This window comes from Microbacterium sp. 01T413_2 (assembly GCF_056398985.1).
The window spans coordinates 1-51946 of sequence record NZ_JBFTQL010000028.1 but is presented as its reverse complement, the minus strand read 5'-3'; the positions used below and the strand labels follow the sequence as shown (position 1 = coordinate 51946).

The 51946-nt window shown below is 69.7% G+C and carries 45 protein-coding genes, 2 pseudogenes and 1 riboswitch; of the genes and pseudogenes, 28 read left to right on the top strand and 19 right to left on the bottom strand.

All coding sequences use genetic code 11. From position 1 onward, the window contains the following. The 3 genes from infB to AC1DMN_RS14375 all read left to right on the top strand — a co-directional run. Positions 1-1596: translation initiation factor IF-2 (gene infB, locus AC1DMN_RS14385; protein ID WP_477384442.1), on the top strand; the 1596-nt coding region annotated here is incomplete at its 5' end. Positions 1597-1738: 142 nt separating this feature from the next. Next, complete coding sequence (gene rbfA / locus AC1DMN_RS14380; RefSeq protein ID WP_441976004.1) at positions 1739-2170, top strand: 30S ribosome-binding factor RbfA; 432 nt, start codon at positions 1739-1741, stop codon at positions 2168-2170. A 331-nt stretch (positions 2171-2501) separates the two neighbouring features. Continuing rightward, positions 2502-4553: a LuxR C-terminal-related transcriptional regulator gene (locus AC1DMN_RS14375; RefSeq protein ID WP_477230681.1), complete on the top strand. Its 2052-nt coding sequence runs from the start codon at positions 2502-2504 to the stop codon at positions 4551-4553. A 32-nt stretch (positions 4554-4585) separates the two neighbouring features. Here the strand turns inward: AC1DMN_RS14375 and AC1DMN_RS14370 are convergent, their stop codons facing one another. Continuing rightward, positions 4586-5482, bottom strand: coding sequence for an HhH-GPD family protein (locus tag AC1DMN_RS14370; RefSeq protein ID WP_441976006.1), 897 nt, complete (start codon positions 5480-5482; stop codon positions 4586-4588). 89 nt (positions 5483-5571) lie between these two features. Here AC1DMN_RS14370 and truB point away from each other — a divergent pair, with 89 nt between their 5' ends. From truB to AC1DMN_RS14340, 6 genes are all read left to right on the top strand, one after another. After that, positions 5572-6468 carry a tRNA pseudouridine(55) synthase TruB gene (truB, locus tag AC1DMN_RS14365; RefSeq protein WP_477230680.1) on the top strand — a complete coding sequence of 299 codons (897 nt, stop codon included), beginning with the start codon at positions 5572-5574 and terminating at the stop codon, positions 6466-6468. After that, positions 6465-6836 (top strand): hypothetical protein, encoded by a 372-nt coding sequence (locus tag AC1DMN_RS14360; protein ID WP_441976008.1) that lies wholly within the window; start codon positions 6465-6467, stop codon positions 6834-6836. The genes truB and AC1DMN_RS14360 overlap by 4 nt, the downstream gene beginning before the upstream one ends. 139 nt (positions 6837-6975) lie before the next feature. Further along, positions 6976-7407, top strand: a complete 432-nt coding sequence (locus AC1DMN_RS14355; protein WP_441976149.1) for a hypothetical protein — start codon at positions 6976-6978, stop codon at positions 7405-7407. Further along, entirely contained in the window at positions 7404-8381 is a 978-nt protein-coding gene (locus AC1DMN_RS14350; protein ID WP_477230679.1) for a bifunctional riboflavin kinase/FAD synthetase, read from the top strand. Before AC1DMN_RS14355 ends, AC1DMN_RS14350 begins: the two co-directional genes overlap by 4 nt. A 215-nt stretch (positions 8382-8596) precedes the next feature. Further along, positions 8597-10741: a DEAD/DEAH box helicase gene (locus AC1DMN_RS14345; protein ID WP_441976010.1), complete on the top strand. Its 2145-nt coding sequence runs from the start codon at positions 8597-8599 to the stop codon at positions 10739-10741. 216 nt (positions 10742-10957) lie between these two features. Next, positions 10958-11986, top strand: a complete 1029-nt coding sequence (locus AC1DMN_RS14340) for a 6-phosphofructokinase (protein ID WP_440732166.1) — start codon at positions 10958-10960, stop codon at positions 11984-11986. 292 nt (positions 11987-12278) lie between these two features. On the opposite strand, the gene AC1DMN_RS14335 is transcribed toward AC1DMN_RS14340, so the two are convergent. Both AC1DMN_RS14335 and AC1DMN_RS14330 read right to left on the bottom strand, forming a co-directional pair. After that, positions 12279-12647 (bottom strand): DUF559 domain-containing protein, encoded by a 369-nt coding sequence (locus tag AC1DMN_RS14335; protein WP_477230678.1) that lies wholly within the window; start codon positions 12645-12647, stop codon positions 12279-12281. Between the two features lie 47 nt (positions 12648-12694). After that, on the bottom strand, positions 12695-14827 hold the full coding sequence (locus AC1DMN_RS14330; RefSeq protein WP_477230677.1) for a S9 family peptidase: 2133 nt from the start codon (positions 14825-14827) through the stop codon (positions 12695-12697). Positions 14828-14994: 167 nt separating this feature from the next. Between AC1DMN_RS14330 and AC1DMN_RS14325 the strand changes: the two genes are divergently transcribed. From AC1DMN_RS14325 to AC1DMN_RS14310, 4 genes are all read left to right on the top strand, one after another. Further along, on the top strand, positions 14995-16233 hold the full coding sequence (locus tag AC1DMN_RS14325) for an inorganic phosphate transporter (RefSeq protein ID WP_440732163.1): 1239 nt from the start codon (positions 14995-14997) through the stop codon (positions 16231-16233). Further along, positions 16230-16562 carry a peptidase gene (locus tag AC1DMN_RS14320; RefSeq protein ID WP_440732162.1) on the top strand — a complete coding sequence of 111 codons (333 nt, stop codon included), beginning with the start codon at positions 16230-16232 and terminating at the stop codon, positions 16560-16562. The genes AC1DMN_RS14325 and AC1DMN_RS14320 overlap by 4 nt, the downstream gene beginning before the upstream one ends. Positions 16563-16618: 56 nt before the next feature. Beyond that, positions 16619-17521 carry a metallophosphoesterase gene (locus AC1DMN_RS14315; protein ID WP_477230676.1) on the top strand — a complete coding sequence of 301 codons (903 nt, stop codon included), beginning with the start codon at positions 16619-16621 and terminating at the stop codon, positions 17519-17521. Positions 17522-17585: 64 nt separating this feature from the next. Further along, positions 17586-19046 carry an aspartate ammonia-lyase gene (locus AC1DMN_RS14310; protein WP_440732160.1) on the top strand — a complete coding sequence of 487 codons (1461 nt, stop codon included), beginning with the start codon at positions 17586-17588 and terminating at the stop codon, positions 19044-19046. Positions 19047-19139: 93 nt separating this feature from the next. Here AC1DMN_RS14310 and AC1DMN_RS14305 read toward each other — a convergent pair whose 3' ends face one another. Then, positions 19140-20009, bottom strand: coding sequence for a fumarylacetoacetate hydrolase family protein (locus AC1DMN_RS14305; RefSeq protein WP_440732159.1), 870 nt, complete (start codon positions 20007-20009; stop codon positions 19140-19142). A 59-nt stretch (positions 20010-20068) separates the two neighbouring features. Here AC1DMN_RS14305 and AC1DMN_RS14300 point away from each other — a divergent pair, with 59 nt between their 5' ends. From AC1DMN_RS14300 to AC1DMN_RS14290, 3 genes are all read left to right on the top strand, one after another. Beyond that, complete coding sequence (locus AC1DMN_RS14300; RefSeq protein WP_477230675.1) at positions 20069-21499, top strand: PrsW family intramembrane metalloprotease; 1431 nt, start codon at positions 20069-20071, stop codon at positions 21497-21499. Between the two features lie 199 nt (positions 21500-21698). Continuing rightward, entirely contained in the window at positions 21699-22067 is a 369-nt protein-coding gene (locus AC1DMN_RS14295; RefSeq protein ID WP_477230674.1) for an FKBP-type peptidyl-prolyl cis-trans isomerase, read from the top strand. Between the two features lie 161 nt (positions 22068-22228). Then, a complete protein-coding gene (locus AC1DMN_RS14290; RefSeq protein WP_477230673.1) occupies positions 22229-22777 on the top strand; it encodes a YceI family protein in 549 nt (182 codons plus the stop codon). Between the two features lie 78 nt (positions 22778-22855). On the opposite strand, the gene AC1DMN_RS14285 is transcribed toward AC1DMN_RS14290, so the two are convergent. Together AC1DMN_RS14285 and AC1DMN_RS14280 are read right to left on the bottom strand one after the other, a co-directional pair. Beyond that, a complete protein-coding gene (locus tag AC1DMN_RS14285; protein ID WP_477230672.1) occupies positions 22856-23749 on the bottom strand; it encodes a DNA-3-methyladenine glycosylase family protein in 894 nt (297 codons plus the stop codon). Between the two features lie 62 nt (positions 23750-23811). Next, on the bottom strand, positions 23812-24681 hold the full coding sequence (locus AC1DMN_RS14280; RefSeq protein WP_477230671.1) for a sigma-70 family RNA polymerase sigma factor: 870 nt from the start codon (positions 24679-24681) through the stop codon (positions 23812-23814). An 85-nt stretch (positions 24682-24766) separates the two neighbouring features. Here AC1DMN_RS14280 and AC1DMN_RS14275 point away from each other — a divergent pair, with 85 nt between their 5' ends. Beyond that, on the top strand, positions 24767-25261 hold the full coding sequence (locus AC1DMN_RS14275; protein ID WP_440732154.1) for a carboxymuconolactone decarboxylase family protein: 495 nt from the start codon (positions 24767-24769) through the stop codon (positions 25259-25261). 37 nt (positions 25262-25298) lie between these two features. On the opposite strand, the gene AC1DMN_RS14270 is transcribed toward AC1DMN_RS14275, so the two are convergent. Then, positions 25299-26585, bottom strand: coding sequence for an MFS transporter (locus AC1DMN_RS14270; RefSeq protein WP_440732153.1), 1287 nt, complete (start codon positions 26583-26585; stop codon positions 25299-25301). A gap of 161 nt (positions 26586-26746) precedes the next feature. On the opposite strand from AC1DMN_RS14270, the gene rpsO reads away from it, so the two are divergent. Next, positions 26747-27016, top strand: a complete 270-nt coding sequence (gene rpsO / locus AC1DMN_RS14265) for a 30S ribosomal protein S15 (protein ID WP_018187174.1) — start codon at positions 26747-26749, stop codon at positions 27014-27016. A 140-nt stretch (positions 27017-27156) separates the two neighbouring features. Here rpsO and AC1DMN_RS14260 read toward each other — a convergent pair whose 3' ends face one another. The 7 genes from AC1DMN_RS14260 to AC1DMN_RS14230 form a co-directional block, all read right to left on the bottom strand. Then, a complete protein-coding gene (locus AC1DMN_RS14260) occupies positions 27157-28263 on the bottom strand; it encodes an MFS transporter (protein ID WP_477384440.1) in 1107 nt (368 codons plus the stop codon). A gap of 133 nt (positions 28264-28396) precedes the next feature. Continuing rightward, positions 28397-29608 carry an amidohydrolase family protein gene (locus AC1DMN_RS14255; protein ID WP_477230670.1) on the bottom strand — a complete coding sequence of 404 codons (1212 nt, stop codon included), beginning with the start codon at positions 29606-29608 and terminating at the stop codon, positions 28397-28399. Continuing rightward, the gene (locus AC1DMN_RS14250) at positions 29595-30620 is read right to left on the bottom strand and encodes an ABC transporter ATP-binding protein (protein ID WP_477230669.1); all 1026 of its coding nucleotides are present in this window, start codon (positions 30618-30620) and stop codon (positions 29595-29597) included. The genes AC1DMN_RS14255 and AC1DMN_RS14250 overlap by 14 nt, the downstream gene beginning before the upstream one ends. Next, on the bottom strand, positions 30617-31633 hold the full coding sequence (locus tag AC1DMN_RS14245; RefSeq protein WP_440732147.1) for an ABC transporter ATP-binding protein: 1017 nt from the start codon (positions 31631-31633) through the stop codon (positions 30617-30619). Before AC1DMN_RS14245 ends, AC1DMN_RS14250 begins: the two co-directional genes overlap by 4 nt. Next, on the bottom strand, positions 31633-32634 hold the full coding sequence (locus AC1DMN_RS14240) for an ABC transporter permease (RefSeq protein ID WP_477230667.1): 1002 nt from the start codon (positions 32632-32634) through the stop codon (positions 31633-31635). Before AC1DMN_RS14240 ends, AC1DMN_RS14245 begins: the two co-directional genes overlap by 1 nt. Positions 32635-32696: 62 nt before the next feature. Next, positions 32697-34421 (bottom strand): ABC transporter substrate-binding protein, encoded by a 1725-nt coding sequence (locus AC1DMN_RS14235; RefSeq protein WP_441976023.1) that lies wholly within the window; start codon positions 34419-34421, stop codon positions 32697-32699. 73 nt (positions 34422-34494) lie between these two features. Beyond that, the gene (locus tag AC1DMN_RS14230; RefSeq protein WP_440732144.1) at positions 34495-35502 is read right to left on the bottom strand and encodes an ABC transporter permease; all 1008 of its coding nucleotides are present in this window, start codon (positions 35500-35502) and stop codon (positions 34495-34497) included. Positions 35503-35674: 172 nt separating this feature from the next. On the opposite strand from AC1DMN_RS14230, the gene AC1DMN_RS14225 reads away from it, so the two are divergent. Together AC1DMN_RS14225 and AC1DMN_RS14220 are read left to right on the top strand one after the other, a co-directional pair. Further along, complete coding sequence (locus AC1DMN_RS14225) at positions 35675-37162, top strand: chlorohydrolase family protein (RefSeq protein ID WP_477230666.1); 1488 nt, start codon at positions 35675-35677, stop codon at positions 37160-37162. Next, a complete protein-coding gene (locus AC1DMN_RS14220; protein WP_440732142.1) occupies positions 37146-37811 on the top strand; it encodes a GntR family transcriptional regulator in 666 nt (221 codons plus the stop codon). Before AC1DMN_RS14225 ends, AC1DMN_RS14220 begins: the two co-directional genes overlap by 17 nt. 55 nt (positions 37812-37866) lie before the next feature. On the opposite strand, the gene AC1DMN_RS14215 is transcribed toward AC1DMN_RS14220, so the two are convergent. Beyond that, positions 37867-38871: an isopenicillin N synthase family dioxygenase gene (locus AC1DMN_RS14215; RefSeq protein ID WP_477230665.1), complete on the bottom strand. Its 1005-nt coding sequence runs from the start codon at positions 38869-38871 to the stop codon at positions 37867-37869. A 163-nt stretch (positions 38872-39034) separates the two neighbouring features. On the opposite strand from AC1DMN_RS14215, the gene efeU reads away from it, so the two are divergent. The 6 genes from efeU to AC1DMN_RS14185 all read left to right on the top strand — a co-directional run bounded on the left by efeU (position 39035) and on the right by AC1DMN_RS14185 (position 46035). Further along, on the top strand, positions 39035-40027 hold the full coding sequence (gene efeU, locus AC1DMN_RS14210; protein ID WP_477230664.1) for an iron uptake transporter permease EfeU: 993 nt from the start codon (positions 39035-39037) through the stop codon (positions 40025-40027). Continuing rightward, positions 40024-41256 (top strand): iron uptake system protein EfeO, encoded by a 1233-nt coding sequence (gene efeO / locus AC1DMN_RS14205; protein WP_477230663.1) that lies wholly within the window; start codon positions 40024-40026, stop codon positions 41254-41256. The genes efeU and efeO overlap by 4 nt, the downstream gene beginning before the upstream one ends. Before the next feature lies 1 nt (position 41257). Beyond that, the gene (efeB, locus tag AC1DMN_RS14200; protein ID WP_477230662.1) at positions 41258-42571 is read left to right on the top strand and encodes an iron uptake transporter deferrochelatase/peroxidase subunit; all 1314 of its coding nucleotides are present in this window, start codon (positions 41258-41260) and stop codon (positions 42569-42571) included. Between the two features lie 183 nt (positions 42572-42754). Beyond that, the gene (locus tag AC1DMN_RS14195) at positions 42755-43969 is read left to right on the top strand and encodes an LLM class flavin-dependent oxidoreductase (RefSeq protein ID WP_477230846.1); all 1215 of its coding nucleotides are present in this window, start codon (positions 42755-42757) and stop codon (positions 43967-43969) included. Between the two features lies 1 nt (position 43970). Beyond that, complete coding sequence (locus AC1DMN_RS14190; protein WP_440732137.1) at positions 43971-44615, top strand: FMN reductase; 645 nt, start codon at positions 43971-43973, stop codon at positions 44613-44615. A 67-nt stretch (positions 44616-44682) separates the two neighbouring features. Then, complete coding sequence (locus tag AC1DMN_RS14185) at positions 44683-46035, top strand: FAD-binding oxidoreductase (protein ID WP_477230661.1); 1353 nt, start codon at positions 44683-44685, stop codon at positions 46033-46035. 94 nt (positions 46036-46129) lie between these two features. Here AC1DMN_RS14185 and AC1DMN_RS14180 read toward each other — a convergent pair. The 3 genes and pseudogenes from AC1DMN_RS14180 to AC1DMN_RS14170 all read right to left on the bottom strand — a co-directional run. Next, positions 46130-46570 (bottom strand): annotated as a pseudogene (locus tag AC1DMN_RS14180) (6,7-dimethyl-8-ribityllumazine synthase); the annotation flags it as partial. Between the two features lie 7 nt (positions 46571-46577). After that, positions 46578-46722: riboswitch (FMN riboswitch) on the bottom strand. A 119-nt stretch (positions 46723-46841) separates the two neighbouring features. Then, a complete protein-coding gene (locus AC1DMN_RS14175) occupies positions 46842-47534 on the bottom strand; it encodes a response regulator (protein ID WP_440732135.1) in 693 nt (230 codons plus the stop codon). Continuing rightward, positions 47531-48826, bottom strand: a complete 1296-nt coding sequence (locus AC1DMN_RS14170) for an ATP-binding protein (protein WP_477230660.1) — start codon at positions 48824-48826, stop codon at positions 47531-47533. Before AC1DMN_RS14170 ends, AC1DMN_RS14175 begins: the two co-directional genes overlap by 4 nt. 180 nt (positions 48827-49006) lie before the next feature. On the opposite strand from AC1DMN_RS14170, the gene AC1DMN_RS14165 reads away from it, so the two are divergent. Beyond that, entirely contained in the window at positions 49007-50455 is a 1449-nt protein-coding gene (locus AC1DMN_RS14165) for a cation:dicarboxylate symporter family transporter (protein ID WP_440732133.1), read from the top strand. Between the two features lie 110 nt (positions 50456-50565). Further along, positions 50566-51051, top strand: a pseudogene (locus AC1DMN_RS14160) (SRPBCC family protein). Between the two features lie 10 nt (positions 51052-51061). Here the strand turns inward: AC1DMN_RS14160 and AC1DMN_RS14155 are convergent. Continuing rightward, the coding region (locus AC1DMN_RS14155) for an aggregation-promoting factor C-terminal-like domain-containing protein (RefSeq protein WP_477384437.1) at positions 51062-51946 on the bottom strand (885 nt) is incomplete at its 5' end.

Below are 51946 nucleotides of genomic sequence, written 5' to 3'. Positions count from 1 at the left end.
GAGCTCCTCGAGGGCTTCGGTCTCGACCTCGAGGCCGAGCTGGAGGCGGAGAGCGAGGAGGACCTCGAGATCCGTCCCCCGGTGGTCACCGTCATGGGTCACGTCGATCACGGTAAGACCCGACTGCTCGACGCGATCCGGCAGACCAACGTCATCGAGGGCGAGGCCGGTGGCATCACCCAGCACATCGGTGCCTACCAGGTGTGGACCGAGCACGAGGGCATCGAGCGCGCGATCACCTTCATCGACACTCCGGGTCACGAGGCGTTCACCGCCATGCGTGCCCGTGGTGCGCAGGTGACCGACATCGCGATCCTCGTGGTCGCGGCCGACGACGGCATCATGCCGCAGACGGTGGAGGCGCTCAACCACGCCCAGGCGGCCGGGGTGCCGATCGTGGTCGCGGTCAACAAGGTCGACAAGCCCGAGGCCAACCCGGCCAAGGTCCGTCAGCAGCTCACCGAGTACGGCCTGGTCGCAGAGGAGTACGGCGGCGACGTCATCTTCGTTGACGTCTCCGCACGTGCCAACACCGGAATCCAGGAGCTCCTGGACGCCGTTCTGCTCACCGCGGACGCCGGTCTGGACCTCACCGCGAATCCGAACAAGGCCGCGCGAGGCATCGCCATCGAGGCGAAGCTCGACAAGGGCCGCGGTTCGGTCGCCACGGTGCTGATCCAGTCCGGAACCCTCCGGATCGGTGACGCGATCGTCGCGGGCACCGCATACGGACGCGTCCGCGCCATGATCGACGAGAACGGTGACGCGGTCGAGGCCGCAGCTCCCTCCCGCCCGGTCCAGGTGCAGGGTCTGAACTCGGTCCCGCGTGCCGGTGACGTCTTCATCGTGACCGACGAGGACCGCATGGCCCGTCAGATCGCTGAGAAGCGTGAAGCCGTCGAGCGCAACGCGCAGCTGGCGAAGGCCCGCAAGCGCATCTCGCTCGAGGACTTCACCCGTGCTCTCGAAGAGGGCAAGGTCGAGACGCTCAACCTCATCATCAAGGGCGACGTGTCCGGTGCCGTCGAGGCTCTGGAGGAGTCGCTGCTCAAGATCGAGGTCGACGACTCGGTGCAGCTGCGCATCATCCACCGCGGTGTCGGCGCGGTCACCGAGTCGGACGTGAACCTGGCGACGATCGACAACGCGATCATCGTGGGCTTCAACGTCCGCCCTGACCCGAAGGCCCGTGAGGCGGCGTCCCGCGAGGGCGTCGACGTGCGGTTCTACTCGGTCATCTACAACGCGATCGACGAGATCGAGAACTCCCTCAAGGGCATGCTCAAGCCGGAGTTCGAAGAGGTCCAGTCGGGTGTCGCCGAGATCCGCGAGGTGTTCCGCTCCTCGAAGTTCGGCAACATCGCCGGTGTCATCGTGCGGTCGGGAACGATCACGCGCAACGCCAAGGCGCGCGTCATCCGCGACGGCATCGTCCTCGCCGATGGCCTGGCCATCGAGTCGCTGCGCCGCTTCAAGGACGACGTCACCGAGGTCCGCACGGACTTCGAGGCGGGTATCGGCCTGGGCAAGTACAACGACATCCAGGTCGGCGACGAGATCGAGACGACCGAGATGGTGGAGAAGCCGCGCGGCTAAGCACGTGGTTGCGCAGGATGGCATCCTGTGCCGACCTTACGGGGCCCCGGTCCGCTTCGCGGACGCCCCGACGGTCGTCACAGGGTGCCTTCCTGCTCCGCGCTTGCGTTCCACGCGGGCGAAAGAGTGAGAGGGTAAGGACATGGCCGGAGAACGACAGGCACGACTCGCGGATCGGATCCGCGTCATCCTCGCTGAGCGGCTGGAGAAGGGGCTGCGGGATCCGCGCCTCGGCTTCGTGACGATCACCGACGTGCGCGTCACCGGTGATCTGCAGCACGCGTCCGCGTTCTACACCGTGCTCGGCACGGAGGAGGAGCGCGTGGCCTCGGGTGCGGCGCTCACGTCAGCGACCGGGCTCCTGCGCAAGGAGGTCGGACGTCAGCTCGGCATCCGGCTCGTGCCCACGCTCGAGTTCATCCCCGACGCGCTGCCCGAGAACGCCGACCACATCAGTGATCTGCTCCGGCAGGCGCGCGAACGTGACGAGCAGGTCGCCGGCATCGCCGCGTCCGCCGCGTTCGCGGGCGAGGAAGATCCGTATGTGAAGCCCCGCGAGGGCGACGAGAACTGATCGATTCAGGGCGGTGCCATGGCACCGTGACATCGCTGCGAGAGGCCCCGGGACACTGTGTCCCAGGGCCTCTCGTCGTTGCTTGCGCGCATGTCTCCTGCGTTGGGCGATTATTCCACCGGGTCTAAGAAGTTGGGATCCGCGCTCGTCTCTTGTTAGCATCCAACCCACGTGCGCGAAGTGGCGCACGATGGCGGCGGGGGGCTGCGCAGCGATGAACGGCGCGACGACAAGCAGGACCGAAGAGCGGGCGAGGATCCGGGCGCCCGGTGCGCCGTCGGAGGATAAGTCCGACCGTCTGGCCTGCGGTACCCACGATGTCGCGCCGCACGTGCGCTCCGCGATCGATCGCATCTGCGGTGGTGACGCCGTCGCGGCCGCTGAGATGCTGGCCGCGCTGGATCCTGAACATCGCCGGGGATGGCGGGTGCTGCCCGACGCCCTTCCGGCAGTCCCCGCGCTGGAGGCGCATGCTCAGCGCGTGCTGCCGCGCGACGCGGATCGGGAGCGCGCATTCGCGCTCGCGCTGTGCGGCTCAGGATCGGTGCAGGCGCTGGGCGCGATCGTGGGGTGTGATCCGGACGGCGTTGCTCGGTCGCAGCTCGCCGGTCTCGCCGAGCTGCGCGGCGGGAGGTTCCATTTCGCCGATCCGACACTGCGTGCGCATCTGCTGGCGACGGCGACATCGCAGGATCGGTTGCGTGCACACCAACGGCTGGCCGTGGTGCTCGCCGAGGCAGGGGATGAGCACGCGGCGTTGTGGCACCGCGGCCGTGGCGCCGTGGCGGCCGATCCCGGCCTGGTCGAACCGCTCATCGAGCTGGCGTACGCGGCGCTGCGCGAAGGAGCTGCCGGGCGTGCCTGGTCCTGCGCCGCGGAGGCCGTGGAGCATGCCGGACCGGGATCGTCCGCGCACGCGAGCGCGTTGCTGTGCAGCGGACGTGCGGCGCTGGCCGGAGGCTGGGTAGCGGACGCCGTGGAACGCATCGAGCAGGCGCTGCGCATCGATGGCGGACATCGCGGTGAGGCGACGGCGGCCTTCGTGCTCGCGCACACGCTGCGACAGGGCGCGGTGCCGGCGCCCGATCTGCTGGTCCCGCCTGATGCGTCCGGTCCGGGATACCGGCTCGCCGCGGTGCTGGGCGCGTCCCTCGGCGCTGAGCGCGGTGACCGCGAACGCAGCACAGCGTGGCTCGTCATCGCAGCACGACTCGGTGAGGACACGGAGGTGCGGGCGACGCTGCTGGCCTGGTGCGATGCGCTGGCGGGCCACGCGGATGCGGGGGCGATCGACGACGGCGATGCCGTCCAGCGCGTGGCGCACGCGCTGTGCGCCGGCCTCGACGGCGACCCGGATGCCGGGGTGCGCGCACTGGCCGAGCCTGTCGCGATCTGCGGCGACGCTCCCGTGACCGGTCTGCAGGAGCATGGTCCGCTGCTGCGCGCCCGCCGTGCTGTTGCCGAAGTGCTGCTGCACGTCTGGGCGGGACGCATCGGCACCGCCCATGAGCTTCTCGCCGCGTCCGCGGCGGAGCTCCCCGTGGCGCTGCCGTTCGCCGGTCTCGCCGTGGCGTTGTCCCGGCGACTGGATCTCGCCGTGGACGGCCGCATCGGAGCGTTGTCGCGGGAGCTCGCCGCATCCGTTCCGTGGCCGCAGGAGCCCGATGGCTTCGTGGACCGCGCCATCGACGCCTATCTGCAGGGACGCAGCGATGAGGCCGCCGTGCACATGGGCCTGTGGACGGACCGCGGCAGACCCTCCGAGCCCCTCGGTCTGCCCGGGTTGGACGAGATCGGTCCGCTGGGTGCGGCGACGGCGCCGGAGCCTCCCGAGGCGACGGCGGCACGGACCTTGCGCGAGCGCGTCAGAGCCGCGCGCGAGTCATCCTGGCGTACCGACCTCGATGCGGTGGCCGAGGAGAGCCGGGGGATCCGTTCGCCTTTCGAGCGGGCAAGGGTCGAGGCGCTGCTGGGCTCCACATGCGCGGCACGGGGCGACCGCGGCCGAGGCGTGCGGCACCTGCGCGCCGCGCGGAGCCTGTTCGAGGAGTCCGGGGCGCGGGCATGGCGCGGCATGGTCGATCGACGACTGCGGATGATGGCCGAGCGTCGGCTGCGCGCGGCGGAAGCCGCCGGAGAGACGGGCGCCGTGCCGTCATCGCTGGAGGTCTGCCGCGCGGCCTGGGAGCCGGTCCTCACCGCCCGTGAGCTCGAGGTCGCTCTGCTCATGGCCGAGGGGCGCGCGAATCGCGAGATCGCGCTCGCGCTGCACGTCTCGGTGCGGACCGTCGAGGTGCACGGCGGCCGGATCTTCGCGAAGCTCGACGTGCGCACCCGTCACGAGCTGACGGTGCTCGCACACCGCACCGACCAGCACCTCTGAGGGGCGCGCGGACAGCGGCGGTCCGTGGCCGGTCAGCGCGGCAGCATCAGCTCGCCATCGGTGGCCTCGAGCAGCCCGTCCGCGACGAGCGAGTCGATCGCACGGTCGCGCTGCACCGGATCCGGCCAGTCGGCGAGGACGGCATCGGCGGGCAGACGGTGGCCCTCGGCGTGCCGCAACGCGCGGAGCACGCCGCCGCGCGCCTGCCGGTCCGAACCCTCGTACTTCGCCTGCCGTCGCCGCCGGTCCTCGCCGTCGGGGAAGCCCGCGGCGCGCCAGACGCAGAGCTCGGCGAGCGGGCACCGTGCGCAGTCCGCGCTGCGGGCGGTGCAGACGGTCGCACCGAGCTCCATGATCGCGGCGTTCATGACGGCGGCGTCCCCCGCCTCGTCGGGCAGCAGCGCGAGCATGTCGTCCAGATCGCGGCGTGAAGGAGGATCCGGCTGGGCCCGCCCGTGCACGGCGCGGGCGATGACCCGTCGCGTGTTGGTGTCCACGACGGGATGGCGGTCGCCGAACGCGAACACCGACACGGCGCGAGCCGTGTAGTCGCCGATGCCGGGGAGCGCCAGCAGTGCGGGGACGTCGCGCGGCGTCACCCCGCCATGCTCATCGCGGACGGCGATCGCGGCCCGGTGCAGCCACAGCGCGCGTCGGGGATATCCGAGGTTCGCCCACTGCTGCAGCACCTCGGCCGGAGTCGCCGCGGCGAGCGAGATCGGATCGGGCCAGCGTGCCAGCCACGCCTCCAGATGCGGGATCACGCGGTTGACCGGCGTCTGCTGCAGCATGAACTCGCTCACCAGCACGCCCCACGCTCCGTACGCGGCGAGGTACTCCGCCCGTCTCCAGGGCAGGTCCCGCGCGTGCTCGCGGTACCAGGCGATCAGCGCGGACGCGATCGGCGCGGAGGCGGGGGAGTCGGCCACGGGAGTCCACGCTACCGCTCCCGCGGAACCGCGTCGCATCGCCGGCGGACCGGTCGGATCCGAACTGTCGCGGCCTCTAGGCTGGGGGCATGGCAACCAGCGGCATCCTGCTCGTCGACAAGCCGGGCGGGATGACGAGTCACGACGTCGTCGCCCGCACCCGCCGGGTGTTCGGCACCCGCAAGGTCGGGCACGCCGGTACGCTCGATCCGATGGCCACCGGGCTTCTCGTCATCGGCGTCGAAGCGGCCACGCGTCTGCTCACCTTCGTGGTGGGTGCCGACAAGACCTACCACGCCACCATCCGCCTCGGTCAGAGCACGAGCACGGACGACGCGGACGGCGAGATCACCGCCTCGGCCGACCCCGAGCGTGTTTCCGCGATCGCTGCGGATGAGATCGCCGCCGGCATCGCCGCGCTCACCGGCGCCATCTCGCAGGTGCCGAGCGCCGTCTCCGCGATCAAGGTCGACGGACGCAGGGCGTACGATCGCGTGCGCGCGGGGGAGGACGTCGTCCTCGCTGCCCGCGATGTGGTGGTGTCGCGCTTCGACGTGCTCGGTGACAGCCCCGCCGACGACGGCATGCGCGACCTCGACGTCGTCGTGGACTGCTCGTCCGGAACCTACATTCGCGCCCTCGCTCGCGATCTCGGGGCGGCCCTGGGCGTCGGCGCCCACCTCACGGCGCTGCGCCGCACGCGTGTCGGGCCGTTCGACGTGGCCGATGCCTCGATGCTGGAAACTCTCGCAGAGGCGCGGCCGCTCACCGCTGCCGCTGCGGCGGCCCGGATCCTTCCCGTCCTCGCGGTCAGCGCGCAGGAAGCGGTCGATCTGCGTCACGGCAAGCGCCTGGTCGCCCAGCGTGCCAGGCTCGAGGGTCCGCGCGCCGCGGCGATCGATCCCGACGGTGTGCTGATCGGGATCGTGGAGCGTCGCGGTGATGACCTGAAGAGCGCCATGAACATGCCGGAGGGGGCGTCATGATCCTGTGGTTCACCGTCATCCAGATCGCGGTCGCGGTCGCGGCGGGCCTGTTCTGCCTGATCATGGGCTTCGCAGGCAAGCGTCCGAGTGACTGGACCGTGGGATCGCTGGCCCTGATCGAGCTGCTGCTGATCGTGCAGGTCGTCCTGGCCATCGTGCTGCCGTTCACGGGGAATCCCGCTCTCGGCGACCCGCTGGAGTACGGCGTGTATCTGGTCTCCGCCGTGCTGCTGCCGATCGGCGGAGCGGTCTGGGCGCTGCTCGAGCGCTCCCGTTGGAGCACGGTGATCATGGGCGTGGTCGCACTGTCGATCGCGGTCATGATCTGGCGGATGCAGGTGATCTGGACGACGCCGATCGGCGGCTGAGCAGCACCGGCTGTGCGGACCCGGTGTCATCGGGTTCCGTAGAATGGACCCTGCCATGAGCACCGCGCGATCCTCGACCCCGTCCGATTCCCCTGCGTCCCCATCGGGGACCTCCTCGGTCGTGCCGTCTCGCCCTCGGATGCGCGGCGTGGGCCGCGTGCTCGTGATCGTGTACGCCGTGATGGCGCTGGGAGCCACCGGCCGATCCTTCGTGCAGATCGTGCGCGCGTTCGACCAGGCTCCGCTGGCGTACTCGCTGTCGGCGGTCGCCGCGGTCGTCTACATCGTCGCGACGCTCGCTCTGATCGGATCCGGCCGCCCGGGCTGGTACCGCGTCGCCTGGGTCGCGATCGTGTTCGAGCTCGTCGGCGTGCTGGTCGTGGGCACGCTGAGTCTCACCCACCCCGCGCTCTTCCAGCACCAGACCGTGTGGTCGCAGTTCGGCCTCGGCTACGTGCTGATCCCGCTGTTCCTGCCGATGGTCGGGCTGTGGTGGCTCATCACGCATCGTCCGTCCCGCACCGTTGCCACCGTCTCCGGCGTCGGCTCGTCGGAGGGATCCGCCGCATGATCGTCTTCCGCGATCCGTCCGAGGTCCCCGCGGACTTCGGACGCACCGTCGCCGCGATCGGCAAGTTCGACGGCGTGCACGCCGGCCACCGCGCGGTGTTCCGCCGCGCGCAGCAGGACGCGGCGCGCATCGGGGCGAAGACGGTGGCCGTGACCTTCGACCGCAACCCGCTGAGCGTGCTGCGTCCGGATCGGTGCCCGGACGATCTGGTGTCCGTCGAGCGCAAGATCGAGCTGCTCTCGGCGTGCGGTCTGGATGCGGTTCTCGTGCTCACCTTCGACGAGCAGCTGGCCTCGCGCACGGCGGAGGACTTCGCCCAGGCGATTCTCGTCGACGCGCTGCATGTCGCCACCGTCCTCGTCGGCCGCGATTTCCGCTTCGGCAGTGGCGGCAGGGGAACCCCGGCGTTGCTCGCCGAGCTGGGCGCGCGGAGAGACTTCACGGTCGACGTGATCGAGGACGTCTTCCTCGAGGGCACCGATCGACGGGTTTCCTCGTCGTGGGTGCGCGAGCTGCTCTCCGCGGGTGACGTCGCGCTCGCGGGCGCCGTGCTGGGGCGCCCGGTGTCGGTGCGCGGGGAGGTCGTGCACGGTCTGAAGCGCGGCCGCGAACTCGGATTCCCGACTGCGAACCTTCCTGCCCTCCTCGACGAGATGGTGCCGGCCGACGGCGTCTACGCAGGCAGGCTGGTGGACCACACCACCGGCGTCGTGCACCCCGCGGCGATCTCCGTCGGAACCAACCCCACGTTCGACGACGTGCTGCAGCGCCAGGTCGAGGCGCATGCGATCGACAGTCCCGGGCTGGACCTCTACGGCCATGACGTGACGGTGGAGTTCACCCATCGGCTGCGGGGGATGACGGCCTTCGACAGCATGGATGCGCTCGTCGCCGGCATCGCCTCGGACGTGGCGCAGGCGCGGCTCCTGCTGGGCGTGAGCGAACCGGATCGCGCGAACTCGCCCGCTGAGTGACCGCACGGGGGCTCGCGTGGCGTAAACTGACCGCGAACCCGTTGTGATCGACGTGCGCGATGCACGCCTGCGGGGTTCTCGTCCGCTCGGTCTGCGATGCCTCTCGGCAGCCGCCCGTCCGCGGATACGCATCGTCGGGACGCAGCATCATCCCGACGGTCATTGTTCGGATCAGTCGCCGTCCTCTGGAGACGGCATCCACGCTCAGGAGGAGCATGCCGACCACGGCGACCGCCACTCGGCGGAAGAAGACGTCGCGTCGAGACGAAGACGCGCCGCTGATCCCGATTCTCGCGCGCAAGGTGCGCGAGATCGAGGCCAAGGCCCAGCACGGGAAGCTCGGCCCCACCAACCGCGTCAAGTTCCAGGTGATCGCGTTCCTGGTGCGCGAGGAGCGTGCCAGGGCCAAGGGCGACGCGGCGCTCGGCGACGCCGCCCGCGCGGAGCAGCTCAAGCGTCTGGACGGTGTGGCCACCATCCTCGCGAAGACCGCCGCGCGTGACACGTCGCTGATCCAGCTGCTCGAGGCGGACCAGGCCACGAGCCCCGTCGCGAAGCGCATGCGCCGCGACTGGCTGCTGGAGTCCGGCGCCGAGCTCGCGCCGGAGGAGCTCGTCATCGCCGATGTCATCCGGGTGCAGCAGGCGCCGGTGGTGCCGGCAGCGCTCGCCGAACGCCAGGTGACCCCGCCGTCCGTAGAGTCGCGGATGCTGGCGAACCCGTTCCTGGCGCCGGATCTCACCCCGCGGCCCGCGTCCACCCCGCGACGCCGCCTGGACGGCTGGGACCTCATGGGGCCGCTGTACAAGGCGTTCGAGTCAGGGGCGGGCGGGGGGATGGCCTCGATGGAGCTGCCGCCGCTGCCCGAGTACGACCACCTCTCGCCGAAGGGCCTCGAGGTGATGGTGCATCAGTCGCGCTTCCTCGAGTCGGTGCGTGCCGGGCATCGTTCGTTCCTGCTCGCCGACGAGCCGGGTCTCGGCAAGACCGCGCAGTCGGTGCTCGCCGCTTCCATCGCCGACGCGTATCCGCTTCTGGTCGTCGTCCCGAACGTGGTGAAGATGAACTGGGCGCGCGAAGTCGAGCGGTGGACTCCGCAGCGCCGCGCCGCCGTGATCCAGGGCGATGGCCAGGACGTGGACGCGTTCGCCGACATCTTCATCGTCAACTACGAGATCCTCGATCGGCATCTGTCCTGGCTGGGCGAGATCGGCCTGCGCGGCATGGTCGTCGACGAGGCGCACTTCATCAAGAACCTGTCCTCGCAGCGCTCCCAGAACGTGCTGGCGCTGGCCTCCCGCATTCGGGAGCAGGCCGCCGGTGCGCATCCCCTGTTCATGGCCCTCACGGGAACCCCGCTGATCAACGACGTCGAGGACTTCGACGCGATCTGGCGCTTCCTCGGCTGGACGAACGGCGAGCGCCCCTCCGCGGAGCTCGCGGACAAGCTCGACGCCACGGGGCTGACACCCGCGGACAAGTCGTTCTACGGCGAGGCCAGGGACGCGGTCATCTCGATGGGCATCGTGCGCCGCAAGAAGAAGGACGTGGCGGCCGACCTGCCCGACAAGCTCATTGCGGATCTGCCGGTGCAGCTGGACGACGAGTTCGGGCGCGGGATCCGGCAGGCCGAGGCCGAACTCGGCGCGCGGATGGCGGCGAAGTACCGCCGGATCATCGAGGCGCGCGGAGACCGGGGCCTCGCCCACGGCGAGATCGACGAGGACATCGTCCGGCTCGTCGCGCACGGCGAGCTGGAGGAGTCGAAGGCCGCCGGCACCGGCGGGGACAACGTCTTCACCATGGTGCGCAAGATCGGCCAGGCCAAGGCGCTGCTGGCTGCGGACTATGCCGCGCAGCTGCAGCGCTCCGTCGGCAAGGTGGTGTTCTTCGCCAAGCACGTCGACGTGATGGATCAGGCGGAGGCGCATTTCGCGGCTGCGGGGATCCGTTCGGTGTCGCTGCGGGGCGACCAGACTGCGATCGCGCGGCAGCAGGCGGTCGACGCGTTCAACAGCGACCCCGACGTCGGGATCGCGGTGTGCTCGCTCACTGCGGCCGGCGTCGGCGTGAACCTGCAGACCGCGTCGAACGTCGTGCTCGCCGAACTCAGCTGGACCGCGGCGGAGCAGACCCAGGCGATCGACCGCGTGCACCGCATCGGCCAGGACGAGCCGGTCACCGCATGGCGCATCATCGCGGCGCACACCCTCGACACGAAGATCGCCGAGCTCATCGACCAGAAGCAGGGCCTCGCGGCTCGGGCGCTCGACGGCGAGGCCGTGGAGGAGGGTGCGAGCGAGCCTGTGCAGCTGGCGGCGCTCATGCACCTGCTTCGTCAGGCGCTCGGCGGCGACTGACCGCATCCCGACGGCGAACGTCAAGAACGGCGCTTCTTCTCCCGGTTTCTGGAGGCGGAGCGCCGTTTTTCTTCAAGAAGACGAGAAGTCCGTGATGGGGTGCGTAAGAACGCCGCTTTTCGGTGCTGTCGAATGGCGCCGGAGAGCTGATCGGCACTAGGGTCGAACGAGGCAACGGCGCCGCGCTTCCATCCCCTTCCCTCCCGAGGACGACCCATGAAGATCGGCATCCTGACCAGCGGCGGCGACTGCCCCGGCCTGAACGCGGTCATCCGCGGCGTCGTGCTCAAGGGCACCGAGGCGTACGGCCTCGAATTCGTCGGCATCCGCGACGGCTGGCGCGGCGTCGTCGACGGCGACTTCTTCCCCCTGACGCGGCACGAGGTCAAGGGACTCTCGAAGGTCGGCGGCACCATTCTCGGCACCAGCCGCACCAACCCGTACGAGGGCCCGCGCGGCGGCGCGGAGAACATCGCCAAGACGCTGTACGGGCACAAGATCGACGGCATCATCGCGATCGGCGGCGAGGGCACGCTGGCGGCCGCGGATCGTCTGTTCAAGGAGGGGATCAACGTCCTCGGGGTGCCGAAGACCATCGACAACGATCTGCGCGCCACCGACTACTCGTTCGGCTTCGACACGGCCGTCAACATCGCCACCGAGGCGATGGATCGTCTTCGCACCACGGGTGACTCCCACCGGCGCTGCATGGTGGCCGAGGTCATGGGCCGTCACGTGGGCTGGATCGCCCTGCACGCGGGCATGGCAGCCGGAGCGCACGTGATCTGCATCCCGGAGGTGCCGATGTCGCTCGAGGAGATCGCCGCCCTCGTGTCCAGCGCGAACGATCGCGGGCGAGCACCGCTCGTCGTGGTCTCCGAGGGCTTCAAGCTCAAGGACATGGACGAGGCGTACAGCGACAAGGGCCTGGACGCGTTCAACCGCCCGCGGCTCGGCGGCATCGGCGATCTGCTCGCCCCGGAGATCGAGCGGCTCACGGGCATCGAGACCCGTGCGACGATCCTCGGTCACATCCAGCGCGGAGGCGCCCCATCCGCCTTCGATCGCGTCCTCGCGACGCGGCTCGGCATGCACGCCGCGGATGCGGTCGTCGATGGGGCATGGGGGCAGATGGTGGCCCTGCACGGCACCGAGATCGTCCGCGTGCCGTTCGAGGACGCCCTCGGCGAGCTCAACACGGTGCCGCGCAACCGCTACGACGCAGCGGCGACCCTCTTCGGCTGAGTGCCGGGAGGTGTTCCGCGCCGTGTCGTCGGCCGAATCCGGTCCAGGTCCTGAGATCAGGAACATTCACCCAGATCAGGACGATTTGCCTCGGATCCGCCTGATCTCGGTCATTCGTCCTGGTCTCGGGATGGGGCTCCGGGGACGTGGGTCCGGATACACATCAGGGACGTCGATCCAGGTCACGGTCCGGAGCCCGGGTGCGGGTGCCGGATCAGCGCGTACCGAGGTGGCGTCCCTGTGCCATCGCCGCGCGGACCATGTCCTGGACGTAGCGCGGCTCGAACATGAGCTAGGTGTAGTCGAAGCGCAGCACCACGAAGCCCCGTAGCGCCAGCCGGGCATCTGCCCGCAGATCGCGGCGGCGATCCTTGGCCGTGCTGTGGAACTGGAAGCCGTCGAGCTGCACGATCAGGCGGTCGCCGATGAGCGCATCGACGGGGTGCCCGTCGATGATGATCTGCTGACGCACGACAACCCCGATCTCGCGCATGAGTGCGACGAAGTGCGTCTCGAGCCCGGAGTCGGACAGGATGTCGGCCGCTTTCATGAGCCGCCGCGCACTCTCGGAGCGCCACCGCACGCTGCGCAGCACATCGACGCTGACCTTCTTCTTCCGGATCGCGGATTCCCACACGGCCAGCGCGTCGGCTGCACTCAAAGGAACGGATGCCGGCCGGCCGGCCGCTCCCTGGACCCTCGTCGGGCTCAGGCGGCGGCCGCTCCCAGGCGGTCCAGGATCCAGGCCAGTTCGAAGGCCCGCTCGCGCCAGGAGTTGTACCGGCCGCTGACGCCGCCGTGGCCGGCCACCATCTCGCACTTGAGCAGGACGTCTTCCGCCCCGGCGTCGCGCAGGCGGGACACCCACTTGGCGGGCTCCACGTACAGCACGCGCGTGTCGTTGAGCGAGGTGACAGCGAGGATCGACGGGTAAGCGACGCCGTCGCGCACGTTCTCGTACGGCGAGTACGACTTCATGTACGCGTACACCTCGGCGTCATGCAGCGGGTCGCCCCACTCGTCCCACTCGATCACGGTCAGGGGGAGGGACGGATCCAGGATCGTCGTCAGGGCGTCCACGAAGGGCACCGAGGCGAGGATCCCGTGGAACAGCTCCGGGGCGAGGTTCGCGACCGCGCCCATGAGCAGTCCGCCGGCGCTCCCGCCCTCGGCGACCATCCGGTCCGGGACGGTGATGCCGGCGTCGATGAGATGGCGCGCGCACGCGACGAAGTCGGTGAACGAGTTCGCCTTCTGGCCGAGCTTGCCGTCCTCGTACCACTGCCGGCCCATCTCGCCACCGCCGCGGACGTGCGCCACCGCGAAGACCACGCCGCGATCCAGCTCCGACAGGCGCATGACCGAGAAACCAGGGTCGATGGAGTGCTCGTAGGAGCCGTAGCCGTACAGGTGCACGGCGCGGGGCTCCGCTCCGGGCTCGCCGAACGAGCGCTTCCACACCAGTGAGACGGGAATGCGGGCGCCGTCCGCAGCGACCGCCCAATCGCGGCGCTGACCGTAGTCCGCCGGGTCGTAGCCGCCCAGCACCGGCTGGCGCTTGCGCAGGTGCAGCGTGCGGGTCGCCAGTTCCAGGTCATAGACGGTCGAGGGCGTGACGAACGAACCGTAGCCGAGGCGCAGGAACGGCGCGGCCCACTCGGGGTTGCCGCCGAAGCCCGCCGAGAACAGCGGCTCTTCGAACCCGAGCTCGTCCAGCGCCCCCGTCGCCGGATCCATCAGCGCGATGCGCTCGAGGCCCTCGAACCGGTAGGCGACGACGGTGACGTCGCGGAATGCGTCCACATCCAGCAACCGGCGGCCCGGGGTGTGCGGCAGAATCGCGCGGCGCTCACCCTGCGGGTCCGACGCGGAGACCGCGACCAGCTCGAAGTCCAGCGCGCCGTCGTTGTGCAGGATGAGCAGCTCATCGCGGCCGTCGACCACGGCGTGCTCGACCGAGTACTCCACGCCCTCGCGCCGCGGCCACACCACGCGCGGCGGAGCGGTGAGATCGTCGAGGTCGACGAGGTGCTCCTCGCTCGTGATGCTGGAGCCGACGCCGATCACGAGGTACTTCCGGCTGCGGGTGATCCCCGCGCCGAGCCAGAACCGCTCGTCCGGCTCGTGGAACAGCTGCACGTCGTCGGCCACGGGGGTGCCGATGCGGTGCAGCCACAGGGTGTCCGGACGCCAGGAGTCGTCGACGGTGGTGTAGACGACGGTGGTGCCGTCGGGCGTGAAGAACGCGCCGGACGTACCGGGGATCTCATCGGGCAGCGTCTCGCCCGAGAGCAGGTCGCGGACATGCACCGTGTAGCGTTCGTCGCCCTCGAAATCCGTCGACCACAGCAGGCGAGTGGCGTCGTCGGAGACATCGAACGCGCCCATCGCGAAGAACTCGTGGCCCTCCGCCTCGGCGTTGCCGTCGAGCAGGATCTGCTCGCCCGGTACGGGCACCGCGGCGTCCAGGACCGGCGGGGTCCAGTCGTCGGGGGAGGAGACCGCGGCGCGGCACTGCAGGCCGTACTGCTGCCCCTCGACCGTGCGGCCGTAGTACCACCAGTCGCCGCGACGGGTGGGCACGGACAGATCCGACTCCTGCACGCGCGCCTTGATCTCCTGGAACAGCGTCTCGCGGAGCGGCTCGAGATGTCCGAGGCGTGCATCGGTGTATGCGTTCTCGGCCTCGAGGTGCGCGATCACCTCGGGATCGTCCTTCGCGCGCAGCCAGTCGTAAGGGTCGTCGAACACGTCGCCGTGGTGGGTGCGGATCAGCGAACGGCGGGCCGCGCGCGGCGGAACGGGGGAAGGAGCAGGAGCGGTCTCGGAGACGGAGGTCACGCATCAACGCTAGCCGAGGCCGCCAGGGCGCGGGCGGAGCCTGCAGCGGGGTCGTCGAGTTGACCGGCTTGGGCCGGGGTGGGAGGATGCAACCGGCCCGTTAACGGATGCTGAACCCCCGGTGAACTCTTCGTTCGTCACGTCCCTCCACTTCACGAAAGCGAACGGTGGAAACCGCAGCCCTCATCGTCGTGCTGGTGATCCTGCTGGCACTCTTCTTCGACTTCACCAACGGGTTCCATGACACGGCGAACGCCATGGCCACCCCCATCGCGACCGGCGCGCTCAAACCGCGGACCGCGGTCATGCTCGCCGCCGGACTGAACCTCGTCGGAGCGTTCCTGTCCACCGAGGTCGCCGCGACGGTGTCCGGCGGCATCATCCAGGAGGATTCGAGCACCGCGCACCTCATGCCGTCGCTCATCTTCGCGGGCCTCATCGGCGCGATCACCTGGAACATGCTGACCTGGCTGCTCGGACTGCCGTCCAGCTCGTCGCATGCGCTCTTCGGCGGGCTCATCGGGGCCACGCTGGTCGGCGTCGGGCTCAGTGGCATCAACTTCGGCGTCGTGCTGTCCAAGGTCGTCCTCCCGGCGCTCATCGCACCTCTCACCGCCGGGCTGATCGCCTACCTCGCCACCAAGCTCGCGTATCTGATCACGCGCCGCTACGACGGCAAACCCGACGGCCGCAGCGGCTTCCGCTGGGGACAGATCTTCACGTCGTCGCTCGTCGCGCTCGCCCACGGCACGAACGACGCGCAGAAGACGATGGGCGTGATCACGCTGGCGCTGATCTCAGTCGGCTGGCAGGCGCAGGGCGACCACCAGCCGCACATCTACGTGATCGTGGCCTGCGCGTTCACGATCGCGCTGGGCACATACCTGGGCGGCTGGCGCATCATCCGCACCCTCGGCAAGGGTCTCACCGACGTCAAGCCCGCGCAGGGCTTCGCCGCCGAGACGTCCACCGCGGCCACCATCCTCGCCTCCAGCGCGCTCGGCTTCGCGCTGTCCACCACGCAGGTCGCCTCCGGATCCGTGATCGGATCCGGCCTCGGCCGGCGCGGATCGGCCGTGCGCTGGCGCACCGTCGGCCGTATCGCGGTCGGGTGGGTGCTCACGCTTCCCGCGGCCGGGCTCGTCGGGGCCCTGGCAGCATTCATCGTGGTCGTCGGCGGCGGCTGGGGCGTTCTGATCGATGCGGTCCTCGCGCTCGCCGTGATCGTCGCCCTGTTCCTGCGTTCGCGTCGCAACGCCGTCACGGCGAACAACGCGTTCAGTGAGGTCGCCGACTCCGGGCGCGCCATCGAGGTGCCGGAGGAGCCGCCGCTCACCCCGCGGCAGGCCAGGGCGCAGCGCGCCCGCGAACGTGCGAAGGCCAAGGAGAAGGGGACGGGACGATGACCGTGGTCATCCACTGGGAGGCGTTCTTCCAGGTGCTCGGCGCCGCACTCGTCGGCACTCTCGTCGTCGTGGGCTTCTACGCGCTCGGCCTGCGGATGCTCGTGCGGGCGGGCAGGGTTCCGGTGGTGACGCCCGCCGAATTCACCGACGCGATCACGGTGATCAGCGAGAAGGAGGCCAAGCGCGCGGCGAAGGCCGCCGCGAAGGCCGCCCGCAAGAGCCCGCTCAGCGACGGGCAGAAGACGCTTGCCCAGATCGCGGCCTACGCGTGCTTCGCCGTCTGCGCGGCGGCGGTGCTCGGCGGCATCGTGCTCATCGTCGTGAAGTAGCAGGCCCGCGCGGCGCCGTCCGAGAAGGCCGTCGTCGCGGGGCTAGCCTGAGGACCATGACTGTGCAGTTCGGCCGTTACGCCCCGCCCACGCACACCCTGGTGCACGTGAGCGACCCGCACCTCTTGGCCGGAGGGGCGGCGCTGGGCGGACGCTTCGACGTGGACACCATGCTGGCGCGCACGCTCGCGGCGATCGAGAGCGCGACGGACGCGCCCGACGCGATCGTCGTGACCGGCGACTTGGCCGACCTCGGCGAACCCGACGCCTACCGTCGGCTGCGCGCCGTCGTCGAGCCCGTGTCCGAGCGCCTCGGCGCCCCCGTGATCTGGGTGGCCGGCAACCACGACGAGCGCCCCGCGATGCGAGAGCATCTGCTCGACGTCGCGCCCAGCGAGGATGCGGTCACGGGCGTGTGGGATCTGAACGGTCTGCGCGTGATCGCGCTGGACTCCACCATCCCCGGTTGGCACCATGGAGACATCGACGCGGAGCAGCGCGACTGGCTGGCCGATCAGCTGCGCACGCCCGCACCGCACGGCACTCTGCTCGCGATGCATCATCCGCCGGTGCCGAGCCACATCCCGTTCTTCGACATCCTCGAGCTGCGCCATCAGGACGAGCTCGCCGAGGTGCTGCGCGGATCCGATGTTCGCGGAATTCTCGCGGGGCACCTGCACTATTCGCTGCATGCGACGTTCGCGGGCATCCCCGTGAGCGTGGCATCCGCCACCTGCTACACCATGGACGTCGCCAGCCCGGGGGACCGGGTCAACGGCATGGACGCCGCGCAGTCCTTCCAGCTCGTGCACGTGCGCCCGGAGACCATCACGCACACCGTGGTCCCGGTTGTCGAGGCGACGCCGGTCGACACGTTCAGCCCCGCGTGGGTCGAGCGGATGGCGCAGCTGGAGCCCGAGCAGAGGCTCGAGGCGTTCTCGCGCAAGCCGGGGCGGTGATCGGCGACGGGTAGGATGGATACATCCCCCTTCCCTGTTCGCCATCACTCACGAGGATGTGTCCATGGCCGCCGTTGCGCCTGCCACCCGTACCGAAACCGACTCCCTGGGAAGCAAGGAGATCCCTGCCGACGCGTATTGGGGGATCCATACGCTCCGCGCCGCCGAGAACTTCCCGATCACGAAGCGCCCCATCTCCGTCTACCCGGAGCTGATCGAAGCGCTCGCGATGGTCAAGCAGGCCAGCGCCCGCGCCAACAAGGAGATCGGCACGCTCGACGCGGAGAAGGCGGACCTCATCGACGCCGCCGCACAGAAGGTGATCAACGGCGAGTTCCACGATCAGTTCATCGTCGGCGTCATCCAGGGCGGGGCCGGCACCTCGACGAACATGAACGCGAACGAGGTCATCACCAACATCGCGCTCGAGCTGGCCGGACGCGAGAAGGGCGACTACGCCTTCCTCTCGCCGATCGATCACACCAACCGCAGCCAGTCGACGAACGACGTCTACCCGACGGCGGTCAAGATCGGGCTGTCGCTGAACCTGCGCTCGCTGCTCGACGAGCTCGACCTGCTGCGCGTGTCGTTCCTGAACAAGGCGCGCGAATTCCACGACGTGCTCAAGGTCGGTCGCACCCAGCTGCAGGATGCCGTCCCGATGACCCTCGGCCAGGAGTTCCACGGCTTCGCGTCGACGCTCGGCTACGACCACACGCGCCTCACCGAGAACGCCTGGCTCATGTACGAGATCAACATGGGCGCCACCGCGATCGGCACGGGAATCACCACGCACCCCGCCTACGCGGCCTCCGTGCTGAAGCACCTGCGTGAGATCTCGGGTCTGGATCTGGCCACCGCGACCGACCTCGTCGAGGCGACCAGCGACACCGGATCCTTCATGTCCTTCTCCTCGTCGCTCAAGCGCAACGCGATGAAGCTCTCCAAGATCTGCAACGACCTGCGTCTGCTCTCCTCGGGTCCGCAGGCCGGTCTCGGCGAGATCAACCTGCCCGCGATGCAGGCCGGCTCCAGCATCATGCCGGGCAAGGTCAACCCGGTCATCCCGGAGGTCGTGAACCAGGTGGCGTTCGCCGTCGCCGGATCCGACGTCACGGTGACAATGGCGTCCGAGGCCGGTCAGCTGCAGCTGAACGCGTTCGAGCCCGTCATCGCGCACTCGATCTTCCAGTCCATCACTTGGATGCGTCAGGCGATGTGGACCCTGCGCGTGAACTGCGTCGACGGCATCACCGCCAACCGCGACCGTCTGGGCGCCATGGTCGGTTCCTCGGTCGGCGTGATCACGGCGCTCACGCCGTTCATCGGCTACGCCGCCTCGGCAGCCCTCGCCAAGACCGCCCTGCTGACCAACCGCAACGTCGCCGACCTCGTGGTCGAGGCCGGTCTGATGTCGCGTGAGGACGTCACCAAGCAGCTGTCGCCGGCCCGCCTGTCGGGTCTCGAGACCATCACCGCGGCGATCCCCGTCATCCCGTCGAAGGACGTCAACGCCGGAGTCTGAACTCCGCCGCACGTGGAAACGGCCCGCCACGCCTCCGAGTGGCGGGCCGTTCGCCGTTGTCGTGCGTTCTTTGCGGACGACGACGGAGACGGATCAGTCCAGGATCCGGCAATGCGTGGTGAGCTCGCCGATCCCGTCGATGCCGACCGTCACGGTCGAACGGTCGCGGAGGAAGATCTGCGGGTCGCGCGAGTAGCCGGCGCCGCCAGGGCTGCCGGTCGAGATCAGGGTTCCGGGACGCAGCGTGAGCGAGCGGGAGAGGTGCGCGATGAGCGCCGAGACCGGGCGCACCATCTGTCCGGTCGACGCGTCCTGCACCCGGTGGCCGTCGACGACGGTCCAGATGTGCAGATCCTGCGGATCCGGGATCTCATCGGCCGTGACGACGACCGGCCCGGTGGGGGAGAAGCCGTCGAAGGACTTGCAGCGCGACCACTGCGCCTCGGCGAACTGGATGTCGCGTGCGGTGATGTCGTTGACCACGGTGTAGCCCCAGACATGGTCGAGGGCATCCTCGGCGGACACGTCCTTCGCGGCGGCGCCGATCACCACGCCGAGTTCGGCCTCGTAGTCCACCGACTCCGACAGGGCGCGCGGCCACGACGTGGTCTGCTCGTGGCCGGTCAGGGAGTTCGGCCACAGCGTGAACACGGTCGGCGCTGTATCGGTCTTCAGCCCGAGCTCACTCGAGTGCGCGGCGTAGTTCAGCCCCACGGCCAGCACGACCGGCGGAGCGAGTACCGCGGCGCTGTAGGCGAAGCCGTCGAGTGCGTGCACGGGAGCCTCGCCGCGCGCGTGCGCGTCGCGGACGGCGTCGAGAAGGACGTCGCCGCCTTCGATGAGCTGCTGGAGGGTGGCAGGGGCCGGATCCACGAGATCGGAGACGAGCGTCGCCCCGGCACCGTCGATGACGGCGAGGGCGGGAAGGTCGGATTCGGGACGGCGCAGATGAGCGAACCGCATGCCTCCACGCTACCGGGCGTATCCGCTGCTCCGTGGCGGTGAGCCTCTAGGCTTTGGGCATGAGCTTTGGAGGACACGGCGATCCCGCCGCGCAGCGCCCTGCCCCGCGCCCGTCGCCCGCCGCGCCGTCGCCGTACCAGCCGCCTGCGGCCGCGCAGCCCTCGCCGTTGACGGGCCAGTCGCCGCAGTCGTACGCGACGCAGCTCGCTCAGCCCTCGCCAGCCCAGCCCTCACTCGCACAGCCCCAGTACGCCCAACAGCCGCAGTACGTGCAGCCCCAGAACTACCCGCAGACGGCATCGACGCCGATCTCGCCGGTGTACGGCTCGGTGCTCGCTCAGCGCCCGGAGCACCACGGCGCCGTCGCCTATGACGCGTACACACCGCCCGCTCCCGTCCAGGCGGTGCCGGCGCTGCCGGTGCCGTCCGCGAAAGGCCGGCACGCCTCGGTCTGGGCGTTCGGCGCGCTCGGATTCGTGCTCCTGGGCCTCATCGCCTACTTCGTGTGGGCGCTCGGCCCTGCCGCGTCGATGATCGGCATGGTGCTCGCGCTCGTGCCCCTGACGATCGTGTTCTTCGGTGTGTTCTTCATCGACCGGTGGGAGCCGGAGCCGAAGTCGCTGGTCGCGTTCGCGATCGCGTGGGGTGCGATCGCATCGGTGGGCCTCGCGCTCGTGGTCGATCTCCTGCTGACGCTGCTGCTCGGCCAGCGCAGCGACGACCTGACCGCGGTGCTCCAGGCACCGATGGTCGAAGAGACGGCGAAGGGCCTCGGCGTCTTCCTGATCTTCGTGATGGCTCGTCGCAGTTTCGATGGCCCGATCGATGGCATCGTGTACGGCGCGCTGGTCGGCGCGGGTTTCGCCTTCACCGAGAACATCCAGTACTTCGCGATCAGTCTCATCGAGGGCGGGGCGCCGGATCTGACCGTCACCTTCGTGCTGCGCGGACTCATGTCGCCTTTCGCTCACGCGATGTTCACCTCGGTGACCGGGTTCGCGATCGGGCTTGCCGCGCGTCGCGGCGCCTCGGCAGCGCGCGCGCTCGGCTTCGGCGCGGTAGGCGTGCTGGGGGCGATGGCGCTGCACGCGCTCTGGAACGGCTCCTCGATGATCGGCAACTTCTTCGTGCTGTACCTCGTGCTGCAGGTTCCGCTGTTCGTCGGCTTCATCGTCGTGATCATCCTGCTGCGCAAGGAGGAGGCGCGCCTCACTTACGCCCGGCTCAGCGACTATGCGACTGCAGGCTGGTTCACGCCGCAGGAGGTGTCGATGCTCGCGACGCCTGCGGGCCGGCGCGTCGGTCTGCGGTGGGCGTCGGGACTACGCGGCGACCGTCGCCCGATCATGCGCGGGTTCATCAAGGACGCGACCACGCTCGCCTCCGTGCGGCAGCGCATCATCACGGGAAGGGATCCGCTGGCGACCCAGGATGAGCAGGTTCTACTGCAGCGCACCCACGCGGCGCGCGACGCCCTGCTCGCGGTCTGAGACAGACTCAGCGCCCGGTGCTGCGGCGATGCCTGCAAGTCCTCCGGGCGCTGAGTTGATCTGAAAACAGGTTGCACCCGTGGGGCGGGGATGTCAAGGATCGGGCGCCGCGACTCTCCGCGACACGTGCCGAGCGCTGTTCGCCGTCGGCGCAGGGCCTCGCGTTGACCGAGCCGCACCCGTCGGGTTGTATGGAGGCATGACTGAGCGCACCAAGCCCGAGTTCGACGCCCCCACCGGACCCGCTCCCACGGAGCTCGTGATCCGCGACATCATCGAGGGAACCGGCGACGAGGCGAAGCCCGGCGACACCGTGACCGTGCACTATGCGGGTGTCGAGCACGACACCGGCGAGGAGTTCGACTCCTCCTGGGGCCGTGGCGAGACCATCCAGTTCCCGCTCCGCGGCCTGATCCAGGGCTGGCAGGAAGGCATTCCCGGCATGAAGGTCGGTGGACGCCGCGAGTTGATCATCCCCCCGCAGCTCGGCTACGGACCTGCCGGATCCGGTCACTTCCTCGGCGGCAAGACCCTCATTTTCATCATCGATCTCATCGCCGTCGGCTGACGAGCACGATCGCGAAGGCCCCGTCTTGAACGGGGCCTTCGTCATGTCGGAGGTGATCTCGGAAAAAGTTCGGCGAATCGGGAATGCATTCAGTTGAATGTAAGTTATACGGTGATGTCGCCGCAGGAGCGGTGGCCCAGAACTTCGCACGAGGAGCAGCAATGAGCATCGACATCCCCGGTTACCGCAGCGGCACCTGGACCCTGGACCCCGCCCACAGCGAGGTGACCTTCAGTGTCCGCCACATGATGATCTCGAAGGTGCGCGGCACGTTCGGCGTCAAGAGCGCCACGCTCGTCGCCCCGGAGAACCCGCTCGCGGCCCGCGTCGAGGCGAGCGTCGACGTCACCTCGCTGAGCACCGGTGACGCCGGCCGCGACGGTCACCTGATGTCGGGCGACTTCTTCGACGCGGAGAAGTACCCCACGATGGACTTCGTCTCCACCGGCGCGCGTGCCGAGGGCGGCGACCTGTTCGTCGACGGCGACCTGACCATCCACGGCGTGACCAAGCCGGTCACCTTCGAGCTCGACTTCGGTGGCTTCGGCTCCGACCCGTACGGCAACTACAAGGCCGGCGCGTCTGCCAAGGCCGTCATCAACCGCGAGGACTTCGGCCTCACCTGGAACGCGGCGCTGGAGACCGGCGGCGTGCTCGTCGGCAAGGACGTCACGATCACGCTCGACCTGCAGGGCGCCCTCGAGGCGTAATCCGGGTTCATCCCTTGGGCGGGTGCCGCATCGCGCGGCCCCGCCCTTTCGCGTCTCGAGAGGCTCTCCCGGTGCTGGTCAGGCCGCGGGCTGATCGACGAGCCGGGTCCCGACCGCTCGCAGTGACACGGCCGCCCAGGTGCGGAACGGACGCCAGGCCTCGGCGATCCGCTCCAGCTCGGCATCGCCCGGCCTGTGATCGAGGCCGTATAGCGCCTGGACCGCGGCTCGGGTGTGATCCTCCTGGGTGGACAGCACGTCGGCGAGTCCGCACGCGCGGATCACGATGAGCGCAGCGTAGAACGGGCCGATGCCGGGCAGGCGCTGCACGTCGAGCATCGCCTCGGCGGGCGTCATGCGAGCCAGCCGCTGCACGTCGAGCTGCCCGTCCAGTGCGGCGCGCGCGATGGCGTGCAGTCGGGGCATCCGGTCCGCGGGCAGTCCGGGAATCGCGTCGAGGCCGAGAAGCTGCCCAGGTAGCGGCAGCGCCGCCTCGGGACGTCCGGCGAGCGCGAACACGGCGCCGTGCTGCTCGGACAGGCGTCGGCGCAGCGCGATGCCCTGCCGGCGTGCGCGGCGGGCCGAGAGGACCGCCCAGACCGCGGCTTCGTACGGGCTGTAGAAGTTCGAAGGACGGAACCCCGGCGCTTCGGCGTGCACGCGCGCGAGCACGGGATCCGCAGCGCACACCGCCGCCCACGCCAAACCGTCGTGATCGGCGGAGACGACACGGGCGACCTGCGCGGTGATCGCGGTCAGGTCGCCCTCCCCGTGCACGGTCAGGGCGAGCTCGCCGTCGTGCTGTCGCACCTCGACCCCGACCTGGGCGTCGAGCGCGTCGGTGCAGAAGGCCAGGCGCATGACTCCGTCGAAGGCCGCCTCGTCGCGGTGGCCGAATCCCATGAGTGCGACCTCGCGGAGGTCGTACGGCCCGGTCAGGGGCAGCGTGGTCGTGCGGCTCGTGGTGCTCATGCCGTCAGTGTGCACCCGGGCGGGGACATCGCCCGTCGTAGGGCCTGAGGATCCCGCTGGTGTCAACGCGGCAGCGACAGCTCGGCCACGCGCGCCGGACCCGCGAACGCATCGATCGCCGCGATCCGGTCTCCATCGACGTCGAACGCCATCATCGACACCGCCTGTCCGCGGACGGTGACCACGACGCCGGGGAGACCGTCCACGAGCACGGGACGGAGCACGGCGTCCGGAATCGCGAACATGAGCGCCCGGCCCGCGACGGCCGCGCCGCCGCGCACGAGCGCCGTGACGGAGAGGCCCTGCTCGATCCGCAGCTCGACATCGGGGGCGAGCAACGACACCAGGCGGTCGAAGTCGCCCGCGCGCGCGGCCGCGAAGAACGCATCGACCACGGGACGTCGCTCCCTGGCAGGGCGGATGCCGGCGACGTCGGCCGAGCGCACTCGGCGGCGCGCGCGGCTGGCCAGCTGTCGTACCGCGTCGGGGGAGCGTTCGAGCAGGTCGGCGATCTGCTCGAAGGGCACATCGAAGGAGTCGTGCAGGACGAAGGCGACACGCTCGGCGGGGGAGAGGCGTTCGTGCACGACCGTGAGTGCGGCGCCGACGGCCTCCGCCTGCTGCGCCTCCTGCATGGGATCCGGTGCCCGCTCTTCCATCTCGATGACCGGGCCCGTCCTTTCGTCGTCGAGCGGGATCTCGTCCCGCGAGGCGCGAGAACGCAGCACGTTCAGGCAGGCGCGGGAAGCGATCGTGGTCAACCAGCCGCCGAAGTTCTTCGCGTCGTCCGCGCCGGCCGCGGAAGCCCGCAGCCACACTTCCTGCACGATGTCGTCGGCCTCCGCGGTGGATCCGAGCATGCGCTGCGCGAGCCGGCGCAGCCGGGGACGATGCTCCTCGAAGCGCTCCACAAGAAAATTCTCGTCCGTCATGTCACATCTCCTCCGGCCCGCGTGTCATCAGAGTGACCGTCCGAATCGGGACGGCGTCTCATGAGAAGAACGGGAAGAGTCTGACATGACCATCGACCAGACCATCGACACCACCACCGCCGTCGCCATCAAGGCGCGGATGCCGCACCCTGCATTCCTGCTCGAGGGCGGCTTCGACGCGCTCACCGGGCTCAGCAAGGTGGCGGGCTCGACCGATCTGCCGGAGGAGCTGCTGCATCTCGTGCATCTGCGGGCCAGCCAGATCAACGGATGCAGCTGGTGCACGATCGAGCACGCCAAGGAGATGCGCGCCGACGGCGCTGGCGAAGAGCGCGTATTCGGCGTCGCGGCGTGGCGCGAGGCTCCGCTGTTCACGGCAGGGGAGCGGGCGGCGCTCGCGCTCACCGAAGCTCTCACCAGGATCGCGGACAAGGCGGATCCGGTGCCCGACGAACTGTGGGCCGAGGTGTCGGCGCAGTTCGACAAGCGGCAGCTGTCCGCGCTGATCCTGGCGATCAGCGCGATCAACGTCTGGAACCGCATCAACGTCGCGATCCGCCAGCCCGCCGGACAGCACTGACGCGCATCAGGATCCGCAGTCTCCGCCCACGGGGCGTTCAGGGCTGCGGATCCTCGGCGTCGTAGGCGCGGAAGCGCGGACTCAGCCGCACGAACAGCGCCACGAGCCCGATCACGAGCATCCCGCCCAGGAGCGGCGGGAACCACAGCGCGGTGAGCGAGGCCAGCACTCCCGCATACAGGGCACCGAGACGCGGCCCGCCCGCGACGACGATGATGAACACGCCCTGCAGGCGGCCGCGCATCGCGTCGGGCACGGCGGCCTGCATCATCGTGTTGCGGTAGATCGAGCTGACGTTGTCTGCCGCGCCCGAGAACGCCAGAGCGACGCACCCGAGCGCGATCAGCAGAACGTTCGGCGAGCTCGCGGTCGCCGGTGCGCCCGGAAGCAGGGCACCCACGAGCAGGACCACACCGAACAGCGCGATCATCGCGCCGTACGCCTGCACCGCTCTGGCGATGCCGCGGCCGTGCCAGCGGTAGTGCACGATGCGCCCCGAGAACAGACTCGACAGGAAGGTGCCCACGGCGACCGCCGCGGTGAGCAGGCCGGTGGTGACCGCGCCGCCGCCCAGGATCACCGTGCCGAGCGCCGGGAACAGGGCCAGGGGCTGGCCGAACGTCATCGCGCACACGTCGAGGACGTACTGCATCCGGATGTTTCCCGCGCGGCGCAGGAAGCGCCAGCCGTCGACGAGCGAGGCGAGTCCTGGGCGCACGATCTCGCCCTCGGGCTTGAGGGCGGGCAGCGTCCACAGGCCGAGGAACATCGACAGCATGAGGATCACGTCGATCGTGTAGGTCCAGCCATAGCCGGTGAGTGCGACGAGGAGACCGGCCAGGGCGGGGCCCGCCATGACGGTCATGCCGAAGGCCACGCCGTTCAGTGCCGAGGCGGGCGCCAGCATGTCCCGGGAGAGCAGGCGCGGGATGATCGCGGTGCGCGTGGCCATGCCGACCGAGTTCGACGCGGCGATGATCATGCTCAGGGCGTAGAGCCACCAGATCGTCTCCGCGTGCGTCCAGGTGAGCGTCGCGAGTAGTGCGGTCGCGACGAAGGTGATGACAGCCGCGATGAGCGCGACGCGTCGCCGGTCGAACGCGTCGGCGAGCATGCCGCCGTAGAGGCCGGCGAGGATCATCGGCACCAGCCCGGCGACCGCGATCATGGACACGGCAAAGGTGCTGTGCGTGAGCGCGAACACGTGCAGCATGACCGTGACGACCGTGAGCTGACCGCCGATGCCGCTGAGGGTGGATCCGATCCACATCCGGGCGAAGGCCGGGCTCTGCCGGAAGGGGCTCAGGTCGATCAGGTGACTCACTCATCGAGCGTATCGGCGTGACGAGCGGCCGGGATCCGGCTCGGCGCACGGAGCCGCCCGGTGCTGATAGACTTGTGCGGTTGCCGTTCGATCGGCCGCGGATAAGAGAGCCCACGCATCAGGCGTCGGGCACCGCGCAGCAAAGAGGAAGGGGATCACCTATGGCACTGGAAGCAGACGTCAAGAAGGCGATCATCGAAGAGTACGCGACGCACCCCGGTGACACCGGATCCCCCGAGGTGCAGGTTGCCATGCTGACGCAGCGCATCAAGGACCTCACCGAGCACCTCAAGGAGCACAAGCACGACCACCACTCGCGTCGTGGCCTGTTCCTGCTCGTCGGTCAGCGCCGTCGTCTGCTCGGCTACCTCCAGGACGTCGACATCAACCGTTACCGGTCGTTGATCGAGCGTCTCGGACTCCGCCGCTAAGCAGCAGCGCAGCCAGCGTACAATCGCGCTAAACATTCTTGCGAGGCCCGTCCCACGGTGTGGGGCGGGCCTCGACCTTTCGGTTCGCGTGGTCCTGCGCACCTGCAAGCGCTGCGTCTTGACGGCGCCGGGCCGTTCGCTCAGCGCCGGATCAGTGAAACCGGGCGACGGCGGATGACGAGCACCACCGAGATGGCGAGCAGAAGCGCGCAGAGCGCCATGATCAGCAGGCTGGCAGTCCAGGTGCCGCTCGCGTCGTGCACGATGCCGAGCAGCAGGCTTCCCGCGCCGGCGAGCGCGTAGCCGACTCCCTGCGCGATCGCGGAGAGTATGCCGGCGGAGGCCTCGTCCGCGGACAGGCTCACGAGCAGTCCCATCGCCAGACCGAAGCCGGCGTTCTGAGCGATACCGAGCACGGTGACGACCACGGCGTCGTGGCCGCCATCGAAGGCGAACCAGGTGAACCCCGCGGCCATCACGATTCCCAGCCCGGGGCCGAACCAGGTCAGGATCCGCCGACGGCGTGCCATCACCGGTGCGACCAGTGTCGGAATCAAGCCGATCAGGCTGAACCAGCCCAGCAGACCGCCCGCTGAGGCGCGGGACTCGCCATGCGAAGCCAGGATCAGCGGAAGCCACGTGGTCACGGCGAAGTAGAGCAGCGCCTGCAGCGAGAACACGGTCGTCATGAGCGCCACCGTGGCGCGTGCGCCGACGGGAATCGCGATCGGCGCCCCCATCGGCGCAGCGGTCGCCGAGCCGCGGCCCACGGCGAGCATGGCCAGCGCAGCGATCACCGCGAGCGCAGCCCAGGCGGCGAGGGCGGGTGCGAGGCCGAATGTCTCGTCCAGCGGCACGGCGAGAGAGGCCCCCAGGGCGGCGCCGATGCCGAACGACATGCTGCTGAGGCCCACCCAGAGTCCGCTGGCGCCGAGCGCCTTCAGGTAGGGCGGCAGCAGGGTGGCCGCCACCATGATGGCGGCACCGGCGAGGAACGTGCCGGGCAGCAGCATCCAGCCGCTCAGTACTCGCAGCACGAGTCCCGCCGCCAGCACGGCCATCGCCACGAGGATCGCGCGGGTCGTGCCCAGGCGCCGCGCCAGCAGAGGGCCGAGAGGTGCGGTCAGGCCGAAGGCGATCACGGGCAGCGTCGCGAGGAGGCTGCGCTCCACGCCGCCGAGACCGAACTCGCTCGTCGCCTGGTCCAGCAGCGCCGAGACCGACGTGATCGCCGGACGCAGGTTCATGCCGACCAGGAGCGCGGCCCCGAGCGCAAGGGCTCGGGCGGCGCTCCCGGCCGGCACCGGCCGGGAGCGGTCCGGCGCGGGCCGGGCGTGCTCCGCCGCAGGTCCAGCCGGGAGAGCGTCGCCCTCCGCCCGATCAGCTCGCGAGGACACGGAGCCCATCGGCGACGACGCGCCCGTCATGGAGGACGGTGCGATCGGTGCCGCGGTCCATCACGGCGCTGGTCGGCGTCTGACCGTCGACGAGCACCAGGTCGGCGCGATCGCCGACGGCCGTGCCTGGGCGGTCCTGCACTCCGTTCAGGCGGGGCACATCGTGCGACATGATGCTGGCGCCACCCATGGTCGCGATCGCCAGGCACATCTCGATGTGCTCGTCGCGGCGGAAGTTGTTCGTGAACGCCAGCTGCCAGGTGCGATCGAGCAGGTCGCAGTTGCCGTACGGGCTCCAGTAGTCGCGCTGGCCGTCCTCGCCGAGCCCGAATCGCACGCCCGAGGAGACCAGGTCGACGAGCGACAGCTGGTTGCGGGCCGCGGGTGCGACACTCGCCATGGCGATGTCGAGTGCGGCGAACTCGTCGATCAGCCGGCGGCTGGTGGCCTCGTCCACTCCGCCCAGCTCGTAGGCGTGGGACATCGTGACCTTGCCCTGCATGCCGAGCGCGCGCACTCGCTCCAGCACGAGCTCAGTGCTGAACACGCCGAGGTGACCCGGTTCGTGCAGATGGATATCGATCTCGACCTGGTACTTCTCGGCCAGACCGAACACGATGTCCAGGTGCTTCACCGGATCGCGGTCGAGCTGCGAAGGGTCGATGCCGCCCATGACGTCGGCGCCCTGCTTGAGCGACTCCTCGAGGTAGTCGACCGTGCCCTCTTCCAGGAGGATCCCGGCCTGCGGGAAGGTCATCACCTGCACGTCGGCCTGATCGGCGAACTTCTCCTTCGCCGCCATCACCGAGTCGAACTTCTCCAGCTTGCAGTCCACGTCGACCTGCGCGTAGGTGCGCACCCGCGTGGTGCCGCGGGCGATCATGCGCTCCAGCGTGCCGGCGACGATCTCGGCGTGCGGCACGTCGGTGTTGCGCCAGTTGCGGCGGTCGTTCATCATCATGGCCCACACGCCGGGGGCTCCGGTGTGCTCGCGGAACGGCAGGCCGATGCGGGAGGAGTCCAGATGCACGTGCACGTCGCTGAACGAAGGCAGCAGCAGACGTCCGCGGCCGTCCACATCCCCAGCCCCGAGCGGGGCCGTCTCGTCGTGCGGGCGCACGGCCGCGATGCGACCGTCCTCGATGACGACGTCGGATGCGGAACCGCCCCAGGGGCGGACGTCACGAATCAGCAAGGATCTTCCTCTCTTCAGGGGTGCTCGCCGCGAACGCGGCGGCCTCGGCCAGGTGGTGGCAGGCGACCGCACCGGACGGCACCTGCTCGACGCACATCTTCTTCTTCTCCTCGTCCAGCAGCTCGAAGACCGGACAGCGCGTGCGGAACACGCAGCCGCTGGGCGGGTTCGACGGATGCGGCAGATCGCCGGTGAGACGGATCCGCCCGCTGCGATCCGCGTGCGGATCGGGGGAGGGGACCGAAGACAGCAGCGACTGCGTGTAGGGATGCCGCGGGGCGTCGAAGACCTCGTCCCTAGTGCCGAGCTCCATGACCTTGCCCAGGTACATCACGGCCACGTCGTGGGCGAAGTGCTTGACGACCGAGAGGTCGTGCGCGATGAAGACGTAGGAGATGCCGGTGTCGGCCTGGATGTCCTGCAGCAGGTTGATCACCTGCGCCTGCACCGACACGTCGAGCGCGGACACGGGCTCGTCGCAGATCACCACGTCGGGTTCCAGTGCCAGCGCCCGGGCGATCCCGACGCGCTGCTTCTGGCCGCCGGAGAACTCGTGCGGGAAGCGGTTGTAGTGCTCCGGCCGCAGTCCCACCCGGTCCATGAGCGACTGCACGCGGGTCTTCATCCCCTCCTTGGGGCTGATGTGCTGGGCGCGCAGCGGTGCGGCGATCGCGGCCCCCACGGTCTGGCGCGGGTTCAGCGAGGACGCGGGGTTCTGGAACACCATCTGCACGCGGCGGCGGAAGTCCTGCAGCTCGGAGCCTTTCAGGCCCGCGACGTCGGCGCCGTCCAGGCGGATGCTCCCGGCGGTCGGCGTCAGCAGGCGCATGAGCAGCCGGCCGGTCGTCGACTTGCCGCAGCCGGACTCACCCACCAGGCCCAGGGTCTTGCCGCGCTCGAGCGTGAAGGACACGCCGTCGACGGCCTTGACGATGCTCCTCGGCTTGAACATGCCCTGCGAGACGGGGAAGTGCTTGGCGAGGCCCTCGACCTGCAGCAGCGGGGCGGTCATCGTGCGGCCTCCATCGTGATCGGCTGGGACGTGCCGAGCCCCTCGGACAGGTGGCAGCGCGATCGGTGCGATCCCGCGCCGTGCAGCGCAGGTCGCTCGGTGCGGCAGCGGTTGCCCGGCACCAGGTGCGCCACCGGGCAGCGGTCGGCGAACAGGCAGCCCTGCGGCAGGTCGAGCAGAGACGGAGGGAAGCCGGGAATGGGCGTGAGGCGTCCGGCCTCATCCGCCATCGACGGCATCGAGGCGAGCAGGCCCTTCGTGTACGGGTGCGCGGTGCGCAGGAAGGCGTCCTCCATGTCGGCCTGCTCGACGCACTGCCCGCCGTACATGACGATCACGCGCTGACAGACCTCGGCGACGACGCCGAGGTCGTGTGTCACGTAGACGACGGCGGATCCGGTCTCCTGCTGCAGCGATGAGATCAGGTCGAGGATCTGCGCCTGCACCGTGACGTCGAGCGCGGTGGTCGGCTCGTCGGCGATGAGCAGCTCCGGCTCGCAGATGAGGGCCATCGCGATCATCGCGCGCTGGCGCATGCCGCCGGAGAATTCATGCGGGTAGGAGTCGTAGCGGGACACCGGATCCGGGATGCCGACGCGCGCCAGCATGTCGATGGCCTGCGCCTTGGCGGCTTTCGCGCTCACCCTGTTGTGCACCCGGTACGCTTCGGCGATCTGCGTGCCGACCGTGTAGAACGGATGCATCGCGGAGAGCGGGTCCTGGAAGATCATCCCGATCTTGCGACCGCGGAACGGACGCATCTCGTTCTCGCTGAGCGGCACGAGATCGGTGCCCTCGAACAGGATCTGCCCGGTGACACGGGCGCTCGTCTCCTTGAGCAGCCCCATCAGCGTCTGGCTGGTGACGGTCTTGCCGGATCCGGACTCGCCGACGATGCCGATCGTGTCGCCGCGCTCGAGGGTGAGGTCCATGCCGTTGACCGCGTGCACGACGCCGTCGTCGGTGGGGAAGTCGACCCGCAGATCGCGGATGTCGAGGAACGGGGTGGCCATCAGCTGACCCTCACTCTCGGGTCGATGCCGGCGTAGGCGAGGTCGACGACGACGTTGGCGGTGATGATGAAGAACGCGGCCAGCATGGTGATGGCCATGGTGACGGGAAGGTCTCCGGCGACCGCCGCGTGCACGGCCGTGAAGCCGAGGCCCGGGACCGAGAAGATCTGCTCGGTGAGCACGGCGCCGCCGAGCAGGGCGCCGATGTCGAGGCCCAGCATGGTCACGATCGGTGTGATACCGGCGCGCACGCCGTGCCGGAAGACGATCTCGCGGCGACCCAGGCCCTTGGCCCGGGCGGTGCGCATGAAGTCCTCGCCGAATGTCTCGATCATGTTGTTGCGTGTGATGCGGATGTACTGCGCGCTGAACAGCACCGCGATGGCGACCCAGGGCAGCAGGTAGTTGAGGAACCAGCCGGCGGGGCCGGCCGGTCCGAACGGGCTGCTGATCTGATTGCTCGTGAACGGCAGCCAGTGCAGCGTGCTCACGAAGACCAGCAGCAGCAGCAGGCCGGTCACCGGGATCGGCAGCGAGACGCCGACCGAGGCGGCGCCGACGATGAGCTTGTCGGTCGCCCTGCCCTTGCGGATCGCGGCGAGCAGGCCGAGGCCGACGCCGACGATCGTCCACAGCACGACCGCGCCGACGGCGATCGACAGCGTGTAGGGGAGGGCGCGGGCGAGAACGCCGGTGACGCTCTCGTTGGTCTGGAAGGACTTGCCCAGGCACGGCCATGCGCAGAGCTGCTCCGCGCCGGGTGCGCCGATCATGCGCGGCCCGAAGAAGCCGGAGAGATACGCGAAGTACTGCACGAAGAAGGGCTTGTCCATGCCCAGCGCGACGCGCGCCTGCTCGATGCGCTCCGGCGTGCACTCCTGGCCGCACGCCGCGGCGGCGGGATCGGACGGGCCGATCTGGAAGAGCGCGAACGTGACGAAGCTCACGACGAGGAGGAGGAGGACGAGGCCCGCCACCCGGCGGACGAGGAATCCGATCATTGCTGTCCCGTGCGGGGCCGGCCGCGAAGGGCCGGCCCCGTCCTTTCAGGAGTGCGGAGGCGTCAGTTCTTGACGCCGACGGTGGACAGGTCGATGCTTCCGAAGAAGTAGCCGACCTGGGCGTTCTGGATCTTGGATCCGACGACGCTCGAGGTGTACGTGCGGAACAGCGGCACGATCGGGTACGTCTCCATGGCCTTGTTGTAGAGCTCGGTCCACTGGGTGTTGAGCTCCTCGGACGAGCCGTTGGTGTCGCGCAGCTTGTACATCTCGCCGGAGACCGTGGGGTCGAAGTAGCGCGAGATGTTGCTGAACCCGTAAGTCGTGCCGTCGAGGCTCGGACCGAGGTTCGGATCCACCGTCGTGCGGGTCGAGCCGGAGGCGGCGCCGCCGCACCAGCCCGCGCGGGCGATGTCGGGCATCTGGTCGCCGGCGAGCGTGGTGTAGTAGTTCGGCGCGGGGATCGCGACCATCTGCAGGTCGATGCCGAGCTCCTTGAAGTTCTGCTGCAACACCGTGCCGAGGTTCTTGAACCGCTCGGTGGCATTCGAGTAGCCGTAGGTGAGCGTCGTGGGAACGGTCTTGCCCTGCAGCAGCTTCTTGGCCTCGTCCAGCTTCGGCTTGCCGGCCGGGTCGAGGTCGATCGTCGGCTTGATCCAGCCCACCTGGGCGTCGTTCAGGTAGGAGTTGGTGAGCTTGCCGAAGCGCGGCCCGCCGTACTGCACCTGGATCGACGCGCGGTCGATCGCGAGCGCCAGGGCGTGGCGCACGTCGGGGTCCGTGATCGTGGTGGTGTTGAAGTTCAGCACGTCGGTGCAGCCGAGCAGGCCCCCCGCGGTGCGCGGCTTGATCGTCTGGTCGCTGAGGCGCGCGGCATCGGAGGCCTGCAGGGCGCCGTTCGAGTCGAGCGTGATCGCGGTCGGGTCGGAGTCGCTCAGCAGCTGCTGGCTGATCGTCGCCTGGGCGGTCGACAGCGAGAAGGAGAACGAGTCGGGCAGCGCGGTGCGGTTCTCATCCGTCTTCGCGTCCCAGTTCGGGTTGCGCACGAGCTTGAGCTCGCGACCGCGGTCGTAGCTCGAGATCATGTACGGCCCCGAGGAGATCGGGTGGTTGGTGTAGTCGAGCTTGGTGTCCTTCGCCTGCGGCACCGGAGCGCTGTTGGAGCGCGAGGCGAGGGCAGGGAAGTCGGGGTACGGCTGCTTCAGGTGGAAGATGATCGTCTTCGCGTCCGGAGTCTCGATCGCGGCGAGGTCGCCACCGGAGTACGGGCCCTTGTAGGTGTCGGCGTCGAGCACGGCGTTGAGCTCCTGCGGAGCCTGCGTGTAGACGTCGCGGGCGAAGGTGCGCTCGATGCCGTACTTGATGTCGGCGGACGTGATCGGGGATCCGTCCTCGTACTTGACGCCGTCCTTGAGTGTGTAGGTCCACGTGAGGCCGTCGGAGGAGGCCTTGCCGAGGTCGGTGGCGAGGTCGGGCACGACCTTCGGCGGCTGGCCGGCGGTCTCCTTCGCCATGGTCAGGGTGCGGTAGTAGAGCTGACCGACGTTGGCGGTCTGCACGTAGTTGCTGTTGCCAGGGTCGAGGGTCTGGAAATCGCTGGACATCAGCACGTTGACGTTGCCGCCCTTGGTGCTGAAGCCCTCGTTCACGACATGCGGGGCGTAGGGGTTGTTCGCGGTCGCGCCACCGGTGGCGGTGCCGCCGGAGGCGGATCCGGCCGAACAGCCCGTCACGGCGAGCGCGACGGCCACGACGGAGGCGGCGAACAGGGGACGGCTGTGTCTCATGGTTCTTCTCTTCTTGGGTGGATGGACAGGGAAGTGCGTGGGGTGCGGGCGATCCCGGCAGACACGGTCGCGCTCAGCTGCGCGATGCCTTGGGATCGAGGGCGTCGCGGACCGCGTCGCCGAGCAGGTTGAAGGCGAGGACGGTGATCACGAGCGCGGTGCCGGGAACGATCAGGAACCAGGGGTCGACGAGGTACCAGTTACCCGACTGGGCTGCGTTGAGCATCTGGCCCCAGGACGGTGTCGGATCCTTGACGCCGACGCCGAGGAAGGAGAGCGCGGCCTCGGCCGAGATGTTGGTCGGGATCATCATCGTCGCGTACACGAGCACGACGCCGGACACGTTCGGGATCACCTGTGTGAAAAGGATGGTGCGCTTGGAGGCGCCGTAGGATCGCGCGGCCTCGATGTACTCCTGCTCGCGGATGCTGAGCACCTGCCCGCGCACGACGCGAGCGAGATACGCCCAGCCGAAGAAGCCGAGGATGATCACCAGCGAGGCGATCGGCACGAAGCTGCCCTGGCCGAGGGCGGTGCCGCGCAGCCGGGACTGCAGGATCGGGGTGAGCGAGAGCACCAGAAGCAGGTGCGGGAACGCGAGGAAGAGGTCGATCAGGCGGCTGATGACCATGTCCACCTTGCCGCCGAAGAAGCCGGCGGCGGCACCCATGATGGTGCCCAGGACGACGGAGACCAGCGTGGCCAGCAGCGCGATGGTGAGGGAGACCTGCGCGCCATACGCGAGGCGGGCGAAGAGGTCGCGGCCGAGACCCGGCTCCACGCCGAGCCAGTGCTCAGCCGAGGGGTACATGAACTGCGGCAGCGGCAGACCCGGGGTGTTGAAGTTGTCCAGCGTCTCCGGGCCGGTGTGCGTCGTGAACGGACTCTGTCCTTCGATCGCCGTGAGCAGCGGGGCCAGGAGCGCGAACAGCACGATCGCGATGACCACGCCGAATGACGCCAGCGCGATCCGGCTGCGGCGGATCCGCAACCAGGCGGTGCCCAGCAGGGAGCGGCCGGTCGCGATCTTCGGGGTGGTGAGGGCCTCGGTGGTCGGGACCGTCGTCAGCGTTTCCGTCACGATCTTCCTTGATGGTCGGGAAAGGGGGTCTTCGGAATTGTATACCAAGATGGACGAATTTGTATACCGACGATCGCGAGTTGACCGCCAACGGGCGAAGTGAGTTGTCTCCAGGAGGGCGAGTCGATAGGTTTTGGATACCAATTGCCCCGTTTCGAGGAAAGTAGAACTCGTGCGCACCCTGATCACCGCCGATCATGTCCTGGCCTTCGACGGCACCTCGCACACGGCGCTCCGCGACGGCGCCGTGCTGGTGGACGGCGACCGCATCGCCTTCGTGGGGTCGCGGGACGAGGCGCCGCGGGACGCCGAACGCACGCTGGAGCTCGGTGAGAGCCTGCTGATGCCGGGGCTGATCGACCTGGACGCGCTCACCGACATCGATCACCTCATCCTCGACTCCTGGTCGACGCCCGAGCACGCCCGTCGCCTGCAGTGGTCCGACGACTGGTTCGCACGTCGACAGCACGTGTTCAGCACCGCCCAGCGCCGGCGCACCAGGCAGATCGCGCTCGTGCAGCTCGCCCTGCACGGCATCACGAGCTACATGCCGATCGCCTCCGAGGTGCACTCCGCATGGGCGGAGAACGCAGATGACTTCCTCGCCATGGCGGATTTCTCCCGCACGCTCGGTTTGCGGGGCTTCCTCGGCCCCTCCTACCGCTCCGGGGTCAACGTGGTGCAGGACGGGCGGCGCGCGATCCTCTTCGACGAGACAGAGGGCGCGGCAGGGCTCGCCGACGCGATCCGATTCCATGACACGGTGCGATCCTGGGCGGATCCTCTTCTCACGCCGGTCTTCCTGCCCTGCCGCATCGAGACGCTGACGCCCGGGCTGCTGTCGGCGACCGCGGATGCGGCCAGGGAGCGCGGCGCCCTGGTGCGCCTGCATGCCCTCCAGGGCGATTTCGAGCGCGACTGGATCCTCGAGCAGCACGGATGCACGCCGCTCGAGCTGATCCGCCGCCAGGGACTGCTCGACGACCGCCTGATCATCCCGCACGGCGTCTTCCTCGACGTCAACCCCCGGGTGTGGGGCGAGGACCGCGGAGATCTCGCGACCCTCGTCGAGGCGGGGGTCTCGATCGTGCACTGCCCGCTCACCAATGCGCGCTATGGATCCGAGCTGGAGACGTTCGGCCGCTACAAGGAGGCCGGACTGAACATCTCGCTCGGCACGGACTCGTTCCCGCCCGATCTGATCCGCGGCATCGACACCGGCGTCTCCGTCGCGAAGGTGCAGAACCGCTCGCTTGCTGCCGGCGACCTGGCCGGTTATGTGGAGGCGGCGACGCTCGGCGGCGCGCGCGCGCTGCACCGGCCCGATCTCGGCCGCATCGCCGAAGGCGCCGCCGCCGACCTCACCGCGTTCCGGCTCTCCGACGTGCGCTTCGGTCCGATCGAGGACCCGCTGCGCAACCTCGTGCTGGCCGGGAGCGCTCGAGACGCGTGCCTTACGATGGTCGCGGGCAAGGTCGTGATGCGCGACGGCGCGATCGACGGGATCGATCTGGAAGCCGTCCGCGAGGACTCTCAGGTCCTGTTCGACATCATGCGCGCCGGCTACGACGAGCGCGACCACCTGGGTGGCGGCGGGCTGTTCCCGCCGGTGTTCCCGCTTGCGGGAGAGAAGAGGGCGGCTGATGGAGACCGGTCCTGAGTCGGAGGGCACCGCCCTCGCGCTCGCCGACCGCGTCTACCGCGATCTGCTCCGCGCGATCATCGACGGCGGGGTCGCGCCCGGTGCCTGGCTGAAGGAGCGCGAGCTCTCCGAGCGTTTCCAGGTGTCCCGTATCCCGGTGCGCCAGGCGCTGCAGCGGTTGGAAGCCGAGGGGTTCGTGATGACCTCGAGGCACCGCGGAGCCAACGTGACGCCGCTCACCCGCGCCGACATCCATGACCTGTTCGACACACGGCTCTGCTTCGAGCCGTTCGCCGCGCAGCGCGCCGCGGAGCGCGTGCACGCCGGGGTCGAGAGCATCGACCGGCTCCGAGCGCTGCATGAGGAGGCATCGGTCGGCGACGCGGCGGCGGCTCGCGCGGCGAGCCTCGAGTTCCATTCCGAGATCGTCCGGCTCAGCGGCAGTCGGCTGCTGCTGCGCAGCCTGGGTCCGCTCGTCGGCAGGATGGAGTGGGTGTTCCGGCTCACCCGCGAGGCGAGGGACAGCGAGCAGACGGACGAGCACGTCGAGCTCGTCGATTCGATCGCACACGGTCGCGGGCCCCTCGCGGCGGCGCAGATGTACGCGCACATCGAGATGAGCCGCGAGCCCGTCCTCGCGCAGCTGGACGGCGTGCTGGAGAACTGAGCGAGGGGCGTCGGGCCCGTGCGGTGCCGGCGCACCGCTGGGTCGTCGGCTGCGCTCAGGCGGGCGCTCCCACCAGATCCGCGTGGTGGATCGCCGCCACATCCGGATGTGCACGCAGGCGCGACTTCAACGCGTTCTCGCCGTAGAGCGCGTGGATCGGGTTGGACGGATCCTTGGTGACGCCTCGCGCCTGCGCGGCCAGCTCCGCCGGCAGATCGATCAGCGGCAGGCGCGCATCGAGTGCCGGGTTGAAGAAGAACGGGATCGAGATCCGCTCGTCCGGAGCCTGCGGCGACACCACCCGATGGTTGGTCGCCTTGAGGTAGCCGTCGGTCGCGTACTCGAGCAGCTCGCCGATGTTGACCACGAACGCTCCGTCGACCGGGGGAGCGTCGACCCAGGAGCCGTCGCGCTCGACCTGCAGACCTCCCTTGCCCGGCTCGACCCAGAGCAGCGTCAGCACACCCGAGTCCTTGTGGGCGCCGACACCCTGCTGGGGCTCGGGCTCGTGGGTGCCCGGGTAGCGGACGATCTTGATCAGCGTCGACGGATCCCCGAAGTTCTGCTCGAAGTACGTCTCCTCCGCGCCGAGCGCGAGCGCCCACGCCCGCAGCAGCTTGCGGGCCACGCCGGAGAGATGCTCATGCCATTCCGCGACGACCTCGCGCAGCTCGGGCTGGGCCTCAGGCCACAGGTTCGGCCCGATCAGGCGGTTGTAGCCGGGGCCGCCTTCGACGGCCTCGCGCTCCGGCCCGATGTCGATCTGCTCGCGCCAGTCCACGGCGCCCTGCGTGCGCTCGCCGCCGATCCTCGTGTACCCGCGGAAGTGCGGGCTCTTCACGTTCTCGATCGCGAGTTTTTCATCCTCCGGCAACGCGAAGAAGTCCTTCGCGGCCTGGTGCAGGCGACGTTCGAGCTCGGGGGTGACGCCCGTACCGGTCAGGTAGAAGAAGCCCACGTCGTGGGTCGCCGCGCGCAGGTCGTCACGGAATGCTGCGGCGGCCTCGGGACCCGCGTCGAGTCGGGACAGGTCAAGGATCGGGAGGTTCAGATCGGCCATGAGGCGAGGCTAGGACGGGCGCGGCGGGCGCTGGGCGATTGTTGCCGAGGATTACCGGGACGGATTTGTCACGGTTCTCGTGTCTGGAGACCGGAGAAGCGGATGCTAGAGTTTTTGAGGTAAGGCATCCCTTACTTCATGACTCTCCAGGAAACCGCCCCTCGTGCTCGCCACCTTCCTCATCGGCCTTCGTGAAGGCCTTGAAGCCGCGCTCGTCGTCGGCATCCTCGTCGCCTATCTGAAGCGCCTCGATCGCAAGGACGTGCTGCCGAGGATGTGGGCCGGTGTCGGGGCCGCGATCCTGCTCGCCCTCGTCATCGGCGCCGTGCTGACCTTCGGCGCCTACGCGCTGACGTTCCAGGGCCAGGAGATCATCGGCGGCACGCTGTCGCTGGTCACGGTCGGAATGGTCACGTGGATGATCTTCTGGATGCGCAAGGCGGGTCGCACCATGAAGGCCACGCTGCAGGGCGGCGTGGACCGCGCGCTCGAGGCGGGCACCGTGTGGGCGCTGGTGCTGGTCGGCTTCGTCTCCGTGGCTCGCGAGGGCGTGGAGACCACGTTGCTGCTGTGGTCCATGGTGCAGTCCTTCGGCGACGCCCCGTCGGCGATCCTCGGCGCAGTTCTCGGGCTCGTGGTCGCGATGCTCGCCGGCTGGCTGCTCGCCCGCGGCGCCGTGCGGCTCGACCTCGCTCGCTTCTTCACCTGGACCGGCGGCCTCCTGGTCATCATCGCGGCCGGCGTGCTCGCCTACGCGCTCAGCGACCTGCAGGAGGCCGGCGTCGTGCCCGGCCCGTCCACCGCGGCCGCGCCGCTCGACGCGGCCGGCGCGGTGCTCGTCGGCTGGGCGGGTGTGCCGTTCGGCTGGGCGTTCGACGTCACCGCCGCGATCCGCCCCGACAGCGCCCTCGCCGTGCTGCTGCAGGCCACGGTCGGCTTCATGCCGCGGATGAGCTGGCTCCAGGTCATCGCCTGGGTGCTGTACATCGCGATCGTCGGCACGCTGTTCGTGCGCGGGCTGCGCCGCACGGCGCCGGGCACGACCCGCTCCTCCTCCACGCCTGCCGTCGTCTCCGCCACGCCCGTCAAGACCGAGTCGGCGGCCACCCGTGCCGCAGCCACGACCGTCTCGCCCACTCCTGAAGGAGCCTCATGACCATCGCCCGCCGACCGATCGCCGTCCTCGGCGCCGTCGCTGCCCTCGGCCTCGCCCTCACCGGGTGCGTCGCCAAGTCCGACGTCGCCGCGAGCGGACGCCTGACCGTCGCGTCCACGGCGGACGCGTGCAGCGTCTCGGCCGGCACTGCGACCAGCGGAACGCTCGCCTTCGACGTGAGCAACAAGGGCGATGAGGTGACCGAGTTCTATCTGCTGGCCCATGACGGCGTGCGGATCGTCGGCGAGGTCGAGAACGTGGCGCCGGGCGCCTCGCGCACTCTCACCGTCGTCGCTCAGCCGGGCGAGTACTTCACGGTGTGCAAGCCGGGGATGATCGGTGCCGGTGTCGGCAAGGCCGCGTTCTCCGTCAGCGGCGAGAAGGTCGCGGAGACCGGCGGCGACGCCGCGCAGAAGCAGAAGGCGCTCACGCAGTACGCCTCGTACGTGAAGGATCAGGTCGACCAGCTCCTGCCAGCGGCGAAGACCTTCGCCGACGCGTACCGCGGCGGTGACGACGCGGCAGCGAAGGCCCAGTTCTCGACCGTGCGCGCCTACTACGAGCGCATCGAGCCCATCGCGGAGCAGCTGGGCACGCTCGACCCGCGCCTGGACTTCCGCGAGCTCGACGCCAAGGCTGAGGGCATCGACTGGACCGGCTTCCACCGCATCGAGAAGGACCTGTGGGCTCCGGCCGCGGGCGCGATGAACTCCGACGGCACCACCCCGGCGAACCTTGACTGGGCCCCCTCGACGCCTGCCGAGCGCGCGACCTTCGCCGACAAGCTCCTCGCCGACCTGCAGGAGCTCTACGACCACGTCCACTCCGACGCCTTCGTGAAGGACCTCGAGTCCAAGGGCATCGCCGGCATCTCCAACGGCGCGATCTCGCTCCTTGACGAGGTCGCCAACGGCAAGATCACGGGCGAGGAGGACTGGTGGTCCGGCACGGACCTCTCCGACTTCGCCGCGAACGTCGAGGGATCCAAGATGGCCTTCTCCGTCGTGCGCGAGTTCGCCGAGAGCAAGGGCTCCGAGGGCAAGAAGCTCGTGGAGCAGATCGATCGCGGATTCTCCGCGCTGGAGGCCGAACTCGCGGTGCACGGCTCGCTGAAGGACGGCTTCGCGGCGTACTCGACGGTCACCGAGACCCAGAAGCGCGACCTCACCGACCTGCTGAACGCGCTCGCCGAGCCGCTCTCCAAGCTCACCAGCACGATCCTCGGCTGACATGACGGTCCCTGAGTCCTCGGAAGGATCCGCTCGCCCCGCCGACGCGGTGCCGGAAGGGTCGTCGACCACCGACGCGCGCACCGGCATCAGCCGCCGCGGGCTGATCGGCTGGGCGCTCGGCAGCGGCGTCGCCGGCATCGCCGTCGGTGCCGGCGGTGCGGCGGCTGTCGCCGCGACTGGGGTGCTCGGCGGATCCGCTCCCGTCGACGAGTACGCGTTCGAGGGGGCTCACCAGGCCGGGATCACCACCCGCGTGCAGGAGCATCTGCACTTCGCGAGCTTCGACATGATGCCGCGTGCGAGCCGCGACGATCTCATCTCACTGCTGCAGGACTGGAGCTACGCCGCGTCCCGGCTGGCGAAGGGTCTCGATGTCAGCGCCTCGGGTGCCGTCGGGGGCTCCCCGGAGGCGCCGCCGGACGACACCGGCGAGGCGCAGGGGCTCACGGCGGCGGGCCTCACGATCACTTTCGGGCTCGGGCCGTCCCTCTTCCTCGCGGAGGGGGACAGGTTCGGCATCGCCGATCGGCGTCCGTCCGTGCTCGCCGATCTGCCGGCGTTCGTCGGCGACGCCCTCGATGCCGGCTATACGGGTGGTGACCTCTGCATCCAGGCCTGTGCCGACGATCCTCAGGTCGCGGTGCACGCCGTGCGCAACCTCAGCCGGATCGCGTTCGGCCGCGCCAGGCTGCGCTGGTCGCAGCTCGGCTTCGGTCGCACCTCGCGCACCGCCCCGGACCAGCAGACCCCGCGCAACCTCTTCGGATACAAAGACGGCACCGCGAACATCCTCGCCGACGACACCGAGGCCCTCGCCGAGCACGTCTGGGTATCGGAGAAGGACGAGCCCGCCTGGATGGCCGGAGGCTCGTATCTCGTCGCACGCAAGATCGCGATGCTCATCGAGACCTGGGACCGTCTGCGCTTGGCCGAGCAGGACCGCACCATCGGCCGGGCGAAGGGCAGCGGTGCGCCGCTGTCGGGTGGAGGCGAGTTCGCCGAGCCGTCGTTCCGTGGCGGTCGCATCGACGAGCATTCCCATGTGCGACTCGCGCACCCCACGGTCAACGACGGCATCCGCATCCTGCGCCGCGGCTACAACTACGTCGACGGCAACAACGAGCTGGGCCGTCTCGATGCAGGCCTGTTCTTCCTCTCCTACCAGCGCTCGCCGGAGCAGTTCGTCGCCCTCCAGAAGAGGCTGTCGACCGACCTCATGAGCGAGTACATCAAGCACATCGGATCCGGCATCTGGGCGATCCCGGCCGGGGCGCGCAAGGGCTCCTACGTCGGAGCCGAGTTGTTCGCCTGACCAGCGCGCCTCGAGACAGAGCGCTCGTCCTGCACCGGGCGGGCGCTCCTGCGTTCGCAGCCGCCCTGGCCGATCTCGTAGATCCCGGGAATACTTCTCGCAGGCGGGTGTTTCACCAGATATATTCAAGTGAATAGAAATCTGAAGGAGAGCGCAGTGAGCGAGTCGAGCACCTGGTCGGGCATGCAGTTCGGCCTCATGTCGGTCAGCGACATCACCCGGAACCCGGTGACGGGCGAGACGCCGAGCGAGCGCGAGCGGATCCAGAACACGCTCACGATCGCCAAGCACGCGGAAGAGGTCGGCCTCGACGTCTTCGCGATCGGCGAGCACCACAACCCGCCGTTCTGGTCGTCGAGCCCGACGACCTTCCTCGCGGCGCTCGCCGCGCAGACCGAGCGCCTTATCGTCTCGACCTCCACGACGCTCATCACGACGAACGACCCGGTGAAGATCGCCGAGGACTACGCGATGCTGCAGCACGTCTCCGGCGGTCGTATGGACCTCATGATGGGCCGCGGCAACACCGGCCCGGTCTACCCCTGGTTCGGCAAGGACATCCGTCAGGGCCTGCCGCTCGCGATCGAGAACTACGCCCTGCTGCACGAGTTGTGGACCAAGGACGTCGTGGACTGGGAGGGCAAGTTCCGCACCTCGCTGCAGGGCTTCACCTCCACCCCGCGCCCGCTCGACGGCGTCGCGCCGTTCGTCTGGCACGGCTCCATCCGCACGCCGGAGATCGCCGAGCAGGCCGCCTACTACGGCGACGGCTTCTTCGCGAACAACATCTTCTGGCCCAAGGAGCACTACCAGCGCCTCATCGAGCTGTACCGCCAGCGCTACGCGCACTACGGTCACGGCACGCCGGAGCAGGCGATCGTCGGCCTCGGCGGACAGGTGTTCATGCGGGCGAATTCGCAGGACGCGGTGGACGAGTTCCGTCCCTACTTCGACAACGCGCCGGTGTACGGCCACGGCCCGTCGATGGAGGACTTCACCGAGATGACGCCGCTCACGGTCGGCTCTCCGCAGCAGGTCATCGATCGCTATGCCGCGATGCGCGAGCACTACGGCGACTACCAGCGCCAGCTCTTCCTCATGGACCACGCGGGGCTCCCGCTCAAGGTCGTGCTCGAGCAGCTCGACATCCTGGGCGGCGAGGTCGTGCCGGTGCTCCGCAAGGAACTCGCGCAGAACCGCCCCGCCACCGTGCCGGACGCTCCGACCCACGCCGCCCGGGTCAAGGCCGTGTACGGCGACGGGCCGTCGCGCGAGGCGCGCCCCGGCGCGAACCGCGGTGACAACCTGACCGCCGGCTCGCCCTACCAGGACGGCGGCGCGGTTCCGGCCGCCGCCGGCTCCTCCTTCGGCGCAGCGGCCACGAAGGGGGCGAACTGAGATGGGCGCGCGTCGCATCGCGGTGATCTCCGCGGGGCTCAGCAACCCGTCCTCCACGCGGATGCTCGCCGACCGCCTCGCGGCGGAGACCGCGCACCGGCTCACCGAGCTCGGCTCCGAGGTCAGCGTCGACGTGATCGAGCTGCGCGATCTCGCGCACGACATCACGAACAATCTGCTCACGGGGTTCGCGCCGCCGGCGCTGGACTCGGCGATCAACACGGTGATCTCGGCCGACGGCATCATCGCCGTGACGCCGATCTTCTCGACGAGTTACTCCGGTCTGTTCAAGTCGTTCATCGACGTGCTGGATCCGGATGCGCTCACCGGCAAGCCCGTCCTGATCGGCGCGAACGCGGGCACCGCACGGCACTCGCTCGCGATCGACTACGCGATCCGTCCGCTGTTCACCTACCTGCACGCCGAGCCGGTGCCCACCGGGGTGTTCGCGGCGTCGAGCGACTGGGGTGCGAAGGCCGACGAGGTCGCGCCGCTCAGCACGCGCGTCGAGCGCGGGGCGCGCGAGCTCGCCGAGGCGATGGCCCGCCGGGAGCCGGCGGCCGACAAGGATCCGTTCGACCCGGGCAACTACCTCGGCGAAGGCCGCTCCTTCGGTCATCTGCTCGGAGGCCTCGCGGGGGAGTAGGCCGGCTTCAGAGCATCGGGGCGTGACACCGCCGACGAATGTCCGTGGGACATCGTACGGTGGCGTCATGCCCCTTCTCACTGCGTTCGATGCCCTTCTCAGCGAGCTCGACGGCTCCCTCCTGCGCGCCGGAGACGATGGATTCGATGCGGCTCGTCGCCCATGGAACCTCTCGATAGACCAGCTTCCGGCCGCGGTGGCGACGCCTGCCGGTCTCGATGATCTGCGCAGGATCCTCGCCGCCGCGCGCGAGGCGGGAACGCCGATCGCCGTGCAGCCCAGCGGGCATGGCGCCTCCGGGGACCTGGCCGGGGCCGTGATCGTCCGGACGGCGGCGTTCGACCGGCTCGACATCGACCTCGAGGCCGGCGTCGTGGTGGTCGGCAGCGGCGTGCGCTGGGGTGCGGTGGTGGACGCCCTGGAAGGCACCGGCTGGGCGGCCCCCGCGGGCACGAGCCCCGTCGTCTCGGTCGCCGGGTACACGCTCGGCGGCGGACACTCCTGGTTCAGCCGCACCGCCGGACTCGGCTCCGACAACCTGCGCGCGGCGTGGGTGCTGCGGTCCGACGGCACGCACGAGCGCGTCGACGACGACAGCGACCGCGAGGCCATGTGGGCGCTCCGCGGCGCCGGCGGCGTGGTCGGCATCGTGACCGCGCTCGAGATCGACCTCGTTCGTGCTCCGGAGCAGTGGGGCGCCTCTCTGACGTTCGATGCGGCGGACTCCGCTGCCGTGATCCGCGCCGTGCGGGACCTCGCCGCGTCCGCGCCGGCGACGCTCAACGTGTTCACGAACTCGATGCGGATGCCGGATGCGCCGATGCTGCCCGAGGAGATCCGCGGAAAGAGCTTCGTGACGGTGCAGGCCCTGTCCTCCCATGGTGCGGCAGACGCGTTCCTGGAGGGCGTGCGCCGGGCCGGCGCCGTCCAGCGCGAGACCTCAGGCCCCACCTCGCCCGCCGCGCTCGCGGCGGCATCGGGTGAGCCGACGGATCCGACCGCGGGCCGGGGCGCCTCCCTCGCCCTCGACCGGCTCGACGATGCCACGATCGACGCGTTGGTGCAGTTCCGCCAGGCGCCCGAGCAGTCGCCGATCGTCGGAATCGATCTGCGCATGCTGGGGGGCGCCCTCGACGCACCACGGCGGTCCGGCTTCGCCTCTCTGGCCTCGGCGTCATGGCTTCTGCATGCGCTCGTGCCGAACTTCCCGGGCGCGCCGGCCGAGCCCGGCGACGCGAGCATCGCGGGCCTCCTCGAACTGCTCGCCCCGGTCGCGGCTGACCGGACGGTGCCGACCTTCCTCACGCCCGGTCAGACGCTCGAGCGGTGCGCCACGGCGGCCGACCTCGATCGGCTCCGGGCGATCCGAGCGAGCGCGGATCCTGACGGCGTGCTGCACAAGGGACGCCTGCCGCGCTGAGGTCCACTGTGCAGCGCAGCGGCGTCGGCCACGGCCGGGGCCTCGGCGCGCACGCCGACCCGCGTCGGGCCCCGGTGCGGGCGTCGAGCGGTCGTCAGTCGATCGCGGCGAGGCTCTGCACCGTGGCCGAGGCGGCCTCGGCGAGCTCACGGCCCTTCACGGAGAAGTGGCGACGGAAGTAGTCCTGGTGCTCGTCGTGCTCGTGGAAATTGTGCGGCGTGAGCACAGCGGAGAACACCGGGACGTCCGTTTCCAGTTGCACGCGCATGAGGGCGTCGACGACGGATCCGGCGACGAAATCGTGCCGGTAGATCCCGCCGTCCACGACGAGAGCGCTCGCGGCGATGCCCTGGTAGCGCCCTGTGCGTGCGAGACGCTTCGCGTGCAGGGGGATCTCGAACGCGCCGGGGACACGGAACACGTCGACCTCGTCGAAGCCCAGCTCCGCGAGACGTTCGACGAATGCGGAGACCGTCTGTTCGACGATCTCGGCGTGCCACTGCGCGGCGACGATGGCGATTCTGGGCATGGTGGACTGCTCCTTCTGTCCTCTCTCATCCGGACTGTGACCGTCGGCTCCGGAATCGCACCGGATCGGCGGTCCCCGCCATGGGGACCGTTCGCGGGCTCGCGCGGACATGCCGCGACACCGCCGGTGGGGACTTGCACCCCGCCCTGAGGACACGACGACGCTATCACCGCGGGACGCGCCACCAGGACCCCCGCATCTCCGCGGCAGGACCTGGCGGCCGGGACCTGGCCGGCCGCGGTCGCGGCTCGAATGCCGAGCGGCGATCCACCGGGCCTCAGCGCGGCGCGGTGGCGTCCCCGGCCAGGCGGTACGCCGTCTCGGGCCGGCCCGGCGTGCCGTAGCGCGGGGCGCGGATCGCGACCTGCTGCGCGACGAGGTGCTCCAGGTATCGGCGCGCAGTGACCCTGGAGACGCCGACGAGAGGTGCGGCCTCGCCGGCCGAGAGGTCGCCGTGCGCGCGCAGCACTGCGGTGACGGCGTGCAGCGTCTCGGCGGCGAGCCCCTTCGGCAGGGCGATCGTGCCGGTCGCTGGACCTCCGATGAGGGCGTCGATCTCCTCCTGGCTGGCGGCACCGGCGAGACCGGCCGCGCGTTCGTGACGATCGCGGAACTGCTGCAGACGCTCGCGGAAGACCGCGAACGGGAAGGGCTTGAGCAGGTACTGCGCCACACCGAGCGCCGACATCCGCCGCACAGCCTCGACATCACGCACGCTGGTCACGGCGATCACCTCGATCGCACTGCCGGCACCGCGGATGCGGCGCAGCACGTCGATGCCTGATCCGTCCGGCATCGTGAGATCCAGCAGGACCAGGTCGATCCGCCCCGCGTCCGCGGAGAGGGCGTTGAGCGCCGCCCGCACGCCGGTGCACTCTCCGACGACCTCGAACCCATCGAGCCGGGCGATGTAGGCCGCGTGGAGCTCGAGTGTGAGCGGGTCGTCGTCGACGAGCAGCACTCCGATCATGCGGTTCTCCCTTCACGTCCGATGCCGGGCAGCGTCACACGGAATGCCGTGGGCTCGGTGGAGAGCTCGACGCTTCCGCCCGCGGCCGTCACGATGTCCCGGACGAGAGCGAGCCCCACTCCGCGCCCCGAGCGCTCGCTGGGCTTGGTGGAGAAGCCGTGCTCGAAGATCCGTTCCCGGAGCTCGACCGGGATGCCGGGACCTCCGTCCGAGACGGTGATCGCGACGGCTCCGCCGTCGGCGGCGGCCACGTCGACACGCACCCAGCGGTCGGCGCCGGACTCCGCCTGAGACGCGGCGTCGAGGGCGTTGTCGATGAGATTGCCGACGAGGGCGACCGCGTCGACGGGGGTCAGATCCGCGCGCGGCGCCGCCGGATCCACGTGCACGTGCCAGCGCACGCCGCGCTCCTTCGCCTGCGAGGCCTTGCCCAGCAGGAGTGCGCCGAGCGTCGGATCCCCATCCCGCAGCGTCATCTGATCGATCACGGACTGGCTCTGCGCGGAGGTTTCCGACAGCAGGGCGATCGCCTCCTCGCGTCGGTCGAGTTCCAGGAGCGACAACGCCGTGTGCAGGCGGTTGCCGTGCTCGTGCGTCTGTGCGCGCAGCGCCTCGCCGAGTGTGCGCACCGACTCGTAGCCGGCCACCGCCTCCCGCACGTCGCGGGCGTCGAGATCGCCGGTGATGCGCCGTGTCGCGAGCCGCGCGAACACGGCGCCCAGCGCGCCGAGCGCGACGACGGCCAGGGTGAGGAGCAGGATCACCGGCAGGCGTCGCAGCAGGGCGCCGCCCAGCGACTCCACGGTCACCCCTGCCGACACCCAGCCGACGACCGTCCCTGCGGCGTCGCGGACGGGAGCGATGGTGCGCACGGACGGGCCGAGGGTTCCCGTGTACTGCTCGGTGAGGGCGCGGTCGTCGCGGGGGATCGTGCCGATGTAGTGCCCGCCGACCTGCGCCGGATCCGGGTGCGTGAGCCGCACGCCGTGTCCGTCCATGACGGTGATGAAGTCCAGCCCCGCGCCCGTGCGCACGGACTCGACGTAGCTGCGCAGGTCCGCCTCCGCGGCGGAACGGTCCGTCGCGGTCACGGCCGTTTCGATCTCCGGGGCGACGGAGAGCGCCCGCGCGATCGCGGCCGTGACGTGCTCGGCCTCCTGCCGTGCCGAGGTCTGCGCCTCCCAGGTGAGGAACGCGCCGATCGCCACGCCGATCAGCAGCACGGATCCGATCAGCAGCGCGAACACGCGCGAAGCCGCACTGCGCACGCCGCCGCGTCTTGTCGTCGCCATCGCCGATCCGGACCTCCTCAGACAGTATGCGCGAGTCGCGGCGCGCAGTGCGGCCTGCTCAGATTTCGCCCCGGTTTCAATACGAACAGAACTCGCCGCCGGGCGTCGTCGCTGCGCACCATGGTCGACACGGCCCGCCCGACGTGGTGCGGGCGTCCTGTTCACTCAGCGGAGGCGATGATGGCTCTCACCGAAGGTTTCAGACTCCCGCGGCACGACTGGCGCCGCGGCAAGAACTCCTGGGACAAGCACACCTGGCTCTACTTGTCCGTACTCGTGGCGGTCGGCCTCGGAATAGCGGTGGGACTCCTGTTCCCGCAGTTCGCACAGGGCCTCGAGCCCATCGGCAAGGGGTTCGTGAGCCTCATCAAGATGATGATCGCGCCGATCATCTTCTGCACGATCGTGATCGGCGTCGGATCGATCGCCAAGGCGGCGACGGTCGGCAAGATCGGCGGACTCGCGCTGATCTACTTCATGGTCATGTCGACCTTCGCCCTCGCGATCGGCCTGATCGTCGGCAACATCATCCACCCGGGTGAGGGTCTGCACATGGCCGGCGCGACCTACGAGGCGGCCACGACCGAGGCCAAGACGACGCAGGACTTCATCCTCGGCATCATCCCCGCCACGTTCTTCGGCGCCTTCACCGGCGAGAGCGTGCTGCAGGTGCTCTTCATCGCGCTCCTCGTCGGTTTCGCGCTGCAGGGGCTCGGGGATCGAGGCGCGCCCATCATGGGAGCGATCAAGCACCTGCAGACGCTCGTGTTCCGCGTGCTCGGAATGATCCTGTGGCTCGCCCCCCTCGGTGCGTTCGGCGCGATCGCGGCAGTGGTCGGCAAGACCGGCGTCGCGGCGATCTGGAGCCTCGGGATCCTCCTCGGCGCGTTCTACCTGACCTGCATCGTGTTCATCGTCGTGGTGCTCGGCGGGATCCTGAAGCTCGTCGCCGGGGTGAACATCTTCCAGCTGATGAAGTACCTCGGGCGTGAGTACCTGCTGATCGTCGGGACGTCCTCGTCGGAATCGGCACTGCCTCGGCTGATCGCGAAGATGGAGCATCTGGGTGTGGCCAAGCCCGTGGTGGGCATCACCGTGCCGACCGGCTACTCCTTCAACCTCGACGGCACCGCGATCTACCTGACCATGGCGTCACTGTTCATCGCGACCGGTCTGGGGCAGCCGATGTCCATCCCGGAGCAGATCGGCCTGCTCGTGTTCATGATCATCGCGAGCAAGGGCGCGGCCGGCGTCACCGGCGCCGGACTCGCGACCCTCGCCGGTGGCCTGCAGGCCTACCGTCCCGATCTCGTGAACGGGGTCGGAGTGATCGTGGGGATCGACCGTTTCATGTCTGAAGGGCGCGCGCTGACCAACTTCACGGGGAACGCCGTCGCCACGATCCTCATCGGCACCTGGACGAAGCAGATCGATGCGGAGCAGGTGCGTCAGGTGCTCTCCGGCGCACGGCCGTTCGACGAGTCGCTGCTGGACGGCGTGGGGCACGACGGGCAGCCGGCCGTGCAGGACGGAGCCGAGCCTGTCAGCACCGAGACGCTCGGGCACGCGGCGGTCGAGGAGATGGCCGCGAAGCAGCAGCGGGCGCGGGCCCGCGCCGAGCGCGGCTGACCCGAATCGGCGGGATCGAGCCGGGGCAGGGCGCGCAGACGACGGCTCCCCGCCTCGGCTCGTCGGCCGTTGCAGCCTCTCGTCGCGACCAGGGGCGATAGCGTCGGAGCATGCCCGTCGTCCAGGCCGTCGTCGTCGTCCCCATCCCGCCCGTGCTCGCGTACGCGGTTTCGCAGACCACAGGAGAGGTGCGGCGCCGCTGGGATGGCTTCATCCGCGCGCAGCACTTCCTTGATGGCGCGACGACGCCGGCCAAGGGCGTGCGCACGTTCACCCGGCAGCGATTCGGGCTGTCGATGATCACCCACTAAGTCTCGTACGCGCCGCCGACGAACGTCGGGATGGTGATGGAGAAGGGCCCGTGGTTCTTCCGCACGCTCGGTGCGGGGTGGCGCTTCGAACCCGTAGACGGAGGCACGCGCGCGGTCTGGAAATACAACTTCACCTGCCGCCCGACCTGGCTCGCACCGGTCGCGGAGCGGATCGGGACCGTCGTTCTCGGGTATGAGGTCCGCCGCAGGATCGCCGGCTTCGCGCGCGGCTGTGCGGATCCGGTCGTGCTCGAAGCCGCGGGTGCAACGCTCGCCGAGAGCTGAACCAGGCCGGTCAGTACCAGTTGTTCGACACCTCGTGCGCCCAGGCTCCGCAGGGGGATCCGTAGCGGTCCTGGATGTAGCTGAGGCCCCAGTCGATCTGGGTGTTCCCGTTGGTGCGCCAGTCCGCCCCCGCCGCCGCGAGCTTGTCAGCCGGGAGAGCCTGCGGGATCCCGTAGGCCCCGCTGTCCGGGTTCAGGGCATCCGCCCGCCAGCTCGACTCCTGCATCCACAGCCGGTACAGGCACGGGAACTGATCCTGGCCCCAGCCGTAATTGCCGAGCTGCCCGGCGGCATACGCCTGGGCTCCGGCCGGATCGACGTTCACGCCGTCACCGCCGAGCCCGTCCCAGCCTCCGCCGCTTCCGCCCCCGGACCCCGCGGCAGCGGCCGCTTCGGCGGCTGCGGCCTGCTCCCGTTCCTGCTCGGCGACCTGCTGGCCGATCCGATAGCGTCGCTCCACGTCGGCCGTGGTGTTCTTCAGGGCGGCCAGCTGCGAGTACAACGTGGTGACGTGGCCCTGCAGATCGGCGACGGCGGCGGCTTCCGCGTCGGCGGCGGCTTTCGCCTTCTGCGCCGCGTCCTCGGCAGAGGTCGCGAGGGCGTCCCTGGCCGCGCGGGCGACCTGCGCCTGATCCTGCAGCGACGTGGCGACGCCCTGCACGGTGATCGCGCGTTCGCCGAGCTTCGCCCAGGTCGCGTCGAGCTGCTGCAGTGCGCCGAGGCGCGTGAGCAGCTCGTCCGGATCCGCCGAGGTGAAGAGCCGCACGGTGAGGGGCGACGCGGTCTCGGCACGCGCGCGGGCGGCGATCAGCGAACCGACTTGCTCGTGCGTCTGCTGCACGGTCTGCTCGGCTGCCGCGGCCTGCACGCCCAGCTCGTCCGCCCGGTGCGCGGC

What these genes read in the sequence shown, in the direction of transcription:
- efeB (WP_477230662.1), top strand. Translation starts at nt 41,258, where the DNA reads ATGACGGTCCCTGAGTCCTCGGAAGGATCCGCTCGCCCCGCCGACGCG.
- AC1DMN_RS14300 (WP_477230675.1), top strand. Translation starts at nt 20,069, where the DNA reads ATGAGCTTTGGAGGACACGGCGATCCCGCCGCGCAGCGCCCTGCCCCG.
- AC1DMN_RS14320 (WP_440732162.1), top strand. Translation starts at nt 16,230, where the DNA reads ATGACCGTGGTCATCCACTGGGAGGCGTTCTTCCAGGTGCTCGGCGCC.
- AC1DMN_RS14240 (WP_477230667.1), bottom strand. Translation starts at nt 32,634, where the DNA reads ATGATCGGATTCCTCGTCCGCCGGGTGGCGGGCCTCGTCCTCCTCCTC.
- AC1DMN_RS14295 (WP_477230674.1), top strand. Translation starts at nt 21,699, where the DNA reads ATGACTGAGCGCACCAAGCCCGAGTTCGACGCCCCCACCGGACCCGCT.
- AC1DMN_RS14305 (WP_440732159.1), bottom strand. Translation starts at nt 20,009, where the DNA reads ATGCGGTTCGCTCATCTGCGCCGTCCCGAATCCGACCTTCCCGCCCTC.
- efeO (WP_477230663.1), top strand. Translation starts at nt 40,024, where the DNA reads ATGACCATCGCCCGCCGACCGATCGCCGTCCTCGGCGCCGTCGCTGCC.
- rbfA (WP_441976004.1), top strand. Translation starts at nt 1,739, where the DNA reads ATGGCCGGAGAACGACAGGCACGACTCGCGGATCGGATCCGCGTCATC.
- AC1DMN_RS14280 (WP_477230671.1), bottom strand. Translation starts at nt 24,681, where the DNA reads ATGACGGACGAGAATTTTCTTGTGGAGCGCTTCGAGGAGCATCGTCCC.
- AC1DMN_RS14170 (WP_477230660.1), bottom strand. Translation starts at nt 48,826, where the DNA reads ATGGCGACGACAAGACGCGGCGGCGTGCGCAGTGCGGCTTCGCGCGTG.
- AC1DMN_RS14345 (WP_441976010.1), top strand. Translation starts at nt 8,597, where the DNA reads ATGCCGACCACGGCGACCGCCACTCGGCGGAAGAAGACGTCGCGTCGA.
- AC1DMN_RS14285 (WP_477230672.1), bottom strand. Translation starts at nt 23,749, where the DNA reads ATGAGCACCACGAGCCGCACGACCACGCTGCCCCTGACCGGGCCGTAC.
- AC1DMN_RS14340 (WP_440732166.1), top strand. Translation starts at nt 10,958, where the DNA reads ATGAAGATCGGCATCCTGACCAGCGGCGGCGACTGCCCCGGCCTGAAC.
- AC1DMN_RS14350 (WP_477230679.1), top strand. Translation starts at nt 7,404, where the DNA reads ATGATCGTCTTCCGCGATCCGTCCGAGGTCCCCGCGGACTTCGGACGC.
- AC1DMN_RS14245 (WP_440732147.1), bottom strand. Translation starts at nt 31,633, where the DNA reads ATGGCCACCCCGTTCCTCGACATCCGCGATCTGCGGGTCGACTTCCCC.
- truB (WP_477230680.1), top strand. Translation starts at nt 5,572, where the DNA reads ATGGCAACCAGCGGCATCCTGCTCGTCGACAAGCCGGGCGGGATGACG.
- AC1DMN_RS14315 (WP_477230676.1), top strand. Translation starts at nt 16,619, where the DNA reads ATGACTGTGCAGTTCGGCCGTTACGCCCCGCCCACGCACACCCTGGTG.
- AC1DMN_RS14215 (WP_477230665.1), bottom strand. Translation starts at nt 38,871, where the DNA reads ATGGCCGATCTGAACCTCCCGATCCTTGACCTGTCCCGACTCGACGCG.
- AC1DMN_RS14360 (WP_441976008.1), top strand. Translation starts at nt 6,465, where the DNA reads ATGATCCTGTGGTTCACCGTCATCCAGATCGCGGTCGCGGTCGCGGCG.
- AC1DMN_RS14355 (WP_441976149.1), top strand. Translation starts at nt 6,976, where the DNA reads ATGCGCGGCGTGGGCCGCGTGCTCGTGATCGTGTACGCCGTGATGGCG.
- AC1DMN_RS14195 (WP_477230846.1), top strand. Translation starts at nt 42,755, where the DNA reads ATGCAGTTCGGCCTCATGTCGGTCAGCGACATCACCCGGAACCCGGTG.
- AC1DMN_RS14275 (WP_440732154.1), top strand. Translation starts at nt 24,767, where the DNA reads ATGACCATCGACCAGACCATCGACACCACCACCGCCGTCGCCATCAAG.
- AC1DMN_RS14165 (WP_440732133.1), top strand. Translation starts at nt 49,007, where the DNA reads ATGGCTCTCACCGAAGGTTTCAGACTCCCGCGGCACGACTGGCGCCGC.
- AC1DMN_RS14190 (WP_440732137.1), top strand. Translation starts at nt 43,971, where the DNA reads ATGGGCGCGCGTCGCATCGCGGTGATCTCCGCGGGGCTCAGCAACCCG.
- AC1DMN_RS14310 (WP_440732160.1), top strand. Translation starts at nt 17,586, where the DNA reads ATGGCCGCCGTTGCGCCTGCCACCCGTACCGAAACCGACTCCCTGGGA.
- AC1DMN_RS14220 (WP_440732142.1), top strand. Translation starts at nt 37,146, where the DNA reads ATGGAGACCGGTCCTGAGTCGGAGGGCACCGCCCTCGCGCTCGCCGAC.
- AC1DMN_RS14185 (WP_477230661.1), top strand. Translation starts at nt 44,683, where the DNA reads ATGCCCCTTCTCACTGCGTTCGATGCCCTTCTCAGCGAGCTCGACGGC.
- AC1DMN_RS14235 (WP_441976023.1), bottom strand. Translation starts at nt 34,421, where the DNA reads ATGAGACACAGCCGTCCCCTGTTCGCCGCCTCCGTCGTGGCCGTCGCG.
- rpsO (WP_018187174.1), top strand. Translation starts at nt 26,747, where the DNA reads ATGGCACTGGAAGCAGACGTCAAGAAGGCGATCATCGAAGAGTACGCG.
- AC1DMN_RS14250 (WP_477230669.1), bottom strand. Translation starts at nt 30,620, where the DNA reads ATGACCGCCCCGCTGCTGCAGGTCGAGGGCCTCGCCAAGCACTTCCCC.
- AC1DMN_RS14290 (WP_477230673.1), top strand. Translation starts at nt 22,229, where the DNA reads ATGAGCATCGACATCCCCGGTTACCGCAGCGGCACCTGGACCCTGGAC.
- AC1DMN_RS14260 (WP_477384440.1), bottom strand. Translation starts at nt 28,263, where the DNA reads ATGAACCTGCGTCCGGCGATCACGTCGGTCTCGGCGCTGCTGGACCAG.
- AC1DMN_RS14175 (WP_440732135.1), bottom strand. Translation starts at nt 47,534, where the DNA reads ATGATCGGAGTGCTGCTCGTCGACGACGACCCGCTCACACTCGAGCTC.